Annotated in this window: 32 protein-coding genes, 1 tRNA gene and 2 pseudogenes; 17 read left to right on the top strand and 18 right to left on the bottom strand. The window is 64.5% G+C overall.

Going from position 1 to position 42,588, the window contains the following annotated elements:
• On the bottom strand, window positions 1-945 hold a 945-nt coding region (locus FCK22_RS12060), incomplete at its 3' end, for a response regulator (protein WP_169306080.1).
• A 441-nt stretch (window positions 946-1,386) separates the two neighbouring features.
• Here FCK22_RS12060 and FCK22_RS12055 point away from each other — a divergent pair.
• Entirely contained in the window at window positions 1,387-2,484 is a 1,098-nt protein-coding gene (locus FCK22_RS12055) for a cupin domain-containing protein (protein WP_136720441.1), read from the top strand.
• Here the strand turns inward: FCK22_RS12055 and FCK22_RS12050 are convergent.
• The gene (locus tag FCK22_RS12050; protein ID WP_067265167.1) at window positions 2,476-5,877 is read right to left on the bottom strand and encodes an indolepyruvate ferredoxin oxidoreductase family protein; all 3,402 of its coding nucleotides are present in this window, start codon (window positions 5,875-5,877) and stop codon (window positions 2,476-2,478) included. The two genes, FCK22_RS12055 and FCK22_RS12050, sit on opposite strands and share 9 nt — an antisense overlap.
• A gap of 124 nt (window positions 5,878-6,001) precedes the next feature.
• On the opposite strand from FCK22_RS12050, the gene FCK22_RS12045 reads away from it, so the two are divergent.
• Window positions 6,002-6,463, top strand: coding sequence for an Lrp/AsnC family transcriptional regulator (locus FCK22_RS12045; protein ID WP_067265165.1), 462 nt, complete (start codon window positions 6,002-6,004; stop codon window positions 6,461-6,463).
• Between the two features lie 90 nt (window positions 6,464-6,553).
• Window positions 6,554-7,666, top strand: coding sequence for an S-(hydroxymethyl)glutathione dehydrogenase/class III alcohol dehydrogenase (locus FCK22_RS12040; protein WP_067265210.1), 1,113 nt, complete (start codon window positions 6,554-6,556; stop codon window positions 7,664-7,666).
• A 32-nt stretch (window positions 7,667-7,698) separates the two neighbouring features.
• Here the strand turns inward: FCK22_RS12040 and FCK22_RS12035 are convergent, their stop codons facing one another.
• Together FCK22_RS12035 and FCK22_RS12030 are read right to left on the bottom strand one after the other, a co-directional pair.
• Window positions 7,699-9,156, bottom strand: coding sequence for a cobyric acid synthase (locus tag FCK22_RS12035; protein WP_067265160.1), 1,458 nt, complete (start codon window positions 9,154-9,156; stop codon window positions 7,699-7,701).
• A gap of 129 nt (window positions 9,157-9,285) precedes the next feature.
• Window positions 9,286-9,606: a DUF6280 family protein gene (locus FCK22_RS12030; RefSeq protein ID WP_007120494.1), complete on the bottom strand. Its 321-nt coding sequence runs from the start codon at window positions 9,604-9,606 to the stop codon at window positions 9,286-9,288.
• A gap of 221 nt (window positions 9,607-9,827) precedes the next feature.
• Here FCK22_RS12030 and efp point away from each other — a divergent pair, with 221 nt between their 5' ends.
• Complete coding sequence (gene efp, locus FCK22_RS12025; protein ID WP_067265157.1) at window positions 9,828-10,391, top strand: elongation factor P; 564 nt, start codon at window positions 9,828-9,830, stop codon at window positions 10,389-10,391.
• An 86-nt stretch (window positions 10,392-10,477) separates the two neighbouring features.
• On the opposite strand, the gene FCK22_RS12020 is transcribed toward efp, so the two are convergent.
• Window positions 10,478-11,224: a folate-binding protein YgfZ gene (locus tag FCK22_RS12020; protein WP_067265154.1), complete on the bottom strand. Its 747-nt coding sequence runs from the start codon at window positions 11,222-11,224 to the stop codon at window positions 10,478-10,480.
• A gap of 64 nt (window positions 11,225-11,288) precedes the next feature.
• Here FCK22_RS12020 and FCK22_RS12015 point away from each other — a divergent pair, with 64 nt between their 5' ends.
• Complete coding sequence (locus FCK22_RS12015; RefSeq protein WP_067265152.1) at window positions 11,289-11,972, top strand: TIGR04283 family arsenosugar biosynthesis glycosyltransferase; 684 nt, start codon at window positions 11,289-11,291, stop codon at window positions 11,970-11,972.
• Between the two features lie 32 nt (window positions 11,973-12,004).
• Here the strand turns inward: FCK22_RS12015 and FCK22_RS12010 are convergent, their stop codons facing one another.
• Window positions 12,005-13,861, bottom strand: a complete 1,857-nt coding sequence (locus FCK22_RS12010; protein ID WP_067265149.1) for an ABC transporter ATP-binding protein — start codon at window positions 13,859-13,861, stop codon at window positions 12,005-12,007.
• Window positions 13,862-14,094: 233 nt separating this feature from the next.
• Between FCK22_RS12010 and FCK22_RS12005 the strand changes: the two genes are divergently transcribed.
• The gene (locus FCK22_RS12005) at window positions 14,095-15,303 is read left to right on the top strand and encodes an aminotransferase class V-fold PLP-dependent enzyme (RefSeq protein WP_067265146.1); all 1,209 of its coding nucleotides are present in this window, start codon (window positions 14,095-14,097) and stop codon (window positions 15,301-15,303) included.
• Here the strand turns inward: FCK22_RS12005 and FCK22_RS12000 are convergent.
• On the bottom strand, window positions 15,300-16,403 hold the full coding sequence (locus FCK22_RS12000) for a pyridoxal phosphate-dependent aminotransferase (protein WP_067265133.1): 1,104 nt from the start codon (window positions 16,401-16,403) through the stop codon (window positions 15,300-15,302). The two genes, FCK22_RS12005 and FCK22_RS12000, sit on opposite strands and share 4 nt — an antisense overlap.
• A gap of 119 nt (window positions 16,404-16,522) precedes the next feature.
• Between FCK22_RS12000 and FCK22_RS11995 the strand changes: the two genes are divergently transcribed.
• Window positions 16,523-17,314, top strand: coding sequence for a crotonase/enoyl-CoA hydratase family protein (locus FCK22_RS11995; RefSeq protein ID WP_067264668.1), 792 nt, complete (start codon window positions 16,523-16,525; stop codon window positions 17,312-17,314).
• A gap of 401 nt (window positions 17,315-17,715) precedes the next feature.
• Here FCK22_RS11995 and FCK22_RS11990 read toward each other — a convergent pair whose 3' ends face one another.
• The gene (locus FCK22_RS11990; RefSeq protein ID WP_136720440.1) at window positions 17,716-20,649 is read right to left on the bottom strand and encodes a valine--tRNA ligase; all 2,934 of its coding nucleotides are present in this window, start codon (window positions 20,647-20,649) and stop codon (window positions 17,716-17,718) included.
• 90 nt (window positions 20,650-20,739) lie between these two features.
• Complete coding sequence (locus tag FCK22_RS11985; RefSeq protein ID WP_067267498.1) at window positions 20,740-21,180, bottom strand: Lrp/AsnC family transcriptional regulator; 441 nt, start codon at window positions 21,178-21,180, stop codon at window positions 20,740-20,742.
• A gap of 100 nt (window positions 21,181-21,280) precedes the next feature.
• Here FCK22_RS11985 and FCK22_RS11980 point away from each other — a divergent pair, with 100 nt between their 5' ends.
• From FCK22_RS11980 to FCK22_RS11970, 3 genes and pseudogenes are all read left to right on the top strand, one after another.
• On the top strand, window positions 21,281-22,441 hold the full coding sequence (locus FCK22_RS11980) for a type III PLP-dependent enzyme (protein WP_067267495.1): 1,161 nt from the start codon (window positions 21,281-21,283) through the stop codon (window positions 22,439-22,441).
• A gap of 70 nt (window positions 22,442-22,511) precedes the next feature.
• A pseudogene (locus FCK22_RS11975) lies at window positions 22,512-24,810 on the top strand (xanthine dehydrogenase family protein molybdopterin-binding subunit).
• 73 nt (window positions 24,811-24,883) lie between these two features.
• The gene (locus FCK22_RS11970) at window positions 24,884-25,879 is read left to right on the top strand and encodes a DUF2235 domain-containing protein (protein WP_231886435.1); all 996 of its coding nucleotides are present in this window, start codon (window positions 24,884-24,886) and stop codon (window positions 25,877-25,879) included.
• Here FCK22_RS11970 and FCK22_RS11965 read toward each other — a convergent pair.
• From FCK22_RS11965 to putA, 4 genes are all read right to left on the bottom strand, one after another.
• Window positions 25,876-26,262: a GFA family protein gene (locus FCK22_RS11965; protein WP_067267489.1), complete on the bottom strand. Its 387-nt coding sequence runs from the start codon at window positions 26,260-26,262 to the stop codon at window positions 25,876-25,878. The two genes, FCK22_RS11970 and FCK22_RS11965, sit on opposite strands and share 4 nt — an antisense overlap.
• Window positions 26,259-27,002: a rhomboid family intramembrane serine protease gene (locus FCK22_RS11960; protein WP_067267488.1), complete on the bottom strand. Its 744-nt coding sequence runs from the start codon at window positions 27,000-27,002 to the stop codon at window positions 26,259-26,261. The genes FCK22_RS11965 and FCK22_RS11960 overlap by 4 nt, the downstream gene beginning before the upstream one ends.
• A gap of 85 nt (window positions 27,003-27,087) precedes the next feature.
• The gene (locus FCK22_RS11955) at window positions 27,088-28,239 is read right to left on the bottom strand and encodes an amidohydrolase (protein ID WP_067267487.1); all 1,152 of its coding nucleotides are present in this window, start codon (window positions 28,237-28,239) and stop codon (window positions 27,088-27,090) included.
• Window positions 28,240-28,266: 27 nt separating this feature from the next.
• The gene (gene putA / locus FCK22_RS11950; protein WP_067267486.1) at window positions 28,267-31,683 is read right to left on the bottom strand and encodes a bifunctional proline dehydrogenase/L-glutamate gamma-semialdehyde dehydrogenase PutA; all 3,417 of its coding nucleotides are present in this window, start codon (window positions 31,681-31,683) and stop codon (window positions 28,267-28,269) included.
• A 107-nt stretch (window positions 31,684-31,790) separates the two neighbouring features.
• Between putA and FCK22_RS11945 the strand changes: the two genes are divergently transcribed.
• Together FCK22_RS11945 and FCK22_RS11940 are read left to right on the top strand one after the other, a co-directional pair.
• The gene (locus tag FCK22_RS11945) at window positions 31,791-32,267 is read left to right on the top strand and encodes an Lrp/AsnC ligand binding domain-containing protein (protein ID WP_067267484.1); all 477 of its coding nucleotides are present in this window, start codon (window positions 31,791-31,793) and stop codon (window positions 32,265-32,267) included.
• Between the two features lie 78 nt (window positions 32,268-32,345).
• Window positions 32,346-32,433: transfer RNA gene (locus FCK22_RS11940), tRNA-Leu, on the top strand.
• Window positions 32,434-32,447: 14 nt separating this feature from the next.
• Here the strand turns inward: FCK22_RS11940 and FCK22_RS11935 are convergent.
• The gene (locus FCK22_RS11935; RefSeq protein WP_067267483.1) at window positions 32,448-33,989 is read right to left on the bottom strand and encodes an MHYT domain-containing protein; all 1,542 of its coding nucleotides are present in this window, start codon (window positions 33,987-33,989) and stop codon (window positions 32,448-32,450) included.
• Window positions 33,990-34,300: 311 nt separating this feature from the next.
• On the opposite strand from FCK22_RS11935, the gene FCK22_RS18930 reads away from it, so the two are divergent.
• Window positions 34,301-34,891: a PAS domain-containing protein gene (locus tag FCK22_RS18930; RefSeq protein WP_197471005.1), complete on the top strand. Its 591-nt coding sequence runs from the start codon at window positions 34,301-34,303 to the stop codon at window positions 34,889-34,891.
• Between the two features lie 66 nt (window positions 34,892-34,957).
• On the opposite strand, the pseudogene metG reads toward FCK22_RS18930, so the two are convergent.
• Together metG and FCK22_RS11920 are read right to left on the bottom strand one after the other, a co-directional pair.
• Window positions 34,958-36,672: pseudogene (gene metG, locus FCK22_RS11925) on the bottom strand (methionine--tRNA ligase).
• Window positions 36,673-36,742: 70 nt separating this feature from the next.
• Window positions 36,743-37,966: an MFS transporter gene (locus FCK22_RS11920; protein WP_067267478.1), complete on the bottom strand. Its 1,224-nt coding sequence runs from the start codon at window positions 37,964-37,966 to the stop codon at window positions 36,743-36,745.
• A gap of 154 nt (window positions 37,967-38,120) precedes the next feature.
• Between FCK22_RS11920 and FCK22_RS11915 the strand changes: the two genes are divergently transcribed.
• The 3 genes from FCK22_RS11915 (at window position 38,121) to FCK22_RS11905 (ending at window position 40,669) form a co-directional block, all read left to right on the top strand.
• Window positions 38,121-39,164 carry an aldo/keto reductase gene (locus FCK22_RS11915; RefSeq protein ID WP_067267477.1) on the top strand — a complete coding sequence of 348 codons (1,044 nt, stop codon included), beginning with the start codon at window positions 38,121-38,123 and terminating at the stop codon, window positions 39,162-39,164.
• A gap of 121 nt (window positions 39,165-39,285) precedes the next feature.
• On the top strand, window positions 39,286-39,708 hold the full coding sequence (locus tag FCK22_RS11910; protein ID WP_136720439.1) for a lipocalin family protein: 423 nt from the start codon (window positions 39,286-39,288) through the stop codon (window positions 39,706-39,708).
• Between the two features lie 40 nt (window positions 39,709-39,748).
• Window positions 39,749-40,669 carry a DMT family transporter gene (locus tag FCK22_RS11905; RefSeq protein WP_067264741.1) on the top strand — a complete coding sequence of 307 codons (921 nt, stop codon included), beginning with the start codon at window positions 39,749-39,751 and terminating at the stop codon, window positions 40,667-40,669.
• Here FCK22_RS11905 and FCK22_RS11900 read toward each other — a convergent pair.
• Window positions 40,666-41,361, bottom strand: coding sequence for an NUDIX hydrolase (locus FCK22_RS11900; RefSeq protein WP_067264743.1), 696 nt, complete (start codon window positions 41,359-41,361; stop codon window positions 40,666-40,668). The genes FCK22_RS11905 and FCK22_RS11900 overlap by 4 nt on opposite strands.
• Before the next feature lie 42 nt (window positions 41,362-41,403).
• A complete protein-coding gene (locus FCK22_RS11895; protein WP_067264746.1) occupies window positions 41,404-41,820 on the bottom strand; it encodes a DUF983 domain-containing protein in 417 nt (138 codons plus the stop codon).
• Between the two features lie 217 nt (window positions 41,821-42,037).
• Between FCK22_RS11895 and FCK22_RS11890 the strand changes: the two genes are divergently transcribed.
• A partial coding sequence (locus FCK22_RS11890) for a calcium sensor EFh (protein WP_136720445.1) occupies window positions 42,038-42,588 on the top strand: 551 nt, incomplete at its 3' end.

Here is a 42,588-nt window from a genome sequence, read left to right as displayed (position 1 = left end):
CGGGGGGGTGTCGAGCTTGACCTTCTGCCGCATCGCCACGCGGCGAATGGCGCGGTCGAATGTCTTTCTGACCCGCTGAGTGCGGCTCGCATTAGGCTGGATCGGGCCACCGACGGAGAGCATCACCGTCATCGGGCTGTTGTCGTCATGGCGCAGGTCCATGCCGTCCAGCTCCCCTTGGATGAGCACCTCGATCTCGGGCCAAGCGGGCAGGCTGTCACCTGTCGCGATGCACAGAAGCGTGCCAGATCCGTTATGGGTCATCAGCAGTTGTGGGCAATCGACCACGCGCGCGATGGCCTCGGCCGCAGCGGCGATGGCGCGGGCGAATTCGGCGGTGTTGCAGGTCGCGTAAAGCTCATCGATATGTTCGATCTTGGCCGCGAAGACCTGACAGATATCAAGGTGTTGGCGTGAAAGCTGCGACAGGTAATTGCCCAAGGAGAAGGGCAGCACCAATTGATCGACCCCATTGATATGCACAGGATCGGCCAGCGCAAAATCGTGGACGCCGGGCTCGCCCACGTCTTTCAAATGCTGCGGATCAAGGCGCGGGGCGCGCTGGGTGTTCTCCAGCATGCGCTCGGCGATATGCACGCGGGTTGCGATGTCCTTCACGTCGAAAGGTTTGGTCACATAGTCGTTGGCCCCGGCGGCAAAGGCGCTTTCGATCGCGGTCGCGTCGGCGCGCGAGGTCACCATCAGGATCGGCGTGTCTTGATAGGCTTCCAGCGTGCGAATGCGGCGGCATAGGGTGATGCCGTCCATCTCGGGCATCTCGATGTCCAAGAGCAGGCAGTCGAAATGTTCTTTGGTGGTTTCGAGCAGTTCCAGAGCGGCAGCGCCGGAGGCGGCCAATGTCAAATGGGGGTAATCGGCTTCGCGGAAAACAACGGGCAGCAATTCGCGGATAAATGGGTCATCGTCGACAGCAAGAATTTTCATTTTTGGCACCTCTTTCGTGGGGCAGACGGGCAGTCCGGGTGTCTTTATAAACTGTTCACATCTAGTCCTATAAACCCGGCGAAATTGTGACGCTTCTGCACCAATACCTTGTGCCGTTGCATAAATTATTAACCATATTTTGAAGCCTCGCGAAACCATTGAATTGGCGAAGAGAGATGGCCATGGCCCCTTTCTTTCCCGCATTGCGGGAGGTGATTGCGTGGAAATTGTGCAGGCTTTCAGGCGCTATTGGGCGCGTGAGGGTGCGAAATCGGGGCGAGAATTTGCGGTTCTTGTGATCGCGCGAATTTTGCGCTGCGACTCGCTGGTCGAAAATGAGCGGTCGGGGGGAACTTTATCGGCTGTGGTGCGTAACCCCCAGTTGACGCTTTGCTTGTCGCGCGCTCAACTGCGGCGCGATACGTGAAGAGGATCAGTTAAATGCGTTTGCCCGATGATGTTTTGGCGGAATTCTTGTTGCCCACGCGGGAGCTTAGGGAGGATTTGCCTTTCTTCACCAAAGTGCTGGGCATGCGGCTTGAGACGATCTTTCCCGCGGATGATCCTTCGGTGGCAAGTTTTTCGGGCCATGGGGTGCAAGTGAGGCTTGAACGGGGGGCGGATGTGGCACCGGGGCATCTGCGCCTGCTGACCGATGCGCCCGACAGCATCGCAGAAGGGCAGCGGGAACTCACCGCACCCAATGGCACGAAGATCAAGATCCTGCCGCGTAGCCCGCGCGTGGACCAGCCCGAGACACAGCATGAGTTCGCCGTGCGGCGGCTGGCGGATGAGGCCCCATGGGTGATCGGCCGCGCGGGGATGCACTACCGCGATCTCATCCCGTCGCGCCTCGGCGGCTCGATCATCGCCAGCCACATCCGCATCCCCGATGGCGGCCCGGTGCCGGACATGGTCCATTACCACACCGTTGGCTTCCAACTGATCTATTGCTACCGGGGCTGGGTTGATGTGCTTTACGAGGATCAGGGCGATGTGATCCGGCTCCATGCCGGCGATTGCGTGACCCAGCCACCCGGCATCCGTCATCGTGTGGTTGAAGCCTCGCCCTCGATCGAGGTGATCGAGATCGGCGTGCCTGCGGAACATGTCACCACCATCGACCACGAGATGACCCTGCCCAACGGCAAAGGCGACCCTGCCCGCGAATGGGACGGCCAGACCTTCGTGCATCACGTGAAGGAGGGGGCCGAGTGGCAGCCCTTCCGCATCCCCGGCTTCGTCGCGCGCGACACCGGGATCACCAAGGGCACCAAGGGCGTGGCCGGCATTCAGGTGGCGCGTTTCGACGGCGGCATGCCGCCGCCCGCGAAGCACGACGCCGACATTCACTTCAGCTTCGTCATGGAAGGCAGCATGACCCTGAACGCCGAAGGGCAGGAGCCGCGCAAATTGGAGGCAGGCGATGCCTTCGTCATCCCGCCGGGCATGGTGGCGCAATATAGCGATTGCTCGCCCGACCTCGAATTGCTCGAAGCCGGGCTGCGCGGTGATTTCTCGACGACGCTTTTAGCCTAGGCGCGCGGCCACCTCGGCCTGCACTTTCTCGGCTGCGGCCTCTTTCACGGGGCCGTAGCCGCGGATTTCCATCGGCGCGGAAAGCACCGCCAGCGCCGCGTCATGTGGCAGGGCGGGGGCCTTTGCCATGACCTCCTCGTACCAGCCGATCAGACCGACCTCGAGCTTGCGGTCGGCACCGTAGCTGAACGGGTCGGCCCATGTGCCGCGCAGCGGTTTCATCGCCGCCAGAAGGTCGAAGGCGCGGCCCATCCAGGGGCCGAACTTTCGCTTGTTGGGGCGTCCGCGACCATCCGTGCCGGTGGGCCAAGCGGGCGGGGCAAGGTGATAATGCACCTTGTAGTCGCCCTCGAAAGTATCGGCGATACGCTCCTCGAAACCGCTTTGACGGTGCAGGCGCGCGACCTCGTATTCGTCCTTATAGGCCATCAGCTTGAACAGCGATTTCGCCGCCGCGCGCATCAGGTCGTCGGCGCCCTCGGGCAGCTTGCCCGCCAGCGCGTCGAGCTTGTCCTTGTAGCGCTGGGCGTAGGCGGCGTTCTGGTAGCCGGTGAGGAATTCCATCCGCCGCGCGATCAGGCCTTCGACACTGTCGTCGGGCGCGGGCGCGGGGGCGAAATGCGCCTCGATCGCCTGCGGGTTGCCCGCCATGACCCTGCCAAAGCCAAAGGCGGCGCGGTTCTTGTCGGGCACCACGCCGTTCAATTCGATTGCCTGCTCAAGTGCTGTGAGCGAGACCGGCACGAGACCCTTCTGCCAAGCGAAACCGAGCATCATCACGTTGGCAAAGACCGCGTCGCCCATCAGCTTCTCGGCCATGACGTTGGCGTCGAAGGCGGCGAGGTTCTCGGCCCCCACGGCCTGCGCGATCACCGCCTCGCGGTCGTCGATGCGCAGGTCGGCGTCGCGGTTCAGCACCAGATCACCGGTGGGCATCTCGGCACGGTTCAGCACGATCTGCGTCCCGCGCCGGTAATGCGCCGAGGCTTTGGGCGCGGAACTCACCACCATGTCGCAGCCAATCACCGCGTCGGCGCCGCCCTGATCGATGCGCACCTGATGCACCTCCCCGGGCCGTTTCGCCAGACGGACATAGCCCAGCACGGTGCCGAATTTCTGCGCAAAGCCGGTGAAGTCGAGCACGCTGGAGCCCAGCCCCTCGAGATGCGCCGCCATGGTGATGAGCGCGCCCACGGTCACCACGCCGGTGCCGCCGACGCCGGTCACCAGCAGGTTGAAGGGTTGGTCGAGCTTGGGCAACTCCGGCATCGGAAGCTGCGCCGACAGACCCGCCACGTCCAGCCCCGCGCCCGAGCGCTTGCGGCGGCTGCCGCCCTCGACGGTGACGAAGGACGGGCAGAAGCCGTTAAGGCAGGAGTAATCCTTGTTGCAGGTGGACTGGTTGATCTGCCGTTTGGTGCCGAACTCGGTCTTCTTGGGCTCGACGCTCAGGCAGTTCGACTCGAGACTGCAATCGCCGCAGCCTTCGCAGACCAGATCGTTGATCATCACGAATTTCTTCGGGTCGTCCATCAGCCCGCGTTTGCGCTTGCGGCGTTTCTCGGTGGCGCAGGTCTGTTCGTAGATCAGCACGGTGACGCCCGGGATCTCGCGCAGCTCGCGTTGCACGCGGTCAAGATCGCCGCGGTGATCGAAGGTGGTGCCCTCCGGGAAGTCGCCCTTGGGCAGCAGTTCGGGCCGGTCCGAGACCAGCGCGATCCGCTCCACGCCCTCGGCGCGGCAGGCCTGCGCGATGGCGGCGACGGAAACGGGGCCGTCCACCGGCTGGCCGCCGGTCATCGCCACTGCGTCGTTGTAGAGGATCTTGTAGGTGATGTTGGTCTTCGCCGCGACCGCCTGCCGGATCGCCAAGGAGCCGGAGTGATACCAAGTGCCCTCGCCAAGGTTCTGGAAGACGTGCTTGTTCCCGTTAAACATCGAAGTCGCGATCCACGGCACGCCTTCGCCGCCCATCTGGGCAAAACCCGCCGTCTCGCGGTCCATCCACGAGGCCATGACATGGCAGCCGATGCCGGAGTTCGCCTTCGACCCCTCCGGCAGCTTGGTGGAGGAGTTATGCGGGCAGCCGGAGCAGAAATAGGGGGTGCGGGTGGCGCCCTCGACGTTCAGCAGCACCGGCGGCTGGTCGGTCAGGGCGCGGGCTTTTTCGAGCAGCTTCTCTTCGGGGAAGAAGGCGTCGAGACGTGCTGCGATGATCGGCACCAGCTTCAGCGGCGACAGCTCCCCGGTCCAGGGCACCAGTTCTTCGAGGTTCTCGTCATGTTTGCCGACCATCCGCGCCGGTTTCGAGCCGGGCCAGTCGTAGAAGGCCTCCTTGAACTGGCTTTCGATGATGCCGCGTTTCTCTTCGATCACAAGCACTTCGCGTTTGCCCTTCACGAAGTCGAGCGCATCGTCCAGCGCCAGCGGCCAAACCATGCCGATCTTGTAGATATCGATGCCCAGACGGCGGCAGGCGGCCTCATCAAGGTCCAGAAGCCGAAGTGCCTCCATCGTGTCGAGATGGCCCTTGCCAGTGGTGACGATGCCGAAGGAGGCGTCCTGCGTCTCGTAGATATGCCGGTCGATCGGGTTGGCGCGCATGAAGGCCTGCACCGCGTCGAGCTTGTGGTGCAGTCGCGTCTCGATCTCGGGGGAGGGGAGATCGCCCAAGCGCACATGCAGCCCGCCCTGGGGGGCGGTGTAGTCAGGTTGCTTGAACACACGGTCGGGCGTGAGTTCGACCGAGGCGCCGCTCTCCACGGTTTCCGAGATCGCCTTGAAGCCGACCCATGTGCCCGAGAAACGCGACAGCGCGATGCCGTATTCGCCGAAGGCTTGGTATTCGGCGACGGAAGCCGGGTTCAGCGTCGGCATGAACCACGACATGAAGCCCACGTCGGACTGGTGCGGCATCGACGACGACACGCAGCCGTGGTCGTCGCCCGCCACCACCAGCACGCCGCCCTTGGGCGCGGAGCCATAGGCGTTTCCGTGTTTCAGCGCGTCGCCCGAGCGGTCCACCCCCGGCCCCTTGCCGTACCACATGGAGAAGACGCCCTCGACCTCGGCCTGCGGGTCGAGATGCGCCTGCTGCGCGCCCAAGACCGCGGTGGCGCCGAGGTCTTCGTTCACCGCCGGAAGGAACTTCACCCCCGCCTCGGCCACGCGGTCCTTGATGCGCCAGTATTCCAGATCGAGCCCGCCCAGAGGCGAGCCACGGTAGCCCGAGACGAACCCGGCGGTATTCAACCCAGCCGCGCGATCACGCCGGGCCTGATCTAGCATGATGCGCACCAGCGCCTGCGTCCCGGTCAGAAAGACGCGGCCTTCGGACTGATCATAGCGGTCATCAAGTTTATAAGTGGTAAATTCGCGCGGTTGTTCTGTCATGGGGGTCTCCTCACTGGGAAGTATACCGCAGGATGCGCGAATTTTTGCACCCATTCTGCTGGCTTTGTCGCGGATGCGCGGATAAATTATCCGCAGGTACTCCGCTGAGTGAAAGATTTACCCGATGAATGAAATGGACGCGACTGACCGACAGCTTGTCTTCCTGCTCCAGCAGGATTCGCGCCTGCCCAACGCACAACTGGCAGAAAAGCTGAACATTTCCGCCTCCGCCTGCTGGCGGCGGGTCAAGGCGTTGGAGCAGGCGGGGGTGATCAAACGCTACGCCGCCGTGGTCGACCCCAAGGCGATGGGGCTGGGGTTCGAGGCGATGGTGCATGTGCATCTGACCCGGCATGACGCCTCGGCCCTCGCCAGTTTCATCCGGGCGATCCAAAGCCGGACAGAGGTGACGGAATGTTTCGCCACCACGGGCCAAGCAGATTATCACCTGCGCGTGCTGTGTCGCGATATCGACGCCTATAACGCCTTTTTGGAGAGCTTTCTGTTCCTGCATCCGGCGGTGAATTCGGCCACGACGAATGTGATCCTACGGCAGATCAAATCCGACGCGCCGATCACCGGTTGAGGCGATCAGAGCGGCGTTTTCTGCGTTGGACATTTGCCGCATGCGTGCTTCATAAAGCAGCAGAGATCACACCCGAAGGAGAGACCCATGATGAGAACCCGTGCCGCCGTTGCCGTGGAAGCCGGCAAACCGCTTGAAATCATGGAGGTGAACCTCGAAGGCCCGAAACGGGGCGAGGTCTTGGTCGAGATCAAGGCGACCGGCCTGTGCCATACCGATGAGTTCACCCGCTCGGGCGACGATCCCGAAGGCATCTTCCCCGCCATCCTCGGCCATGAGGGGGCGGGCGTCGTGCTGGAAGTGGGCGAGGGCGTCACCACGCTGGAGCCGGGCGATCACGTCATCCCGCTCTACACGCCAGAATGCCGGGAGTGTGAATATTGCTTGAGCGGCAAGACCAACCTGTGTCAGGCGATCCGCGTGACCCAAGGCCAAGGCAAGCTACCCGACGGCACGACGCGGTTCTCCATGCTGGATGGCACGCCGATCCACCACTACATGGGCTGTTCGACCTTCGCCAACCACACCGTGGTGCCCGAAATCGCGCTGGCCAAGGTGCGCAAGGACGCGCCTTTTGACAAGATTTGCTACATCGGCTGTGGCGTCACCACGGGCATCGGGGCGGTGATCAACACTGCTAAGGTCGAGCTGGGCGCGCGTTGCGTGGTCTTTGGGTTGGGCGGCATCGGTCTGAACGTCATTCAGGGCCTGCGCATGGCCGGGGCGGATCAGATCGTGGGCGTCGACCTCAATGACGACAAGGAAGTTGCCGCGCGTTACTTCGGCATGACCGATTTCGTGAACCCCACGAAAGTTGACGGCGATCTGGTCGGGCATCTGGTTGAACTGACCAAGGGCGGCGCCGATTACTCCTTTGACGCGACTGGCAACACCAAAGTCATGCGCGACGCGCTGGAATGCGCGCATAAGGGCTGGGGCGAGAGCATCATCATCGGCGTGGCACCCGCGGGGGCCGAGATTTCGACGCGGCCTTTCCAGCTGGTCACCGGTCGGGTCTGGCGCGGCACCGCCTTTGGCGGGGCCAAGGGGCGGACGGATGTCCCCAAGATCGTCGACTGGTACATGAACGGCAAGATCGAGATCGACCCGATGATCACCCACAAACTGACTTTGGATCAGATCAACGAAGGCTTCGATCTGATGCACAAGGGTGAATCGATCCGCGCGGTCGTCGAGTTTTAAGCGTTGGGCTGGAGGGCTGCGCGCTCTCCAGCCTAGACCTCTGCCGCGAGGGAGAGGAACAGGTCGACATCCATATAGGTCTCGACATGATCGGCCAGCGCGTCCAGCGCCTCTTCGACGCCGGATTCAAAGTCCAGCGATGAGGAGACGCCGAAGCCGCCAAGATAGGCACGGCGGAAGGCATCCGAGCTGAAAATCCCATGCATATAGCAGCCCTGAACCCGGCCCGAAGGGGAGGCCGCGCCCTCGGGCGTGCCGTCGAAAGTCAGCCACGCGCGGGCGCAGTCGGGGCCGGTGGTCTCTCCGATATGGATCTCATAGCCGGTGAGGGCGGTGCCGCTGGCTGGGTGCTGGCCGGACTTTTCCGACAGATGTTTCAGCGGGGCCATCGTGGTTTCGACGTCCAAATGCCCCAGCCCGGCCACCCGCGCCGCCGGGCCTTCGATCCCCTGCGGATCGGTGATAGTCTTGCCCAGCATCTGATAGCCACCGCAAAGCCCCAGCACATGGCCGCCGCGCCGGATATGGGCGGCAAGGTCGATGTCCCACCCCTCGGCCCGGAAGGCTTCGAGGTCGGAGATCGTGGATTTACTGCCGACCATCAGTACCAGATCGGCGTCAGCGGGCAGGGGGCTGCCCGGCATGATCATCCGCAGGTCGACGCCCGGCTCGGCGGCCAATGGGTCGAGGTCATCGAAATTGGCGATCCGGGGCAGGCGCGGCACGGCGATAACGCAGCCCGAACCGCCTGAACGGGCGCGGGCGGGCAGGTCCATCACGTCTTCGGCGGGCAGGCGGTGGGCGGCGTCGAACCAGGGGATCACCCCAAGGCTCGGCCAGCCGGTACGCGCGGCGATGTCATCGCGCCCTGCGTCAAAGAGGCTGCGGTCACCGCGGAATTTGTTCACCGCAAAGCCGCGGATTAGCGCGTTATCCTCGGGGGAGAGCACGGCCTGTGTGCCGACGATCTGCGCGATCACCCCGCCGCGGTCGATATCGCCCATCAGCACCACCGACACCCCGGCGGCGCGTGCAAAGCCCATATTGGCGATGTCGCCGGCTCGCAGGTTCGTCTCAGCCGGAGAGCCCGCACCCTCGATCACGATTAGGTCGCAGCTTTCGGCCAAACGGTGAAAGGATTGCAGCACCGCGGGCATCAGGCTGGCTTTGTTGCGGCCAAATTCCCGTGCCTCTTGCTGGCCTGCGATCTTGCCTTGCACCACCACCTGCGCGCCCGTGGCGCTTTGGGGTTTCAGCAGCACCGGGTTCATATCCGTATGCGGGGCCACGCCCGCCGCGCGGGCCTGCAACGCCTGCGCGCGGCCAATCTCGCCCCCGTCTTCGGTGACGGCGGCGTTGTTGGACATGTTCTGCGGTTTGAAAGGGCGCACACGCAGGCCACGCCGGGTGCAGGCGCGGATCAATCCGGCGACGATCATCGACTTGCCGACATTGCTGCCGGTGCCTTGGATCATGATGGCTTTGGTCATGTCTGCTCGCCCTTGGTTTCGCGCAAATTGGCGCAAATCAGGGGCAGGGGAAAGCCCATCGCCGAGGGGCAGACACAAAAAAAACGCAGCCCGAAGGCTGCGTCAATTGCGCCGCTTGGCGAATATCTCTTAGGCGGCTTCGGCCTGAAGCGCGGCATTGCGGCGCTCGGATTCTTCACGCGACAGGGCGACGGATGTCCGCACGCCTTTGCCGACGAATTCCATCAAACCTTCGACGACCCGCTCGTTGGGGTCGATACCGGCACAGCTCAGAACCTCGCGGCCATCGCGCGAGCGGGCCCAGCGGGCGATCTGTTCCGGGCCGTTGCCATATTTCTTGTCATCGGCAATTGCGTCATCCAAAGCAGCTAGCACCACAGCAGCAAAGAGCTTGCGTGCGCGGTTGCCTTGCTCGTTGTTGAAAGCGGTGCCATCAACGAAATCTTTCATCTCGTCGTCCTTTCGATTATTCTTGCTCTTGTCATTCGGGCGTGGAGGCCCTTATGACGGATATCTTTTGATTCGGATACCTCTATTTAGCATATCTCCCATGCAGCTTGCGCATATCTAGTTGGTGTGGCAGCAGAGAATAACGCCTGCTTGCAGGGGACCATCCCTCCCGATATAGACCCGAACATCATATCATCAACCTTATGTCGTGGTTTTGTCACATGCCCAAGATTAACGGAAACGAGATCCGCCCCGGAAACGTCCTTGAACATAACGGTGGCCTCTGGGCGGCTGTGAAGGTCGATCACGTGAAGCCCGGCAAGGGCGGCGCCTTTGCCCAAGTCGAGATGCGCAACCTGCGCAACGGCTCCAAATTGAACGAACGCTTCCGTTCCGCCGACAAGGTCGAGCGCGTGCGTTTGGAGCAAAAAGACCAGCAATTTCTGTATGAAGACGACGGTATGCTGGTGGTGATGGACACCGAAACCTATGAGCAGGTGCAACTGCCTGCCGAGCTTTTGGGCGAGCGTCGCCCCTTCTTGCAGGACGGCATGATGATCGTGGTCGAATATCACGAGGAAGAGGCGCTGAACGCCTCCCTGCCGCAGAAGGTGACCTGCAAAGTGGCCGAAACCGAGCCGGTGGTGAAGGGCCAAACGGCGGCGAATTCCTTTAAACCTGCCGTGCTCGACAACGGTGTGAAGATCACCGTGCCGCCCTTCGTGGGCCAAGACGAAGACATCGTCGTGAACACGGAAACCATGGAATATGTCGAACGCGCTTGACGCAACGTCATCTTTGGTAAAGGAGATCAGCCCCGGCTTTGCCGGGGCTTTTTGTTTCGTGGGGGCCTTTTAGCGTCGCGCGGTGCTTAGGTCGCAGGGCCGGGCCAAGTGACCTCTGCGCCTTCGGCCTGCATCGGGCCTTTGGCACGGTCGAACCGCAGATGCGCCAAAGCCTGGCCGCCCGCTTGGGTGTAGAGCGTGCCTGCGGGTTTCCCCTCTGCCGTGATTGCCGTGCCGGGGGCGGCGCTGCCGCTGACCTCGACCCGGGTCAGCCCTTTGCGCAACTCGGTCTTGTGTTTCATCCGGGCGGTCACCTCTTGGCCGACATAGCAGCCTTTGCGGAAATCCAACCCGTTGATCCGATCGAACCCCGCCTCAAGGATAAAGGTATCGGGGGTGAGTTCGATCCCCGTCTCGGGGATCAGATGGGCCACGCGCAGGGCGTCCCAATCGGTCGCGTCCTCGGTTTGCGGGGTGTCGCGATAGGCGCGCCAGCCGATTTCGGGATGCCGCGGATCGGCTAAGGCGTCGTCGGGCGCAGGCCCGGTGCCGCGGTGCAGGTGCAGATCGGTGGGCGCGATTGTTACCTTTGCGCGCAGTTTATACATCGACAGCCGCTGGGTCAGCATATCGCCAAGGCTCTCATCCACGTCCAGCAGAACGCCTTCGCCCTCGGCGATCAGAAAGAAATCGGCCATATATTTGCCCTGCGGCGTCAGCAGGGCGGCATAGATCGGGCCTTGGTCCAGTTTGCCGACGTCATTGGTCACGATTCCTTGCAGAAAGTCGCGGGTGTCGGGGCCGGAGAGGCGCAGAATGCGGCGCGGGGTCATGCGGGTGTCCTTTGATTGCTGGCCATGACATATAACCTGTCAAAGCCATCCAAAAGGGGCAACCATGCGCGCGCCGATCTCTGTCGTCATTCCCAGTCTCAACGCGGCCACGGGGCTGCCCGCTTGTCTCGCCGCGCTCGTCGAAGGCTTGCAGGCCGGGCTGATCCGCGAGGTGATCTTGAGCGATGGCGGCTCCACGGATGGCACGCGCGCGCTGGCCGAAGGCTGGGGGGCTGAGGTCGTCTCGGGCGCGCCTTCGCGGGGCGGGCAGTTGCGGCGTGGCTGCGACGCGGCGCAGGGCGCGTGGCTCTTGGTGCTGCACGCCGACACGGTGCTGGCCCCGGGCTGGAGCGATGCGGTGCAGGATCACATGGCGCACAGAGCCGAAGGCGCGGGGTGGTTTCGCCTGCGCTTCGATCAGCGCGGTTTGGCGCCGCGTTTGGTGGCGGGCTGGGCGAACCTGCGCAGCGCTCTTGGCTTGCCCTATGGCGATCAGGGTTTGCTTTTGCCCCGCGCGCTTTATGACGCGGTGGGCGGCTATCCCGATCAACCGCTGATGGAGGATGTGGCGCTCGCCCGCGCCCTGCGCGGCCGCTTGACCCGGCTCAATGGCGTCGCCGTGACCAGTGCCGAGAAATACCGCCGTCAGGGCTGGCTGCGGCGCGGGGGGCGCAACCTCTGGACGCTGGCGCGCTATGCGATGGGGGCCAGCCCCGAGGCGCTCGCCGAAAGCTACCGGCGTTCGTGAAAGGGGCGCGGGTTTGCCCACGCCCCGCGCATTCAATTAAAGAACGCCGCCCCGATCCGCTGGAGCAGATTGGGCTGGCGCGCCCTTTCGCGGCGTTTCTTCGCGGAGAGGGCGCTGAGGCCGCGGGCATCCGATACGGTCTTTCCGTCTCGATATTGCAGGCGGTAGAGGTCGGCATAGATGCCGCCGCGTTCCATCAGCTCGTCATGGGTGCCCTCATCGGTGACGCGGCCCCGGTCCATCACCACGATCTTATCCGCGCTGCGGATGGTCGACAGCCGGTGTGCGATGACGATGGTGGTGCGGCCCTTGGCGAGGCGATCAAGCGCATCCTGCACGACCTGTTCCGATTGCGCGTCCAAGGCGCTGGTGGCCTCATCCAACAGCAGGATCGGCGTGTCGCGCAGCAGGGCGCGGGCGATCACCACGCGCTGGCGCTGCCCGCCCGACAGGGCTGAGCCGCGTGGGCCCACGCGGGTTTCCAGCCCCTGTTCCAACTGCGGCAGGAAGTCCGCCACATGGGCGGCTTTCAGCACCCGGTCGAGCTCTTCATCGGTGACATTCTCGCGGCCCAGCACGATGTTTTCGCGCAGGGTTTCATCGAACAAGAGCGCCTCTTGCGTCACGACAGAGAAGAGGCCGCGCAGGTCCGGTATGGTCATCGCGCTGGTGTCGACCCCGCCGATCCGCACGCTGCCGCTTTGCGGGTCCACCAGCCGGGTGAGCAGGTTGAAGATGGTCGATTTCCCCGCCCCCGAGGCCCCGACCAGTGCGGTCGTCTGGCCCGCTTTCGCGGTCAGGTCCAAGCCGTTCAACACCTTCGTGTCACCATAGGAGAGCGAGACATCTGTCAGGGTCACATCGGGCGGGCCATCGGGCGCGGCCTGCGCTTTGTCCGGGCTGCGCAGGTGCAGGGGCGCGTCGAGCAGCTCTTTGATCCGTTCCAGCGCGGCGGCGGCCATCTGCCATAGGCCGCTGATCGCCCCGAGACGCCGCAGGGGGGAGAACATGAACCCCAGCGAGGTGAAGAAGGTCATGAACTCGCCAATGGTTTTGTTGCCCGCGATGATCTCGGAACCGCCATAGACGATCACGGCCATGAAGCCGATGCCCGACATGATGTCGATCATCGCTGGGATCGCAGAGTTGCCAAAGGCGGCACGGACTTCGGTGCGGATAAAGGTGCGGGTCAACTCGCGGTACTGGCGGGCCTGGTAGTCCTCCAGCGCGTTGAGCTTGATTTGTACGATGCCGTGGAAAACCTCGTCCAGCCGGGTCGAGAGGCTGGCTCCGATATCGCGCGCCTCGCGCGAGCGGGCGCGGACGAAACGCTGGGCGATGGCGGCGGGCAGCACCATCAGCGGCACGCCGACCATTGCCAGAAGCGCCCAGATCGGGTCAATCGCGATGGCCACGCCCATGAGGATCACCAGCCCCACCAGATCGCGCCCCGCGCCGGTGATCACCGCACGCCAGACATCGCTGACCGCATTCACATCCGATTGCACGCGTTGCACCAGAAAGCCGGGCGGGTGGCTTTGGTGAAAGGCGCCGTCTTGCTGCATCATCCGGTCAAGCAGGTCGATGCGCAGATCCGCCGCCGTGCGCTGTGCCACGCGGGTCAGCAGCACCTTTTGCACCACCGTGGCGAGCGCCCGCAGCGCAAAGATCGCCACCAGCACCAGACCGACCCAGACCAGCGCCCCACGGTCGCCGCCGACGAAGACGCGGTCAAACATCGGCTCCATCAGTTTGGCCAGCACGCCCAAGGTGGAGCCTTCGATGATCATGAAGATCACCGCGATGGCCATCAGACCGGTGTGTTTCTTTAGATAGTCCCGCCAAAGCCAGCGCATCAACTGCGCGGAGGTGTAACTGTCATCATTCATACCGGTGCCTGATCCTTTTGGGCAGTCTGATCCCGTGTACGAAAGCCGCGCAGGCAGGGCAAGGCATCGCGCAGGGCGCGCAAGGCGGGCAGGGGGTGGCCTGCGCGCGTGGAAGGGCGGCGCGGGGGCGCGCCTTACCTAAGGTCCGATCGCGTGTTGACCCCGGCCTGCCGGGCAGTAAGCTGCGCGCGACCGTCCCCCGGTCACGCATTTTCAAAACGGCAGCCAATATCATGATAAAGCAGAATAAACTCGCCCCCGGTCGTTCGTACCTCGCCATTCCCGGCCCCTCGGTCATGCCCGACGCGGTGCTGAGCGCGATGCACCGCGCGGCCCCCAATATCTATGAAGGCGAGTTGGTCGAGATGATGCCTGCACTGGCCGCTGACCTGAAGCGCGTGGCGCGTACAGATCGTCATGTGGCGATGTATATCAGCAACGGCCACGGCGCTTGGGAAGCCGCGCTGAGCAATGTCATAGCCCCCGGCGACCGGGTGTTGGTGCTGGCCACGGGGCGTTTCGGCCATGGCTGGGCCGAAATGGCGACGGGGCTGGGGGCGGAGGTGGATATCCTCGACTTTGGCCGCAACGCGCCCGTCGACCTCGCACAGGTGGCCGAACGCCTGAAGGCCGACAGCGGCCACCAAATCAAGGCGGTGATGGCGGTGCATGTGGACACCTCAAGCTCGGTCCGCAACGATGTGCCGGGCCTGCGCCGCCTGTTGGATGAGGCGGGCCACCCCGCGCTCTTGATGGCCGATTGCATCGCGTCATTGGGCTGTGAGCGCTTTGAGATGGACGCTTGGGGCGTTGATGTCATGGTCACCGCTTCGCAAAAAGGGCTGATGGTGCCGCCGGGCATGGCCTTCGTCTTTTTCAACGACCGGGCCGAGGAAGCCCGTGCGCGTCTGCCCCGCGTGAGCCGCTATTGGGACTGGTCGCCGCGCGCCCATGCGCAGGAGTTTTATCAATACCACGGCGGCACGGCGCCGACGCATCACCTCTACGGCCTGCGCGCCGCCCTCGATATCATCCATGAAGAAGGGATCGAGCAGGTCTGGCAGCGCCATGAAACGCTGGCCCGGGCGGTCTGGGCGGCCTGTGAGGCGTGGTCGGCTGAGGGCAGCCTGCGGTTCAACATCGAAGACCGCGCCCTGCGCAGCCATGCCGTCACCGCGCTGCGGCTGCAAGCGCCCCATGCGACCGAGTTGCGCGATTGGGTGCAGGGCAATTTGGGGCTCACACTGGGCGTGGGTCTGGGCATGGCCCTGCCGGGGGAACCTGCGTGGCACGGGTTCTTCCGCCTTGGCCATATGGGCCATGTGAATGGCCATATGATCATGGGGCTGCTTGGCGGGATCGAAGCCGGGCTTTCGGCGCTGAAGATCGACCACGGGCCGGGCGCCTTGCAGGCGGCGGCGGAGGTGATCGGCGGGGCTTAAGCCCCGCGCGCGTCCGCTAAGGCCTCGGGCAAGGCGGCGGCGAAGTGATCCAGCTCCTCCGCCGTGCTGCAACTGATGCGGATGCAGCGGTTTTGCGGGGCGGCAAAGGGCATGCGCACGAAGATCCCCCGCGCCACCAGCGCGTCGAGCACCGCCTTGGCGAAAGCGCCATCGCGGCCACAGTCGACCGCGACGAAATTGGCGGCAGAGGGGAGGGTGCTGAGCCCGTTTTCTTCGGCGATTTGGGCGATCCGGCGGCGGGCTTCGGCGATCTTGGTCTGAACCTCTTTCAGGTAGCTCTGATCCTGCACCGCCGCCAAAGCCCCCGCCTGCGCCGCGCGGTTCAGGCCAAAGTGATTGCGGACCTTGTGAAAGGCGGTGATCAACTCGGGCGCGGCGATGGCATAGCCGATCCGCGCCCCGGCAAGGCCGTAGGCTTTGGAGAAGGTCCGCATCCGGATCACCCGCGGGTCATCGGCGGAAAGTTCGGGTGCGGTGCCCTCGGGGGCGCATTCGATATAGGCTTCATCCAGCAACAGCAGGCTGCCTTGGGGCAGGTCGTCGAGCGCGCGTGCCAGTGCCGCGCCCTCATGCCAAGTGCCCATCGGGTTGTCGGGGTTGGCGAGGTAGACCAGCTTGGCATCCACCTCCGCCGCCTTGGTGAAAAGCGCCGCCGGGTCTTCGTGATCGTCGCGGTAGGGCACCCTGTGCAGCACGCCGCCAAAGCCCGTGACGTGGTAGTTGAAGGTCGGGTAGGCGCCTTCGGAGGTCACCACCGCATCGCCTTCGCCCACCAGCAGACGGACGAGATAGCCCAGCAGCCCGTCGATCCCTTCGCCGACGATGATGTTCTCGGGCGCGATGCCGTGCAGTTCGGCCAGCGCCGCGCGCAACTCCATGCTTTCAGAATCGCCATATTTCCACATCTCGGTCTCTGCCATGGCCGCGATGGCGCGGGGCGAGGGGCCAAAGACGTTTTCATTGGCGCCAAGCCGCGCTTTGAAGGGGCGGCCAAGGACGCGCTCCTGCGCTTCGGGGCCCACGAAGGGGACATTGGCGGGCAGGCGTTGGGCGAGGGGGGTGAGGCGTGCATATGTCATGCGCCAAGGTGTAGGGGCGGGCCCGTGAGAGGGCAAGTGCCGCAGCACCTGCCGCCACGTTTTGCTGGTGCCGCGCGGTGATCTGCGGTGAACTGCGCCAAACATTCAGGAGAACAGCCATGCCCCGCGTCACCACCCGGATCGAAGACCATATCGCCCATGTCACCCTCACCCGCGCCGACAAGATGAACGCGGTGGATGATGAGATGATCGAGGCGATCATCGCGGCAGGGCAGGAGGTTGCGGCCTCGGACGCCCGGGTGGTGTTGCTCTCGGGCGAGGGCAAAGGCTTTTGCGCGGGCATTGATATTGGCGGGCTGTCGGGGATGCTGGGGCAGGATGTTGAGGCGCTGATCATGCCCCGCAGCCATGGCGAGGGCTCGACGAACAAATGGCAAGAGGTGTCGATGGTTTGGCACCGTTTGGAAATCCCGGTGATCGCGGCGCTGCATGGGGTGGTTTTCGGCGCCGGGATGCAGCTGGCGCTTGGGGCAGATATTCGGATTGCCGCGCCGGATACGAAGCTCGCGGTGATGGAGATGAAATGGGGCATCGTGCCGGATATGGGCGGTATGGTGCTGCTGCCGCGGCTGGTGCGCTCGGACGTGTTGCGGCGGTTGACCTATACCGCCGCGCCCGTGGAGGCCACGCAGGCCGAGCGTTGGGGGCTGGTGACCGAGGTCGCCGAAGACCCGCAGGCGGCGGCGTTGGAGCTGGCGCAGGTGATCGCGGGGAAGGGGCCGAACGCGGTGAAGGCGGCGAAACGGTTGATTGGCTATGCGGAGTCGGGGGCGTCGGATTTGGATGTGCTTGAGGCCGAGTCGCGCGAGCAGGCGGCGCTGTTGGGCAAGCCCGAGCAGATGGAGGTGATCGCGGCGGAGTTCGGCAAGCGGCCTGCGGTGTTTAAGTAGGACGGCAAGCGCGGCATTGGCCTTGCGCCTGACAGCCCGGAATCAAGGCCGCAGGCCGCCGGGCAGCGCCAGACCGCCCGAACGGGCTGGCGCTTTTGCAACCGAAGTGCTGTCCTGTGAGCTTGGCGTAAGTGCTGCGGGGATAAATTGCCCAACTGGCGCGTTAGATGCGCCAACCCGCGGTCTGGCACTCCCCGGCTAGCACGCCGATTGCCCGTCTCGCTACAGCCCGGAAACAAGGCCGCAAGGCCGCCGGGCAGCGCCAGACCGCCCCCGGGCTGGCTCTTTTGCAATCGAAGTGCATTCCTGCGAACTTGGCGTAAACGCGGCGGAGATAAACTGCCCAACTGCCCCCTATGCAGCGCCATCCCGCGGTCTGGCGCTGCCCGGCTTTGTTGGTCTCAGCCCAGTTCCGCCAACCGGTCCAGTGCCGCCTGCAATTGGTCCGCCTCTTCCTGACGCGCCGCGAGGTTCGCCTGCGCTTCGGCCACCACCTCTTCCGGCGCGGAGGCGGCGAACTTGGGGTTGTTCAAACGCCCCTTCAGCCCACCGATCTCCTTGCCCAGCTTGTCGAGCGATTTCTGCAGACGCGCCTTCTCGGCGTCGATGTCGATGAGGCCGGCCAAGGGCAGGCCGAAGCTCGCCCCCGGGGCCGCGATCGAGACGGTGCCCTTGGGGAAGCTGTCGGCCTTCTCGAGGCTCTCAACCCGCGCCAGACGCTTGATCATCACCTCGTTGCGGTCCCATGCCCCTTGTGCTGCCTCGTCCATCTCTGTCACCAGCATCGGCACTTTCAGCCCGGCGGGCACGTGCATCTGCTGGCGCGCCGAGCGGATGCTCTCGATGAGGCCGATCACCCAATTGAGCTCCCGGTCCGCGTCGGCATCGAGCAGATCGGCAGTGGTGTAGGCGGGCCAATCGGTGAGGGCCAGAAGCTCATCGCGCTTGGCGGTGGTCTGCCAGAGCTCCTCGGTGATGAAGGGCATGATCGGGTGAAGCAGGATCAGGCATTGCTCCAGCACCCAAGCCATGGTCGCACGGGTTTCCGCAGCCTCGGGCGCGTCGTCCTGCAACAGAGGCTTCGACAGCTCCACATACCAGTCGCAGACCTTGCCCCAAACAAAGGCGTAGAGCGCGTTGGCCGCGTCGTTGAAGCGGAAGTTGCCGAGTGCGGCATCGACCTCCTCGCGCACCCGGGCGGTCTCGCCCACGATCCACTTGTTCAGCGTGGCGGTGGGCTGCGGCAAGGCGGCGGGCATGGCCTCAAACACGCCGTTCATCTCGGCAAAGCGATGCGCGTTCCACAGCTTGGTGCCGAAGTTGCGGTAGCCCGCGATGCGCTGCGTCGAGAGCTTCAGATCGCGCCCCATCGCCGCCATCGAGGTCAGGGTGAAGCGCACGGCGTCGGCGCCGTAGTCGTCGATCAGCTCCAGCGGATCGAGCACATTGCCCAAGCTTTTCGACATCTTCTTGCCCTTCTCGTCGCGCACCAGCGCGTGGACATAGACGGTGTCGAAGGGTTTTTGGTCGACCACGGCATATTGCATCATCATCATCCGGGCGACCCAGAAGAAGATGATGTCGAAGCCGGTGACCAGCACGGAGGTGGGGAAGTATTTTTCCAGCTCCGCCGTCTGCTCGGGCCAGCCCAGCGTGCCGATGGGCCAGAGGCCGGAGGAGAACCACGTGTCGAGCACGTCGGGATCGCGGCGCAGGGTCTTGCCCGGCGCCATGGCCTGCGCCTCTTCCTCGGTGGGGGCGCAATATTCGTTGCCCTCGTCGTCGAACCACACCGGGATCTGATGGCCCCACCAAAGCTGACGCGAAATGCACCACGGCTCGATGTTCTCAAGCCAATGGAAATACACCTTGCGGTCCTGTTCGGGCAGGATCGTCACTTCTCCCGAGCGCACGGCGTCGATGGCGGGCTGCACGATCTTGTCGGTGGCGACGAACCACTGGTCGGTCAGCATCGGCTCGATCACCACCTTGGAGCGGTCGCCGAAGGGCTGCATGATCTTCTTGGCCTCCACTAGCGGCACGAGGTTCTCTTCCTCGGTGCGCATCTCGCCGCCCTCGCCGGGCTCGACGGGGGCCTTCTTGGCGGCGCGGCCAAGGCGGGGATCGGTCGCCTCGGTCATCACGGCGAGGCCTTCGGCTGTCACGTCTTCGACCACGCGCTTGCGGGCCTCGAAACGATCGAGGCCACGGTAGGCTTCCGGAACCAGGTTGATCTCGGTTGCGTCCTCGGGCGCGGCTTCGGAGCCCTCGGCGATGGCCTGCGCGCGGGCGGCGGCCTGATCGTAGGGCAAGCCATCGGCGCGCATCCGGCCTTGGGTGTCCATCAGCGCGTAGAGCGGGATGTTGTTGCGCTTGGCGACGCCGTAGTCGTTGAAGTCATGCGCACCGGTGATCTTCACCGCGCCCGAGCCGAAGTTCTTGTCCGGATATTCGTCGGTGATGATCGGAATGAGGCGGCGCTGCTCTTTCGGGCCAACGGGAATTTCGCAAAGTTTACCGACGATTGAGGCGTAACGCGCATCTGATGGATGAACTGCAACAGCACCGTCGCCCAGCATGGTCTCGGGCCGGGTGGTGGCGATGGAAATATAGTCGCGCTCTTCCTCGAAGAGCACGTTGCCGTCTTCGTCCTTCTCCACATAGGTATAGGTTTCACCGCCCGCGAGGGGGTATTTGAGGTGCCACATGTGGCCGTCGACCTCGGTGCTCTCGACCTCGAGGTCGGAGATCGCGGTCTCGAAATGCGGATCCCAGTTGACCAGCCGCTTGCCGCGGTAGATCAGCCCCTTGTTGTACATGTCCACGAAGACCTTGATCACGGCATCGTGGAAGTTGCCTTCCTCGCCCTCGGGGGCGCCGGGCGCGCCGGACATGGTGAAGGCGTTGCGCGACCAGTCGCAGGAGGCACCCAGACGGCGCAGCTGGTCGATGATCGTGCCGCCGGATTTCTGCTTTTGCTCCCAGACCTTGGCGGTGAAAGCCTCGCGGCCCAGCTCGCGGCGGCCGGGCTGGCCGGTGGCGGCCAATTCGCGTTCCACCACCATCTGCGTGGCAATCCCCGCGTGGTCCTGACCCGGCTGCCACAGCGTGTCGAAACCCTGCATCCGGTGCCAGCGCACGAGGATATCCTGTAGCGTGTTGTTGAAGGCATGGCCCATGTGCAGCGAGCCGGTGACATTCGGCGGCGGGATCATCACCGAGAAATGCGCGTCCCGCTGCGCATTCGCGCCCGCTTTGAACGCGCCCTTGGTCTCCCAATCGGCGTAGATGCGGCTTTCCGCCTCGGCGGCGTTGAAGGTCTTTTCGAGTGCCATGGTCATGATCCCTTTTGTTGCGCCCCGTTTAGCGCTCTGGCGCGGTAAGGGAAAGACCCCTGACAGGGGCTTGAGGCGCGGGGGCAGGGCTCAGCCGCTGCGGTCGATCTTGGTGCTGAGGTGGATCAGGCTCTCACTGCCCTTGACGCCGCGCGTCTCGCCAATGCGGTCGAGGGTCTCGTCCAACTCCTGCGTGGTTTGCGCCGCGATCTGCACCAGTAGGTCAAAGCGGCCCGAGGTGGTATGCACCACCTGCACCGCAGGCAGGCTGCGCAGCCGCGCTAAAACCGCGGGGCCTGCGCGCAGCTCGATATTGACCAGCGCCGTGGCATGTAGCGGCGCGCGGGCCGCTTCGCCCAAACGCAGCGTATAGCCGAGGATGGCGCCGCCGCGTTCCAACCGTTCCAGCCGGGCTTGAACGGTGGTGCGGGCAAGGCCAAGGCCGCGCGCCAGATCGGCGACCGGCTGGCGAGCATTGGATTGCAGCGCCGCGATCAAAGCGCGGTCGGTATCGTCAAGTTGTGCCGTCATGCTGTCACTTCGCCCAAAGTTCGCATCACTTTAGGCGGTATGACACGATGAATCGACCAAAATTCGCGCTTCACTGGGGAAAAGCAGTGAAGAGGCCCCCATGCAGCATATCACTCCCCTTTCCGACACGCCCACAGCCTATCTGGCGAAACACCGCCCCGACGCGCCGGCGTTGTTTCTGGCCCCTTCGGTGCTGCAAGCCACCGCGCGGCGGTTTCAGGCGGATTTCGACGGGCTGGTGACCTATGCGATCAAGGCGAACGACCGGGCGGAGGTGCTGTCGAACCTTGTCGCGGCAGGGATCACCACCTTCGATGTCGCCTCTCCGGCAGAGATGGCGGCGGTGCGGGCGGTCTGCCCGCAGGCGGTGCTGCATTACAACAACCCCGTGCGCTCGACCTCCGAGGTGGAGGCCGGGATCGCGGCGCGGGTCTATAGCTGGTCGGTCGACGACATGTCGGAACTGGCCAAGCTGCGCGACGTGCCGCGCGACAATGAGGTGGCGGTGCGCTTTGCCTTGCCGGTGAAGGGCGCGGCCTATGACTTCGGCTCAAAATTCGGCGCGGTCCCTGAAGAGGCGGCGGTGCTGTTGCGCGCGGTTGTCGAGATGGGGTTCACGCCGTCGATGTGTTTCCACCCCGGCACGCAGTGCAACGATCCGCAGGCTTGGGTGCAATATGTCCATGCGGCGGCGGATATTCTGCGCATGGCCGGTGTCTCGATCGACCGGCTGAACATCGGCGGGGGCTTCGCCGTGGACCGTGGGTTTGACGCGCCGGACCACCGAGCCGTCTTTGCCGCCGTCAAAGCGGCGCTGGCCGAGAGCTTTGGCGCGGGTGCGCCTGCGCTGCTCTGCGAGCCGGGCCGTGCGATGGTGGCCGATGCCGCCGTGTTGGCCACCCGCATCAAGGGGATGCGCAACGACGGGCGGACTGTCTTTCTGAACGATGGTATCTATGGCGGGCTGCCTGATCTGCGCGACATGGGGCTTTCGGGGCTTGTCGATGTGGTCGGCCCCGATGGCATGCGGCGTCAGGGGGCAGCCAAGCCGCGCGTGGTCTTCGGCCCGACCTGCGATTCGCTGGACCGTCTGCCCGATGGGCTGCCGCTGCCCGAAGATGCGCAAACCGGGGATTACCTCTTGTTCGGCGGCATGGGGGCCTATTCCATCGCCATGTCGACCGCCTTCAACGGCTATGGGTTGGCAGGGGTGACACTGGTCTCAAGCCTTGAAGGCGCGCTTACCCGCAAGGCGGCCTGAGCCTCTGGACACTGGCGGCGCGCCCGCTACTGTTGCGCTGAAAGAGGCAGGGCAGCAAGGGCGGTGTCAGATGGAAAAGTTCGGGAAAAGCCAGCCGGTCAAACGGGTGGAAGACCACCGCTTCCTGACCGGTGCGGGCCGCTATGTTGATGATATCGCCCCCGCCGAGGCGCTGCATGGCGTTTTTTTTCCGCGCGCCCGTGGCCCATGGGGTGATCACTGAGTTGGACGTAGACGATGCCCGCGCGGCGGATGGCGTGCATCTGGTGCTGACCTGCGCCGATCTGGAGGCGGCGGGACTGAATATCGCCCTGCCGCATACGGTCGTCGACAACCGTGATGGCAGCAAAGGGGCGGCACCGCTGCGTCCGATGCTGGCCAAGGACCGCGTGCGCTATGTGGGCGAGCCGGTGGCGCTGGTGGTGGCCGAGAGTTTGCAACAGGCCCGCGACGCGGCGGAGATGATCCTTTTCGACGCTGACGATCTGCCCGCCAAGATGGATGTCGCCCAGGGCGGTGAGACCCTGCATGCAGAGGCCCCCGACAACCGCGCCTTTGACTGGCATATGGGCGATGAGGCCAAGGTCGAGGCGGCTTTTGCCAAGGCCGCCCATCGCGTCAAGCTGGAGGTGGGGGATAATCGTATCATCGTCAACTCCATGGAGCCGCGTGGCTGCTATGCCGAATGGACAGAGGGCCGGTTGCATGTGGCGCTGGGCGGGCAGGGCGTCTGGGCGCATAAGGGGTTTCTGACCAAAGCCTTCGGCCTGCCCGAAGACGCGGTGCGCGTGACCAATCCCGATGTGGGCGGTGGGTTCGGCATGAAGGCGATGACCTACCCGGAGTATTTCTGCGTGGCCCAAGCCGCGCGGGCGCTGGGCCGTCCGGTGCGCTGGATGTCGGAGCGGACCGAAGCCATGCTCACCGACAACGGGGGGCGCGATCTGTTGTCTTGGGCCGAGTTTGCCTTTGACGAAAACCACAAGATCACCGCCTACCGTGTCGATACACGCTGCAACCTTGGGGCTTATAACAGCCAGTTCGGCCAGCCGATCCAGTCGCAGCTCTTCTCCAAGGTCTTGATGGGCGTCTATGACGTGCAAGACACCTATCTGCATGTCGAAGGGTTCTACACCAACACCGTGCAGGTCGACGCCTACCGTGGGGCCGGACGGCCCGAAGCGATCTATGTGCTGGAGCGGCTGATGGACCGTGCGGCGCGTGAGTTGGGCGTCGATCCGTGGGAGTTGCGGCGGATCAACTTCATCAAGCCTGAGCAATTCCCCTATACCACTGCCACGGGCGAGCTTTACGACGTGGGCGATTTCGCGCGGCTGCTGGCCCGTGTGGGGCAAGAGGCCGACCGCGACGGTTTTGCCGCGCGCCGGGCGGCGGATGCCAAGCGCGGCCTGCTGCGCGGTCAGGGGCTGTGTTACTATATCGAGAGCATTTTGGGCGATCCCTCCGAAGGGGCCAAAGTGGTTTTCGAGGGCGATGGCCGGGTGACGATCTATGTCGGCACCCAAAGCAATGGGCAGGGGCATGAGACGGTCTATGCGCAGTTCCTCTCGGATCAGACTGGCATCCCCGCCGAGCGGATCGACGTGGTGCAGGGCGACAGCGATCTGATCAAGAAGGGTGGCGGCACCGGCGGTTCGCGCTCGGTCACCACGCAGAATACGGCGACCTTGGCCACAGTGGCGAAGATCACCGAAGTCTTCACCGCCTTTCTGGCCGAAGAGTTGGGCGTCGCTGCTGCGGATATCACCTTTGACGACGAACGCTTTCGCGCGGAAGGGTCGAACATCAGCCCGACCATGCTTGAGGTGGCCGAGATGGCCCGCGCCAAGGGCCGGGACGATCTGCTGAGCCATCACGAACGCGCCAGCCTGCCGGGGCGCAGCTATCCCAACGGGGCGCATGTGGCCGAGGTGGTGATCGACCCCGAAACCGGGGTGGTGACGCTCGACCGTTACACGGTGGTCGACGATTTCGGCAATCTGATCAACCCGATGCTGGCCGAGGGGCAAGTCCATGGCGGTGTGGCGCAGGGCATTGGCCAAGCGGTGCAGGAGCGGGTGGTCTATGACGAGGACGGCCAGCTTTTGACCGCCACCTTCATGGATTACGCCATGCCCCGCGCGGCCGATCTGCCGATGATCTCCTTCACCTCCGAACCGGTGCCCTCCACGGCCAATGTCATGGGCATGAAGGGCTGCGGGGAGGCGGGCACCGTTGGCGCCTTGGCGGCGGTGTCGAATGCGGTGCAAGATGCCCTGTGGGAACGCGGCGTGCGGCAGGCAGATATGCCGTTCACCCCGCACCGGGTCTGGGAGATGCTGCAAGGTGCCGCAATCGCAGCCGAGTAAAACCCTGTTCCAACGGCTCTTCGGGCGGTTCTGGCGGCGGCCTGAAAGCGACTTCGGCCCGCGCCGGGGGGCGGTGACCCATGTTATCATCCTCGACGGGACCATGTCCTCGCTCGAACTGGGGCGCGAGACCAATGCGGGCATTGCCTATGGCCTCTGCCGCGAGATGGGCAGCGCCCTGTCGATCTATTACGAGCCGGGGCTGCAATGGCGCGATTGGCGCAGCGCTATGGATGTGATCTTGGGCCGCGGGATCAACCGGCAAATCCGCCGCGCCTATGGATATCTCGCCTCGCGCTACCGACCCGGAGATCGGATTTTCCTGCTGGGCTATTCGCGCGGCGGCTATGCGGTACGCTCCCTCGCCGGGGTGATCGACCGGGTGGGGCTTCTGCGCGCCGAGGTGGCGACAGAGCGTAACATCCGCGATGTTTACCGCCATTATGAGGCGCATCATCTGAGTAAGGCGGGCGAACTCTTTGCCCGGGCCAACTGCCACCCCGAGGTTGAGATCGAGGCGATTGGCGTTTGGGATACGGTCAAGTCGCTGGGACTCAACGCGCCGCTGTTCTGGCGGTTCTCGCAGCCGCTGCATATGTTCCACAACCACGACCTGAGCCGCAACGTGAAGAACGGCTTTCAGGCGCTGGCCCTGAACGAGACCCGCGTCGCCTATGCCCCGGTGCTATGGACCACGCCCGAGGGCTATGACGGGCGGCTTGAGCAGGTCTGGTTCCCCGGCACCCATGGCGACGTGGGCGGCCAGTTGGGCGGGCATGAGGCCGCGCGCCCCTTGGCCAATATCCCGCTGGTCTGGCTGCTGTCGCGGATGGAGGAAAGCGGCCTGCCACTGCCCGCAGGTTGGGCCACGCGGTTCGATCAAGATCCCGCCGCGCCCTCCATCGGGCGCTGGCGCGGCTATGGCAAGATGCTGGTGACCCGCCGCCGCCGGGTGGTGGGCGCGGACCCGTCCGAGCGGCTGCACGAAAGCGTGGAGCAGCGCCGCGAACAAGCCGCGCCACAACCGGGGTTGCTGGCCCGGATGCAGGGGGTGATTTCCAGCCTCTAACCGGGGTCGCGGTCCGAAGGGTGGTTGATGCCATCGCTATAGGGCAGCGGCTCCATCTCCCAAGGCAGGACCCCTTCGATCGCACCAAGGTTCACGCCGCATTCATCGGGGTTCGAGCGGCGGCGGTGGTGGGTGTAGATGCCGCAGGTCTTACAGAAATAGTGCTGCGCCGTATGCGTGCCCCAAGTGTAGAGCGTGAGGTTCTCGGCCCCTTTCAACACGGTCACCGTCTCGACCGGAGCCGTTACCGTGGCGGCGCCGCGGCGGCGGCAAAAGGAGCAGGTGCAGCGCGCGGCCGAGGCCAGACCGCGCGGAAACAGCGCTTCGATCACCACGGCCCCGCAGTGGCAAGAGGCGCGGCGGGTTTCGGAGGTTTCGGTCATTTGCGTCTCACTTTCGGAATGCGACTTTCGCTCAGGTCATAGTCTGCGGCGGCATGGGGCGGATGGCCGTGGGTTTGCCGCCAAAAGGCAAAGCCGCCCCGCCGCAGCCAGAGCGGCAAGGTCAGCAGCAGCCCCGCGATGAACCCGCCCGCATGGGCCCAATAGGCCACCCCGCCGGTGCCCGGCGTGGCCCCGATCCCGCCAATGAATTGCATGCCGAACCACAGGCCCAGCATGATCCACGCCGGGATCGCGAAGATGCGGAAAAACACGATAAAGATCACCAGAATGTCGACCTTGGCACGGGGGAAGAGCAGCAGGTAGCCTCCCATCACCCCCGCAATCGCGCCCGAGGCCCCGACCATAGGCACCCATGAGAGCGGTTCTGTCACGACTTGGCCCAGACCCGCGGCGATGCCGCAGGCAAGGTAGAACAGCAGATAGCGCCCATGGCCCATCTCATCTTCGACATTGTCGCCGAATATCCACAAAAACAGCATGTTACCCGCCAGATGCATCCAGCCGCCATGCAGAAATTGCGAGGTGATGAGGCCGAAATACCCCTCCCCATGGCTCAGCCGCGCGGGCAGCAGGGCGTAGCTGTAGTAAAACTCGGCCAAGGCGCGCTCATCCGCCATCAGCGACAGGGACGACAGGAACACCCCAATGTTGAGCGCCATCAGCCCATAGGTGACGAAGGGCGTTCGGCCCGAGGGGTTGTGATCGCGGATCGGGAACATGCGGGCCAGCCTTTGCCAAGTCGTCCGCAGCGTCAAGCGGCGCGGGGGATCGTCATGCCCTTAGCTGCGCCCGCGGGGGCTTCTGTCAAGCGGAACCGAGCAAATCCCGTGCGATCCGCTCAAAAATACCGGCGCCTAAGGGGATCAGATCATCGGGGAAATCGTAATCGGGATTGTGCAGGGCGGCGTAGCCCTCGCCGGGGCCAAGGCAGAGCATCGCGGCCTTGGCATCGCGCCCGAACAGGCCGAAATCCTCGGAGGCGCGCATCGGCAAGTTTTTCTGCCCGTGCGACACGCCAAGCGCGTCCATCGCCGCGGCGGCGATCGCGTAGGCTTCGGGGTGGTTGATGGAGGCGGCGAAATGGTCTGATTCCGCGAAAGCTGCCGTCAGCCCATGGGCCTCGGTCACGCGGGCGACTTCGGCGTGCAGGGCCACTTCGATCTCGGCCAGCGCATCGTCGCGGGTGCTGCGCAGGGTGGCATAGAGCGCCGCTTCGCCAGGGGCGACGCCAAAGGTCGGCTCGCCCATGCGCAGATGGGTGAGGGTGACGAGACGGAAGTCATCGTCAAGCGGCCCGCCGGGGCCGAGCGCTTGCAGCGCCGGGATCAACTCGGCCAGCGCAAGGGCGGGGGAGGTGCCATCCTCGGGGCTGGCGGCATGGGCGGTCTTGCCGTGCAGGGCGATGGAGATGCCTTTCGAGGCGCAGTTGATCAGCGCGGGCGCGGTGTCGACATGGCCAAAGGGGCGGCCCGGCTCGACATGGATGGCAAAGGCGTAATCGGCAGCGATCTCGGCATAGGTGGGGTCGTTCACCACCGCCCGCGCGCCGCTGCCGTCCTCCTCGGCCGGTTGGAACATCAGCACCACGCGGCCCTTTGCGACGGGGCGGCGCCCGATCATCCGACCGAGCGCCAAGAGCATGGTCATATGACCGTCGTGGCCGCAGACGTGGGACTTGCCCGGCACCTTAGAGACCCAAGGAATGTCATGTTCCTCGGGGATCGGCAGGGCGTCGAGTTCCGCGCGGAAGAGCACCGTGGGGCCGGGGTTGCCGCTATCGAAAACCGCCGCCACCCCATTCCCGCCAAGGCCGGTGAGGATGCGCGTAGGCGCGAGCTTTTCCAGTTCCGCCGCGATGGTTCGGGCGGTCTCCACTTCCTCGCCCGAGATCTCGGGGTATTGGTGGAGCGCCCTGCGAAACTGCGTCAACTCTTCGATATCGCGGTTCGTCAGCATGGCGCTCCCCCTCATTGCGCGGCCCGTTCAGGCCATCATTCCCAAGAGCTGTGCATTGCCGCCCGAGGCGGTGGTGTCAACACAGACATGGCGCTCGGCGCGGACGCGCGCGGTGTCGGGCTTGCCGCGCAGAAGCGGGATGATCGCCCCCTCGCGGGCCGCCAGCGCCTTGTCGATCTGCCGCGCCGTCTCCTCATCGCCCCACCAGAGCACGCCGCCATAGGCCGGGCCGGTGGTGAGCCCTTCGGGGTCGATGCGGCCTGTGGCCTCAACCGCGACACCGCCGAGGGCGCGCACGGCCTTGGCCTGCGCCGTGGCCGCCTCGGCCCCCGGTCCCATGCAGAGAAGCGCGGGGCGGGGCAGAGTGGAGAGGCGGTTGCTCTCGCCGGTCGGCCCGGGCATCGACTGGGTTTCAAGCACGGTGGAGGGATGCGCGGGGAGGTCGGGCAGGCTCTGCTGCGCGTTGTCCCATGTGCCCGCGGCCTCCTGATGGTCGGGCGCCGCGAAACGCTCCAGATAGTTCGGCCCGCCCGCCTTCGGCCCGGTGCCCGAAAGCCCCTCGCCACCGAAGGGCTGGCTGCCGACGATGGCGCCGATCTGGTTGCGGTTCACATAGATATTGCCCGCCTCGATCCGCTCCGAGACATGCTGCACCCGGTCGTCGATCCGCGTGTGCAGGCCGAAGGTGAGGCCGTAGCCGGTTGCATTGATCGCGTCGATCACGGCGTCGAGCTCATGGCTCTTGAAGGTCGCCACATGCAGCACGGGGCCGAAGATTTCCCGCTTCATGTCGCTGATGCCGTTCACCCGCAGGATCGCGGGGCCGACGAAAGTGCCGCCTTCGGGCGCTTTCAATTCGGCGATCAGCCGGCCCTCCGCGCGGGCGGCCTCGACATGATCGACGATGGTCTGGCGCGCGGCATTATCGATGACGGGGCCCACGTCGGTCGACAGATGCCACGGATCGCCCATGCGCAGCGCCTGCATTGCGCCCTTGAGCATGGTGATCAGGTCCTCGGCGATGTCCTCTTGCACGTAGAGGCAGCGCACGGCGGAGCAGCGCTGGCCCGCGGACTGGAAGGCGCTTTCGACGATCGCCTGCACGGCCTGCTCGGGCAGGGCGGTGCTGTCGACGATCATGGCGTTAAGACCGCCGGTCTCGGCAATCAGCGGGGTGCCGGGGGCGCAGTGTTCGGCCATGTTGGCGCGGATGCGCAGGGCGGTGGCGGTGGAGCCGGTGAAGGCCACGCCGTTGACGCGGGCGTCGCCCGTGAGTGCCGCGCCCACCTCGCCGCCGCCCGGCAGCAGTTGCAGCGCCGCGCGCGGCACGCCGGCCTCGTGCAGCACCTTGACGGCAAGCTGTGCGATCAGCGGGGTTTGTTCGGCCGGTTTGGCCAGTACGGCATTGCCTGCGGCCAATGCTGCCGTGACCTGCCCGCAGAAGATCGCCAGCGGGAAGTTCCACGGCGAGATGCAGGTGAAGATGTCCGCGGGCGGCTCGTTGGTGGCCTGACCGGCGTAGTAGCGCAGGAAATCCACCGCCTCGCGCAGCTCGGCCACGCAGTCGGGCAGTTGCTTACCGGCTTCGCGGGCAAGGATGGCAAAGATCTCGCCATAGCGGTCCTCGAACATGTCGGCGGCGCGCAGAAGCGTGGCGCGGCGGGTGTTCAGCGAGGCGTCCCAAGGCGCGGCATTGTCGAGCGCCGTGGCCACATCGGCCTCGGAAGCAGGGCGCACCGTGCCGGGAGAGGCACCCCCGGTGGGATTGGCGACGGTTTCATCCGCCTCGGGCGCAGCTTCGCCCGCCAGCAGCGGTGCGGCTTCCCATGTGGCGTCCGCGAAGGGGGCGCGGGCTTCTTCGATCGCGGCGAGGGTTGGAGTATGCGCCAGATCGAAGCCCCGCGCATTGGCGCGCTGCGGTTGGAACACCTCTGGCCCTTTCGGGATCGTTGGGGCGTTGTCCTGAAGTTGGTCGAAGGGGTCGGCGGCCACGACTTCTGGCGGCACGTCCTCGTCAACGATCTGGTTCACGAAGCTGGAGTTCGCGCCGTTCTCCAGCAGACGCCGGACGAGATAGGCCAGCAGATCGCGGTGCGCGCCGACGGGAGCGTAGATGCGGCAGCGGGTGCCGTGTTTCTGCATAACGATGTCATGCAGCGTCTCGCCCATGCCATGCAGGCGCTGGAACTCGTAGGCCTCGGGGTCGTCGGCCATATGCAGCACGGCGGCGACGGTATGGGCGTTATGGGTGGCGAACTGCGGGTAGATGCGGTCGGTCATGCCCAAGAGTTTGCGGGCATTGGCGATGTAGCTGACATCCGTGGCCGCCTTGCGGGTGAAGACCGGGAAACCGTCGATCCCCTCAACCTGCGCTTGCTTGATCTCGGTGTCCCAATAGGCGCCCTTGACCAGCCGCACCATGATGCGGCGGTCATGACGCTGCGCCATGTCATAAAGCGTGTCGATCACCACGCCGGCGCGCGGGCCGTAGGCCTGCACGACCACGCCGAAACCGTCCCAACCGGCCAGCGCGGGCTCGCCCATCACCGTGTCGATCACCTCGAGCGAGAGTGCCAAACGGTCGGCCTCCTCGGCATCGATGTTGAGGCCCATGCCAGCCGATTTCGCCAAGAGCGCCAGCGCCCGGAGGCGTGGCACCAAATCGCGCATCACGGCCTCTTCCTGCGCCAACTCGTAACGCGGGTGCAGGGCCGAGAGCTTGACCGAAATGCCGGGGTTCTTGCGGATGTCGTCATGGGTGCAGGCATCTGCAATGGCCGAGATCGCGCGGGAATAGCTGAGGTGATAGCGTTTGGCATCGGCCTCGGTCCGCGCGGCTTCGCCCAGCATGTCGTAGCTATAGGTGAAGCCCTTCTTCTCCATGCCGCGGGCGCGTTTCATCGCGGCCTGAATGTCCTCGCCCAGCACGAACTGGCGGCCCATCTCGCGCATGGCGCGGCTGACGGCGGTGCGGATCACCGGCTCCCCCAGACGTTTGATCGCCGCCCGCAGGTGGCGCACCGGGCCGGGCTGGTCATCATCCAGCACGCGGCCCGTCAGCATCAGCGCCCATGTCGAGGCGTTGACAAGGCTCGAGGTCGAATGCCCCATGTGGCGGCCCCAGTCCGACGGGGCGATCTTGTCTTCGATCAGCGCATCGATGGTCTCGGCATCCGGCACGCGCAGCAGCGCCTCGGCGAGACACATCAGCGCCACGCCTTCCTCGGTGCTGAGGCCATATTCGGCAAGGAAGACTTCCATCATGCCGGGGGCCGAGGTGCCGCGGATGTCACGCACCAGACCCGCAGCATCGGCGGTGATCTTGGCGCGGTCCTCGGGCGAAAGATCGGCCTGCGCCTTGAGCTCGGTCAGCAGCGCGTCAGGCTCAGCATAGGTGCGCGCGTCGATGGTTTGGCGAAGGGCGGGGGCGTGATCGAGGGCCATGGCAAGCTCCAGTTGATGTTTGGACCAGAATACCGCATGTTGAGCAGGCTAATCGACTTAATATGTCTGTCATGATAGTCGTTGGGACTGAACGAGAGGGTCACCGCATGTCAAATGAACTTTTCAATCTGGACCGGTTCGACAGCGCGATTCTATCGGTGTTGGCCGAGGACGGGCGCATCAGCATCACCGATCTTGCCCGCCGCATCGGCCTGTCGAAATCCCCCACCCAAGCGCGTCTGCGCCGGTTGGAGGAAAGCGGCGTGATCCTTGGCTATCGCGCCCTTTTGGACCCGATCCGGCTGGGGCTGGATCATGTCGCCTTTGTCGAGGTGCGCCTGAACGACACGCGCGAGGCGGCCTTGCGGGCCTTCAACCTTGCCGTGGCTAAGGTGCCAGAGATCGAACAGGCCCATATGATCGCGAGCCATTTCGACTATCTGATCAAGGTGCGCACGCGGAACATGTCAGAATATCGTCGCTTTCTGGGGGAGGTGATTTCAACCCTGCCGCATGTGGCCAGCACCTCGACCTATGTGGCGATGGAGGCGGTGAAGGAAACCATGCTGGCCGATACGGCCTGAAGCATCGTGCCAGAACCATGGGGCCGGGGGCATTCGCCCATTTACACCGCCCGCGTGATGCTTATTGTGCGCCCCGATGCGGGCGTGATGGAATGGTAGACATACCAGACTTAAAATCTGTTGGGGCGTAGCCCCGTGTGGGTTCGAGTCCCCCCCGCCCGCACCACTGTTTTCAAAGGCTTAGCTTGCTTGGGCCAGCGTCGCAGGCTCTGCCAATTGCGTGGCGCCGGGGATGAAGACGGTAAAGGTCGTGCCCTGACCAAGCGTGCTTTTGACCGTGATGTCGCCGCCATGGGCAAGGGCCAGTTTCTTGCAGATCGCCAGCCCCAGCCCGGTGCCGCCCTCGGCGCGGTCATCGGCGTCTTCGATCTGGGTGAAAGCCTCGAAAATGCGGTCCAAATCCTGCGCGGCGATGCCGACGCCATTGTCTTCGACCTCGAAAACAAACCCGCCCGCGTGCAGGCGCGCGCGCAGATAGATGTCCCGCGCCTTAGAGAATTTCAGCGCATTGCCGACGATATGGCCCAGCAGTTGCAGGCTGCGGCGGCGGTCAGCGGTGACGGTGAGCGGCGGGGTGTCGATATGCAGCGTAGCGGTCTTGTCATGCGCGGCGCCGTGGTGCTCTTCGACCACTTCCTCCAAAAGCGCGCGGGTGTCGAAGGCCGTCTTGTCGAGCGCGAGGTCGTTCAACTCCATATTCGTATAGTCGAGGATGTCGTTGATAATGGTCAACAATTGCCCGCCCGCGAATTTGATGCGCTGGCCGTAGAGTTCCGCCTGATCACCCATTTTGCTGAAATGCTCGGACCCGGGATGCTCCTCAGGGCCCAGCTTGGCGAGGTTGTGGCGTTTGAGTTCCGACAGGAAGCTGGCGTAGCCGATCACGATGGTCAGCGGGGTGCGCAATTCGTGGCTGAGCACGCTCATGAATTCCGATTTCGCCCGGCTGGCACTTTCGGCGGCATCGCGGGCCTTTCGCAGTTCCTCGACGCTTTCGTTGCGAGTGCGGTTTTCGACAACATAGCTAAAGAGCGCGGCCAGCGCGATGATGGCGGCGGTGCCGGCGATGATCAGCGCGATTAATCTATATTCAACTGGGTTGGCGTAAAGCGGCTGCGCGGCCAGCGGGGTGACCTGAAAAGCAGCCATGCCGGTGAAATGGAGCAGGATGATCGCCATCGCCAAAAGCGCGGTCATCCACACCACGCTGCCCTTGCCCCCACGGCCCGCTGCGCCAAGCGCGAGGGTTGCAAGGACGACCGCGATGATGACGGAGGCGGTCAGATACCCCATGTCCCAATGGATCGCGCCCTGCACGCGATAGGCCACCATGCCGGTGTAATGCATGGCCGAAATCGCCAGCCCAAAGATCGTCCCGCCCAGAACCGTGGCCCGTCGGGATTTGAGCAGCCCGGCGATGACGACGCCCAAGATCGAGCCGACGATGGCGATGATCAGCGACAGGAAGGTGAGCGAGAAATGGAACGTCGCCGGCGCGTCGAGCTGATAGGCAAGGATCGCGATGAAATGGGTGCACCAGATCGTCACCCCCGCTGTCATCGCGGTCAGATAGCACCAGATCAACGCCTGGCGACGCGGCTGTTCAAGCACATGCCGATAGAGCCGTGCCACCACCCAGCTGCCGAAGATACAAAGAAGTGCTGCAAGCAGCACGAGCCCGAGGTCGTGATCGTGATGAATTGTATGGGCGACCCGGAACATCTTTATCCTATCTGATATTAACACTTGGTTAATTGCTGTCGGAATAGGGCGAAAATAAGTCTCTCGCAAGTTCACACTGTGCCTACATTTTTTAACTCCGTGGTAAGACCTTGCCGCTAATCCTCTCCCAAGGTCGGCAGTGGGGCGGGACGAGGTAGAGGCGGCAGATGGCAGGTTCAGGGAAAGGAGGGCGATCGTTTAACCTCTTACGGCGCATGGTTTTTTGCCTGCGGGGCTATGTTGCTCGGATGCTGGGCTCCGTTGGGTGGTGCGGCGCGGCAAGGCTCGACGGGCCGCGTGAGAGGGTGAGCATGTCAGACGGAGATACCGCTGCTGGGGAGGACAGCCTTACCTCAGGGCAACTCCCGCTCATCTCCATCGTTTTCGCGGCAGAGCGGCGCATGTTTAGGCAGAACCTTGATGGTCGGCCCAAGGGAGGGCTTCGCGGAGCGCTTGTGCCCTCTCCCGGCCCCGCGGGCGGGAAGGGGGCCGCGGGTGAGGCCATCCTATCCCCGGTCAAGGCCGATATGGCCGAAATCGACGTGGTATTCTCTCCCGATGGGCGCGTTTGCCATGCCAATGAGGCGGCCTGCGGTGTCACCTATGGGCTGGGGGATTGCCTGATCGGGCAGCATATCAGCGATCTGTTCGGGCCGCGGCTCTGCGATGGGGCTGAGATCGGCACGCTTTGGGCGCAGGCGCTTGAGGGGCTGGCGCCGCAGGGCGGCTTTCAGATGCACCCGGGGGAAGAGACGGCCCGCATTGTCCACGGCTGGCTCACGGCGGAGCGGGATCCCGAGGGGCGGCGGCATGGCGTCCGGTTTCGGGGTGTCGAAGCGGCGGCGAATGGCGTGGGGCCGGTGCGCGCGGTCTCAGGCGGAAAGCGCGCGCGGAGCGGTTAGCCGAGCGCCTTCGCCGTAGAACGAAACAGCGGCGCACAACCCGCGCCGCTGTTCCGACATTTCTGATCAGTCGCGCTTACCGGCGAAACGTTCGGCCCAGCTTTCGCGGTCCTCATCGCTGATCTTGGCAAAAAGCACTTCGGGCACTTCAAAGCCGTGGCCGGGGGCAAGCTTGCCCAAGGCCGCGGGCACATCGTCGGGCCAGGGCATGTCTTCGACCTTCATCGCCGCCAGCATCGAGGCCGAGGCCGTGGGGATGAAGGGTGCGGAAAGCACGGCGTAGAGCGGGATCAGGTTCAGCGCCAGCCGCACCTGCGCCGCCGCGCGGTCGGGGTCGGTCTTGAAGGTGGTCCAAGGCGCTTGGGCTTGCAGATATTCGTTGCCCGCCGCCCAGATGCCGCGCAGTTCGGCGGCGGACTTGCGGACCTCCATCGCCTCCATCAGCGTCTCGTAACGGGCGACGCGGGCGGTGATGTCTTCGATCAGCGCCTGTTCCGCCTCGCCGTATTCGCCGGCCTCGGGCACCGCTTCGCCGAATTTGGAGCGGCAGAACTTGGTGATCCGGCTGACGAAATTGCCCAGTACGTCGGCCAAATCCTTGTTCACCGAGGCTTGGAAATTTTCCCAAGTGAATTCGGCATCCGAGGTCTCAGGCGCATGGCTCAAGAGCCACCAGCGCCAGTAATCCGCCGGCAGGATTTCCAACGCCTGATCCATGAAGACGCCGCGCCCACGCGAGGTGGAGAACTGACCGCCGTCATAATTGAGGTAATTGAAGGACTTGATGTAATCCACCAGTGCTTCCACGGCTCGCCCGAGCCCTTGATCGTGGCGGGGAAGCTGAGCGTGTGGAAGGGGACATTGTCCTTGCCCATGAACTGGGTGTAGCGCACGTCTTCGGCGCCGCGGTCGGTGCGCCACCAGCTTTCCCAATCGACGCCTTTGCCCGCATCGACCCATTCCTGCGCGCAGGCGATGTATTCGATGGGCGCGTCGAACCAGACGTAAAAGACCTTGCCTTCCATGCCCGGCCAATCCTGATCGCCGCGTTTCACCGGCACGCCCCAGCTCAGGTCGCGGGTGATGCCACGGTCTTGCAGCCCGTCGCCGTCATGCAGCCATTTCTTGGCGATGGAGGTGGTCAGCACGGGCCAGTCGGTCTTGCTGTCGATCCAAGCGTCGAGCTCGTCCTTGAGTTGGCTTTGCTTGAGGAACAGGTGCTTCGTCTCGCGCATCTCCAGATCAGTGGCGCCCGAGATCGTCGAGCGCGGGTTGATCAGGTCCTCGGGGTCGAGTTGCTTGGTGCAATTGTCGCATTGATCGCCGCGCGCATCCTCGAAGCCGCAGTTGGGGCAGGTGCCCTCGACATAGCGGTCGGGCAGGAAGCGCCCGTCGGTCGGCGAATAAATCTGCCGTTGGGAGACCTCTTCGATCAGCCCGCGGTCGGCCAGCGCGCCTGCGAAATGCTGCGTGAGCTTGCGGTTCTGCGGGCTGGACGAGCGGCCAAAGTGATCGAAGGACAGGCCGAACCCTTCGGCGATGCGGGCCTGTGTTTCATACATCTCGGCGCAATATTCATCGACCGGTTTGCCCGCTTTCGCGGCGGCAAGCTCGGCGGGGGTGCCGTGCTCGTCCGTGGCGCAGAGGAACAGAACATCCTGCCCCCGGCCACGCTGATAGCGCGCGTAGAGGTCCGCAGGCAGCTGGCTGCCCACGAGGTTACCCAGATGTTTGATCCCGTTGATATAGGGGATGGCGGAGGTGATGAGGTGGCGTGTCATATAAATATTCCCGTGCTTGGCGCAGCCTTATCGCAAGGGCTGCGCCAGTTCCAGCAAAAGACGGGACCGGTCAGTCGCGGTCCCGCGCGCGGCCCAAGAGCCGCCCGATGAGAAAGCTGGTCCGTGGCGCGTAGACGTAGGGCGTCCGCTCGGCCAAGGTGGGGCGCGCGCGCATCCGGGCAAGGCCAAAGACCACCAACCCCCCATGCGCCGCCGCGATCATCGCGAAAAGCGCCGCCGCGCCGAAATTGTCGATCAGGACCGAGGCGAGATAGGGCGCGCCGATGGCACCCAGAGCGAAAAAGAACATCAGGGCGGCGGAAAGCTCTACCCGCTCGTCGGAACTGGCAAAGTCATGGGCATGGGCGGCAGAGACCGAATAGATCGGAAAGGTCGTGGCGCCGAAAAGCCCGGCCGAGAGCATGATCCCCGCCGTGCCATAGCCCGCGCCCATCACGGTGACCGCACAGCCGCCCATCGCAGCGACCGAGAGCCAGATCAGCACCCAGCGGCGGTCGAACTTATCGGCCAGCATCCCCATGGGGTATTGCGCAAGCGCACCGCCCAGCACGAAGGCGGCAAGGAACCACGCGATTTGCGGCGCGCTGAGGCCGACTTCTTGACCGTAGATCGGCCCGACCATGCGGAAAGACGCGCTGGAGACGGCGGCCACGATGACCCCCGCCGCCGCCAGCGGTGAGCGGTCAAAGGCGAGGCGTGGGCGCAGCCGTGGCTGGCTGGGCGTTTCGGGCGGGCGGACCTTGGTCAGCGTCAGCGGCAAGAGGGCAGCACAGCAGCCGATGGCCAGCAGGTTGTAAGAGACGTAAGACGCCGGGGCGAGCACGCCCACGATCAACTGCGCGGCGAGCGAGCCGCTCATGTCCACCACCCGGTAAACGCCCATGGTGCGCCCGCGGGTCTCATTGGTGACCTTGGCCTGCATCCATGCTTCGATCACCGTATAGCAGCCCGCCACGCACATGCCTGACGCGACACGCATCAGCCCCCATGCGTAAGGGTCCACCACCATCATATGCGCCATCAGGCCGATTGATCCGGCGGCGGTGAAGGCGGCAAAGGCGCGGCTGTGGCCGACGCTGCCCATCAACCGAGGCGCCCACCAGCAGCCGATGAAGAACCCCAGAAAATGGGCCGAGCCGAGCATACCGATTTCCTGTCGGCTGAACCCAAGCTGCGCGCCTGACAACACGTCGATCGGCCCCACACCCCCGGTGGAGAGTTGCAGAAGGATGACCGAGAAGAACAGGGCGGCGAAGGATATGAGCAGGCGCATGGGCGCAGATTGCGTCCATTGCTGCCCAAACGGAAGGCCGAAAGCACCGAGGCCGCGCTTTTGTCGGGGTGCTAGGATCGGCGCGGGCCAATTGCCCTTGCGAAGGCCGGGCAGGCGGCTAGGTTGCGGGCAAAACACAAGCGAGGACCAAAAGATGAAGATGAAAAAGCTCGGCTCTAGCGATATCGAGGTCTCGCATTTCTGTTTGGGCTCCATGACATGGGGCACCCAGAACACCGCCGAGGAGGGCCATGCGCAGATCGACCGCGCGCTGGAGGCCGGGATCAACTTCATCGACACCGCCGAGATGTACCCCGTGAACCCGATCAGCGCCGAGACGATTGGCCGGACGGAAGAGATCATCGGCCAGTGGTTCGCCCGCGACAAGCGGCGGGACGAGGTGGTTCTGGCCAGCAAACACTCCGGCGAGGGGATGCAGCACGCCCGCGAGGGTGCGCCGATTTCCTCCGACACGATCCCCGGCGCCATCGAAGGTTCGCTGAAGCGCTTGCAGACGGATTACATCGACCTTTATCAATTCCACTGGCCCAACCGCGGCAGCTATATGTTCCGCAAGAATTGGCACTACGACCCGTCGAACCAGAACCGGGCCGAGACCATTGCGCATATGGAAGACACGCTTGGCGTGCTGCAACGTGAGGTCGAACGCGGGACGATCCGCGCCTTCGGCCTTAGCAACGAAAGCGCTTGGGGGCTGACCCAATGGGCCGCCGTGGCCGAACGGGTGGGCGGGCCGCGCCCGATCTCGGTGCAGAACGAATATTCGCTGATGTGCCGACTGGCCGATACCGATGTGTCCGAGACCTGCGTCAATGAGCAGATTGACATGCTGGCCTTCTCTCCGCTGGCCGCGGGGTTGCTGACCGGGAAATATCAGGGCGGGAAGATCCCCGCCGGGTCGCGCCTGTCGCTGAACGAAGATCTGGGCGGTCGGGTCACCCCCCGCGCCTTTGAGGCGGTCGCGGCCTATCTCAATGTAGCTGAGAAACATGGGCTCGATCCGGTGCAGATGGCGCTGGCATGGTGTGCGACACGGCCCTTCATGGGCTCGGTCATCTTTGGCGCGACCAGCCTTGAGCAGCTTGACGTGGCGCTTGGCGGGGCGGAGCTGACCTTGAGCGATGAGGTGATGGCCGATCTCGACGCGGCGCATAAAGCCCATCCGATGCCCTATTGATGGCCCGCTTCGGGATGCATTTGGCGCGGCGGGGGGGCATGTTGCTGCTGTTGGGCGCCCTCGCGGCGTGTAGCGGCGGCGAGGCGCGCCCGCGCAGACCGGGTTTCGCGATGCGGAGGCTTTGATCGGGGCCACCAGCCGCTATGACGCGGCGCGTTTTGGCGGCGAGTGGCAGGTCCGGGCGGCATTCCCCGGTGACGCCGACCTGAAGGCCGTGACCTTCGCGCCGGAAGGGCCGACCCTGATCGAACAGCGCCAGACCTGCGACAGCGCCGGATGCCGCAACACCCGCACCCTTTGGGCGCTGAGCGCAGAGGGGCCGGGCCGTTACATGATGCGAGCCGCCGTCGGCGGGGCCGAGCGGCCTTTCTGGGTGCTTTGGGTCGACGAAGGCTTCCGCACGGCGGTCATCGGCAGCCCCGATGGCGGATATGGCTGGATCCTCGACCGTCAGGCGACAGGCGGGGCGGACCGGATCGCCGCCGCGCAGGAGATCTTGGCCTTCAACGGCTATGACCTCGGGGCCCTAGAGATGAGACCCTAAGGCACTGGCCCTGCCGCCCGCCTTCGGCCTATAGGCTGTTATGGACAGTGCTTTCGCCCCCGATCTGTGGATCCTCGTCACCCTCGCCGCCGCCGTCTTTCAGACCGGGCGCTTCATGCTGCAAAAACATCTGGCGACCGATACGCTTTCGGCAGGCGGGGCGACCTTTTCGCGGTTTCTCTATTCCGCGCCCTTCGTGGCGCTGTTGCTGCCGCTCTATCTGGCGCTGAGCGGGCAGGGGGTGCCGCCGCTTGGGGCGGGCTTCTGGCTGTACGGGGCGATGGGCGGCACGGCGCAGATCATGGCGACGGTCTGCGTGGTGCTGTTGTTCAAGCAGCGCAATTTCGCCGTGGGCATCACTTTCAAGAAGACCGAGGTGATTCAGACCGTTCTGATGGGCTGGATCGTGCTGGGCGAGGGCGTCTCGGGCGCGGGCTTTGCGGCCATCGCCCTTGGCGTGCTGGGGCTGCTGCTTCTGTCCGGCGGGGCCGAGGCGCAGGGGCTGCGCCTTAGCGATCTGCGCAACCGTGCGGCGGGGCTGGGCATCGCCTCGGGTTTTCTCTTCGCGATCTCGGCGGTCTGTTATCGCGGCGCCTCGCTCGCCGTGGCCTCGGGCGATCCGCTGTTGCGGGCAGGGGTGACGCTGGCGGCGGTGGTGCTGATGCAGACGCTGATCATGGCCCTTTGGCTGCGCCTGCGCGAACCGGGGCAAATGCGCCGGGTCTGGGCCGCGCGGCGGGTGGCGGTTTGGATCGGTCTGACCTCGATGGGCGGGTCGCTCTGTTGGTTCATCGCCTTCACCTTGCAAAACGCGGCCTATGTGAAAGCCTTGGGGCAGGTGGAACTGATGCTGAGCATCGCGGCCACGACCCTGTTCTTTCGCGAGCGAATTTCGCGCCGGGAGTGGGCTGGCATGGCGGTGCTGGCGGTCTCGATCCTGATGCTGGTTTTGGTGACCTAGCCCGTCATCGGGCGGCCATGCAGACGCAGGAACAGGCTTTCTTCGTCGTTGTTCTTGAAAAACGGGACCGAGGCAGGCGGGCTGGTGTCGCGCGCCCGGGCGGCGACCTCGGCCAATACGACCTCGGTGATGAAGGGCATGTCGAAAGACCGCGCCCGGCTCAGCGGCACCCATTGCAGATGTGACAGCTCATCACAGGCGGCATCGAAATCATCGGGGTCGCTGGCGATGTCGTCGGCATCCACCAGAAAGAACCGCGCGTCGAAGCGGCGTGGGCGGCCCGGCGGGGTCAGGGCGCGAAACACGAATTGCAGGGCAGAGGCATCGGGCAAATGGCCCGTGGCGGCAAAGCTCTGCCAGTCGGGCGGCACATCCCCCTGCCATGCGCCCTTGCGGCCCAGCACCAGACCGGTCTCTTCCCAAAGTTCACGAATGGCGGCAACGGCGATGGCATGGGCGAGCGACGGCTCGGCATCATCGCAGAGCCTGCCGTGGCAAAGCGCGTTCACCGGTGCGGCAAGGGGCACATCGGCATCACCCGCGTCCACCGCCCCGCCGGGAAAGACGAATTTATTCGGCATGAAGGCCGCCTTGGCCCCGCGTTGGCCCATCAGGATATGCGGGGTCTCATGGCGGTCGCGCAGCACGATCACCGTGGCGGCGTTGCGGATTTTGGTCTTGTCGATGGTCATGCGGTAGCGCTCCGGCAGTCAGGGGCCGAAGGGCAGGCCGCCTTAGCTTGACCGGCCGAAGCCGCCCATCCTTTTGGCCCATTGAAAGCCGATCATGGCCCCCTTCAGTCTGGGCAGAAGGTAAAGCGACAGCGCCGTGCAGCCAACCGCAAAAATGGTGAACAGGGTCAGAGGTTCGGGCCGCCAGACAACATAGGCGATGTGCAGCCCCGGTGCCAAAAGGTGACCGACCAACAGAATCGTCAGATAGGCCGGGCCGTCATCGGCGCGGTGGTGGTGGAACTCCTGACGGCAGACCGCGCAGTCGTCGTTTACCTTCAGATAGCCATGCAGCAGCTCTCCGCCCCCGCAGGAGGGGCATTTGCCACGCCAGCCGCGCAGCATGGCAGGCAGGCGGGGCCGCTCTTCGCTGGCGTCGGTCTCTGCGGTGTCGGGGGACAATTGCTGGGTTTGTGACATGGGGCGATCCTCTGGTTGAGGGATAGATGCAGTCTGGGGCGTGAAATGAAAAGACCGGAGGTTGCCGTTGCGGCGCCATGTCGCGCAGGGTGGGGCTTGGCCGATTTTCTCGAAAAAAGTTTGAAAACCTGCGACGGAAGTTTCGGGCCCCGCCGTTTGACCCTGTGATCGCGGCGCAAAAGCGTGAGACGATCTTTAAAAAACGAGGAGTATCAAGATGACCATTCGTACCAATATGAAGATCGCAGCCCTCAGCGGATTGTTGGCCGTGGGTGCCGTGGCCGCCACCGCCCAGCCAAGCGGGCAGGACCGGTTCCAGCAGCTTGACGCAGATGGCAACGGTGCGATCACGCAGGCAGAGTTTCAGGCCCATGCCGAGGCGCGTTTTGCCAAGGTTGATGCCGATGGCGACGGTTTCGTGACCGGCGAAGAGCTGAAGGCCGCAGGCGATGCACGCCGCGCCGATCGCGCCGCCAAGATGGTTGAGCGTTTCGACACCGATGGCAACGGCAGCCTCGACGCTTCCGAATTGGAAGCCATGGGCGATAAACACGGTGGCAAGCGCGGCGGCAAAGAGGGCGGCAAGCACGGTCATAAGGGCGGTGACAAGGGCGCCCGCATGATCGAGCGTATGGACGCCAATGACGACGGCAAACTCTCGATGGAAGAGATGACGCAGCGCCACGATCCGGCCAAGATGTTCGAGCGTCTGGACAAAGACGGCAACGGCAGCGTCAGCGCCGAAGAGTTCGAAGCGGCGAAAAAAAA

The sequence above is a fragment of the Sulfitobacter sp. 15WGC genome (assembly GCF_005068605.1).
In the GTDB taxonomy this organism is placed as follows: domain Bacteria; phylum Pseudomonadota; class Alphaproteobacteria; order Rhodobacterales; family Rhodobacteraceae; genus Sulfitobacter; species Sulfitobacter faviae.
The sequence above is the reverse complement of the archived record's forward strand: the minus strand, read 5'-3'. Positions and strand labels throughout refer to the sequence as shown.

Coding starts and splice junctions, on each gene's coding strand:
- FCK22_RS12055 (WP_136720441.1), top strand. CDS start 1,387: ATGCGTTTGCCCGATGATGTTTTGGCGGAATTCTTGTTGCCCACGCGG.
- FCK22_RS12050 (WP_067265167.1), bottom strand. CDS start 5,877: ATGACAGAACAACCGCGCGAATTTACCACTTATAAACTTGATGACCGC.
- FCK22_RS12045 (WP_067265165.1), top strand. CDS start 6,002: ATGAATGAAATGGACGCGACTGACCGACAGCTTGTCTTCCTGCTCCAG.
- FCK22_RS12040 (WP_067265210.1), top strand. CDS start 6,554: ATGAGAACCCGTGCCGCCGTTGCCGTGGAAGCCGGCAAACCGCTTGAA.
- FCK22_RS12035 (WP_067265160.1), bottom strand. CDS start 9,156: ATGACCAAAGCCATCATGATCCAAGGCACCGGCAGCAATGTCGGCAAG.
- FCK22_RS12030 (WP_007120494.1), bottom strand. CDS start 9,606: ATGAAAGATTTCGTTGATGGCACCGCTTTCAACAACGAGCAAGGCAAC.
- efp (WP_067265157.1), top strand. CDS start 9,828: ATGCCCAAGATTAACGGAAACGAGATCCGCCCCGGAAACGTCCTTGAA.
- FCK22_RS12020 (WP_067265154.1), bottom strand. CDS start 11,224: ATGACCCCGCGCCGCATTCTGCGCCTCTCCGGCCCCGACACCCGCGAC.
- FCK22_RS12015 (WP_067265152.1), top strand. CDS start 11,289: ATGCGCGCGCCGATCTCTGTCGTCATTCCCAGTCTCAACGCGGCCACG.
- FCK22_RS12010 (WP_067265149.1), bottom strand. CDS start 13,861: ATGAATGATGACAGTTACACCTCCGCGCAGTTGATGCGCTGGCTTTGG.
- FCK22_RS12005 (WP_067265146.1), top strand. CDS start 14,095: ATGATAAAGCAGAATAAACTCGCCCCCGGTCGTTCGTACCTCGCCATT.
- FCK22_RS12000 (WP_067265133.1), bottom strand. CDS start 16,403: ATGACATATGCACGCCTCACCCCCCTCGCCCAACGCCTGCCCGCCAAT.
- FCK22_RS11995 (WP_067264668.1), top strand. CDS start 16,523: ATGCCCCGCGTCACCACCCGGATCGAAGACCATATCGCCCATGTCACC.
- FCK22_RS11990 (WP_136720440.1), bottom strand. CDS start 20,649: ATGGCACTCGAAAAGACCTTCAACGCCGCCGAGGCGGAAAGCCGCATC.
- FCK22_RS11985 (WP_067267498.1), bottom strand. CDS start 21,180: ATGACGGCACAACTTGACGATACCGACCGCGCTTTGATCGCGGCGCTG.
- FCK22_RS11980 (WP_067267495.1), top strand. CDS start 21,281: ATGCAGCATATCACTCCCCTTTCCGACACGCCCACAGCCTATCTGGCG.
- FCK22_RS11965 (WP_067267489.1), bottom strand. CDS start 26,262: ATGACCGAAACCTCCGAAACCCGCCGCGCCTCTTGCCACTGCGGGGCC.
- FCK22_RS11960 (WP_067267488.1), bottom strand. CDS start 27,002: ATGTTCCCGATCCGCGATCACAACCCCTCGGGCCGAACGCCCTTCGTC.
- FCK22_RS11955 (WP_067267487.1), bottom strand. CDS start 28,239: ATGCTGACGAACCGCGATATCGAAGAGTTGACGCAGTTTCGCAGGGCG.
- putA (WP_067267486.1), bottom strand. CDS start 31,683: ATGGCCCTCGATCACGCCCCCGCCCTTCGCCAAACCATCGACGCGCGC.
- FCK22_RS11945 (WP_067267484.1), top strand. CDS start 31,791: ATGTCAAATGAACTTTTCAATCTGGACCGGTTCGACAGCGCGATTCTA.
- FCK22_RS11935 (WP_067267483.1), bottom strand. CDS start 33,989: ATGTTCCGGGTCGCCCATACAATTCATCACGATCACGACCTCGGGCTC.
- FCK22_RS18930 (WP_197471005.1), top strand. CDS start 34,301: ATGTCAGACGGAGATACCGCTGCTGGGGAGGACAGCCTTACCTCAGGG.
- FCK22_RS11920 (WP_067267478.1), bottom strand. CDS start 37,966: ATGCGCCTGCTCATATCCTTCGCCGCCCTGTTCTTCTCGGTCATCCTT.
- FCK22_RS11915 (WP_067267477.1), top strand. CDS start 38,121: ATGAAGATGAAAAAGCTCGGCTCTAGCGATATCGAGGTCTCGCATTTC.
- FCK22_RS11905 (WP_067264741.1), top strand. CDS start 39,749: ATGGACAGTGCTTTCGCCCCCGATCTGTGGATCCTCGTCACCCTCGCC.
- FCK22_RS11900 (WP_067264743.1), bottom strand. CDS start 41,361: ATGACCATCGACAAGACCAAAATCCGCAACGCCGCCACGGTGATCGTG.
- FCK22_RS11895 (WP_067264746.1), bottom strand. CDS start 41,820: ATGTCACAAACCCAGCAATTGTCCCCCGACACCGCAGAGACCGACGCC.